A 57,671-nucleotide genomic window follows, 5' to 3' on the forward strand; every position below is an offset into this window, starting at 1 on the left:
TGTTGCTCAGGAACTTATAAAAATAATTATCAATTATGTTGCGGAATTAAGGATGACATAAATATATCCTCACTCGATTGTGTTTCAACAGTACATATAGGCTCTGATGATACGGCTTCACTACCATCTATAGAGAAAATCTGACCTTTAAGCTTCTTGCCTGTTGTATTCTGACCTGGTTCTGATTTTCCTATAGCATCTCTTATTCTTCCAACAAAACTGAATGAATACTTTTTACCTGGAGTAACATTAACATCCTGAGATAATTCTACCTCTGAATCAGGAGTAGTCAATTGCATAGTATTTCCAGACATGGTGAGTTCCCTATAATAAACTTTGCCCTCTTCAGCTCCATTAGGTGATGTATCTATAGCAGTCTTGTCTGCAGGACTGCATGTCCAATTAGAAGTATTGTTATCAAATCCACCATTTTTTACCAGATTACTCCAAGGCTGGAGAGGTGCAATACTATTATATCTCCATACACGTACATAATCAAATCTCGTTTCTGTAAGTTTTCCCAGTTCAAAAGCCTTAAATCCATTATCAGGAAGTTCCTCACCAAAAGAAGCACCATTTGATAACCATAAAAATTCATGAGTTAAAGGTATCACTTTAGGGTCGGTAAATGTGTGTTTTAAGATACCATTATAGTATATTTTCAGATACTTGTCAGTCCATAGCAGCCCCCATACTTGATAATCACGATGAATTCCAGGAGTACTATATCTCCATCCTTGTGATCTATGCGCATCTGCATATCCATCATAGTGAATATTTACCTGTACCTGTTCATGAGTATGACAAGACTCAAAAATATCAATTTCTGCTCCATCCGCTCCTGTTCCATTAACATTCCCCATATTAGGGCCTTGAAGCCAGAATGCTGTATGTGTCAATTTACTGGCATCTCCAATCTTAACTCTACACTCCAAATAACCAAATTTTGTCATAAACTTATTTGAGCTATTTATAGAGCCATTTGTCATAACATCAGCTCCGGTCTTATGTACTTCCAATACCAAATCACAATCTTTCTGATAAACATTTTCTGGTTTCCAAAACCAAGAGTTTATACCCAGACGCGGTCTTGGACCACGCGTTTTAGTTGACTCGTCAATATTCCATTTCTTAAGGTCTACTTCTTCGCCATTAAACTCATCACTGAACACAAGTTCCCAGTCATTACCAAGAACATTACCAAAAGGCTGATAAGGCATTACTCCTGGCTCTGTAGTAGGGTCTATCATTGGAGAAAGACCGGATTCAATTCCTTCGCCTTTATCTACATACTCCCCTTTCTCATCGCCGAAAGGATTAATTTCAGGATAAGAGCATCCTGATAAAAACAACATTGAAAATAAAAAATATTTATTCATACATTAATAAGATTATTATTCGATGACAAAATTATTATAGAGGTAATATATATAAAATGTAAAATACCACTATAAAAATGTATAAACTAACATATTTTTTCAAATCAATATTTACATCTTCTAATAAGTATATATTAGATTTAAAAGAAAACAATAAAAACTGATTAGTTTACTGTCACATTCAAGCACATATATAACTCATAATTATTACTTACGTACACAATATTGATTAAACAAAAGGCCAGAAACTATCAGAACAAGACCAATATATGTCGTAACTATTATATGTTCTCCCAAGACCAATGAAATAAAGAACAATGACAAAAACGGTGATAAATAACATAACTGATTAACCAAAGTATGGTTCGTTGTTTTTTTTAACGCTACACCAAATAAAATGAATGGAATACCCATCTCAAAACCTCCAATATAAACACCTGCAATTATACCTTTCATATCGGAGACACTAAAATCAAGAAATAAAGTTCCTAAAGATAAATATAATGTTCCAAACAAAAAAGTTACAAACAGTGCCACACAAACATCCATTTTCTCCTTCAACATATTATTTATCATCCAATAAGAAGCCCACAAAACGGCACTCATTATTCCAAAAATCACTCCTGAAGCTGATATAGACAAATTGCTATTATTCTTAGCTCCTAATGAAATCAAAACAACTCCTATAAGAGAAAGAAACATACCAATATATTTCCTTTTCTGAATAGGTTCGTGAGCAAACACAGCCAGAAATATAAGCAAAACAATAGGCCATGCATAATTAATAGGTTGTGCTACTTGTGCTGGCAATAACTCATAAGCTTTAAATAAAGTCCAATAATATGCTACCGGGTTTACCAAACCAACTGCAGCAAGAACTACCCAATGTCGAACTGTAAGTTTTCCAACAAGATACCATCTATGAGTTACCGTTAATAACAAAGTAAAAAAAATCAAAGCTGTAAGACAGGAAATCAACATCATTTCAAAATGCGTAATATATTCCAAAGCAATTTTAAGCGCAGTTGAAATGGTAGACCAACTTAAAACTGCTAAAAGTGACAAAAATATCGCTTTTTCATTATCGTTTAAATCAAATTTCTCTACTGAATATACTTTAAAATTCATAATACAAAAAACTATTTATTAAACCTCATCTGTGTTAAAAACACCCCAATCAAAACAATAATCATTCCCAATAAAGCTCCACCGGTCAATTTTTCTCCAAGAATAACAACTGATGTTACAACTGCAGCTACAGGATTTATGTACAGATAATTGCATGCTTTAACCGATCCAAGAATATTCACAACCTTTCCCCATAAAAAATAACAGCCTAAGGAAGCAACAATGCTCAGAAAAAACATATTAAAAATAATTTCAGGTTTAAACGACAAAGAAAAATCTGTATAAACATCATCTAATAGCAATATTGGTATACAAGTTATTATGCCATAAAAGAAAGTCTTTCGAGTAATTAAATTAACATTATATTTACCAATAAGATTACTCAATAAGATTGAATATACTGCCCAAAGAACAGCTGCAGCCAAAGCAAGCAAATCCCCTATTGGATTGAAATGTAGCTCACCGAAATCTTTAAAAAGTAAAATAGCCATTCCTGCCATTGAAACAATCAGTCCTACCAATACCTTAATCGAAACACCTGTTCTTTTTAAGAATACCGATGAGATAAACAAGGTAAAAACAGGAGCTGTACAGACGATAAAAGCAACATTAGATGCTGAAGTTTTTTCCAAAGCCATGTTTTCTGCAATGAAATATAAAGATCCACCAAATATTCCAGAAAGAAAACAATAAAACTCATCTTTTAAACTATTGCATTTCAAACCTTTCCTTTCTATTAGCAACAAAGCCAAATACGATATCGAAAACCTCAATAAAAATATCCATATAGGAGTCATACCATTGTTCAACAAAACTTTTGTAGAAACAAAAGTAGTCCCCCATATAGATACTATTATTATGGTAATAAGATGATATAATCTTTTATCTGTCATTTCAGTTCACTCCACTTAGGCGGATTAACTCCCATAAGGTTTTTGACAAAAAAATCAAACCTTTTGTGTTCGCCAAAACTTTCCCCCATTGTATGTCTGGCTCCAGGTATAACAACAAGTTCAAAATCCTTACCGGCTTTAATCAATGCATTCACCACCTGCATAGTAGAAGCAGGGTCTACATTATCATCCATCTCACCTACCACAAGCATTAAAGGTCTGGTCAAGAGATGAGCATTATCAACATTTGAACATTCACTGTATGATTCATCAACCGGATACCCCATCCATTGTTCATTCCACCATATTTTATCCATTCTGTTATCATGACAGCCACAGGCAGAATAAGCAGCCTTATAAAATTCAGGATGAAACAAAACAGCTCCTGTAGACTCCTGTCCTCCTGCAGAGCACCCAAATATACCTACCCTGTCAATATCCATATAAGGATACTTCTTTGCTGCAGCTTTAATCCATGCTATATGGTCCGGAAGGCCTGCATCCTTTAAATTCTTATAGCACACTTCTTCAAATTCCTTTGTTCTGAAAGAAGTTGTCATACCATCCACCTGTACCACAATAAATCCAAGTTCAGCTAAAGATGTCATGTTCCAGTTATACGATGAGAACGTTTTTGGAACATACTGGTTCCCTGGTCCGGAATAAATATATTCTACTATAGGATATTTCTTATTAGGGTCAAAATTGGTAGGTCTGTAAATTATTCCCCAGATATCAGTCTTACCATCCCGTCCTTTGGCTTTAAAGACTTCCGGTGCTTTCCATCCGTTAGCTACAAGACGAGAGATATCAGCTTTTTCCAACTGCATACGAATCTTTCCATTGCTGGCATCGCGAAGAACAGCTACAGGTTCAGTGTCCACTTTACTATACACATCCACCATATACTTATAGTCAGATGAATACCAGCATTTATGCATACCTTCCTCAGGAGTAAGTGAAGTTAATCCGGAACCATCAAAATTAATTTTATTATAATGTATCAGATATGGATCCTCCTTTTTGTTCATCCCACTTGCTGAAAAATAGATTACTTCATTTTCTTCATCAACCTTTTGAACTTCTCGCACATACCACTTTCCCTTTGTTATCTGATTTATAACCTTCCCAGAACCCCTGTCATACATATACAAATGATTGTAATTGTCTCTTTCACTTGACCATACAATACGTTTACCATCACTCAGATAATTACGATAAATTCTCGGATAATTCACATATTTCTCTTCTTTTTCTTCAATCAAAGTACGCACTTTACCATCAATAACTGAAAGTTCCAACACTCTGTAAATTTTATGTCCACGTTCATTATACTCAAAAGTAACCCCTTTACTGTCATTGTTCCATTTAAAGTATGACAAATTATATTGATGATTAAACAATTTAGTATCAGGAATAATTGCCTTGTTTTTTTCCACATCAAACACACATGGTTTCTTAAACCTAAGTTCATCTCCTGGTTTGGCATATTCCTGTTTATGAAGTTTAGGTTGGAGTTGGTCTTTTGGCGAAGATTCTACATAATAAACATATCTTTTCTCAGCCGGACGAATCTTACAACTCATAACATATCTGGAATCAGGAGACCATTGGAAATAAGAAGAATAATAGTTTCCCAATGTACCATCATTGCTTAGTTGTTTTTCCTCTCCTGATGTCAGATTCCTAACATATACGTTATCATTCTTAATATAAGCCAACCATCTGCCATCAGGCGACTTTATTGGAGAGGCTGATTTTTCTTCATCAACAACCATCCAGTGCGGTCTTTCTACTGGTGGTCTAACCCCACCCAGACAAGTAAGCTTATTTTCTGTAATACTGAATTTCCATCTTTCTCCATACGCCTCAAAAGATATTTCATCAATACTCATATTAACACCCATCTTATTCAAGGGCAGATAGAATTTATTTACTCTCTTACCTGTCTTTTCTGAAAGAAGTACTGCAAGGTTATCTTGGTTAAACAAAGCTGATTTTGTCCCGGTAGAAGCATCTACCTTAACATATTCATTTCCTTTCTCCGTATTTCTAATATACCAGAAAAAATGTGTATCTTTTATCCAGTTCGGTACAACATTATTATAGAGTACATTTTTGGAACTAAAATCCACTTTTACGCTATAAGCTCGTTTATAATCATTAATAGTACCCTGTGAAAATATCACATTATTTAATGCCACCAAACAGAAAACTGCTATAAGAATCCTTTTCATATATATATATATAAATTATGCGAATCAGCAACTATTACTGAATTACTGATTCGCATTGGTTAAATCATTACCACTGAATAGCTTGATCCTGATCTGGTATAAGTGTATTAATATTCCTTTCAAGAATCATAACTCCTGTAGCTCTATATCTAATTGGAACAACATCACCATTACTATCTTTTGATGAAGATATATCATTAAAAGAATAATCTATATTAATTGTCACATAATGATGTTCCAAATAAGGATACACAGAGTCATCTATAACTGCTGTACTATATTTTAATTCCTCAGGGGTTGTATGTAATTTAAAATCAATATCTTCTGCGTTATCACAGAAAACCTCGATTTTTTTCAATGAGGCATCTTCTGTTCCAGGATTAAGGAATCTGACTTTAATCTTATACTTATGTCTGTCTTCCAATTCCTCATTCATAAGTCCCGCATAAAAGAAAATGGTATTTTCATCAACTACATAAGCTGTTCTTTTATCTGTAGTCATGGCATCACCTATTGCATTATCAAATTCATCAACCAAGGTTACAGTTTGTGTAGATGTACTATAAGCTCCTGAAAAATCATTAAAAGGATTAATTTTCAATATTGCTTCAGAATAATTCTTACGCGGATGTGGTACATAATTATATGAATCATCACTCACAAGACTAAGAGGAACAACCCATTTTTCATTCATATCGATACCATTCAAATCAAACTCTATATTTGCAATAGCCTTTGATTCACCTTTAGGTATTTTTACAACCTCTGGCAACTTGTATTTTGATTTATCATATGCTTTAAAATAAAGATCTTTACGATAAAGACCAAATCTTGCCACATTCATATCATTCAATGTATCAAGATCTTCCTGTAAATAAACATCTCTATCAGCAATATTATTAGTGGACCCTGTTACTTCTATAGGAAGTTCATAAGTAGCCTTGCCATCTCCTTTATATCTTAAATAAATTGGAGTACAACTATTCCAGTTCATTGGTGCCACTATAGACACATATTGTTCATATTGCTCCTCCGTCCAATCTTTATTACATGAAGCTGTAAATAAAGCAAGAAACAATAAACTTAAAGGTAGTAAATATTTTTTCATTTTCAATTACTTTTAAATTAATCATTATACTTCCATCCAGGGTTCTGTACCATATTTTTATTTCTTTTCAATTCTTCAAGAGGAATAGGCCAGAAATACATCTTACGTGTAAATACAGATGTCAGTTCCTTTGATATTGTTGGAACATGGAACAAATCTCTTTTATTTACATCCATAAGAATATTACATCCATAGACATCCATAGACTCTTCAAATTCAGCATCCTTCCATCGTCTCAAATCAAAATATCTTTGAGATTCTCCAACGAATTCTATCTGACGTTCACGTTTTATCTTTGCTCTGAATAATTCCTTATTTTGGTATACATCATCCTTATAATCAGGGATACCTGCCCTACATCTTACAGGACGAATACCTTTTTTCAATTCATCAATTGAACGTGATATATTATAAGTTTCTTCACCATTCCATGATTTAATACTATATGATTTATCCAACTCGTTTACGGCCTCCGCATACATAAGCAATATGTCAGCATATCGGATAGCAGGTTCTGTCTTTGGATATATAGTTGTATTATCATTATTTGGCGATGAATCATGTGGACTTACAAATTTCATAAATCCTATACCTGTTGGCAAATATTTGCTGTTAGCACTATATCCATTAGCTGCACCTCTATAATAAAAGACTTTTACCATTATCTGGTTTTGAGTCTGAGTAAACTCTGCATTTGACAACAATGGCCACACACAACCGCTATATGCTATTGAAGCATAAAATCTTGGTTCACGCTCCGCATACTGTTTAGATACTCCAACTGACAAATGTTCATAACCGGGGTTGCTCAAATCTGCATTTACTGTAAAGCCTGTTTCTCTTGGATTTACCATATCACTCCTCCCTGGAATGTTCAGCTCACGTTCTTTTCCAGGACAATCACTTCCATCCATCATATAATATGCATCGACCAATTTTTGTGTAACACCAAAACAATTTATACCATTAGCAGGATTCATAGGTAAAGCTCTTCTTACAAACTCAGCCAATGAATATGCTCCGGAAGCATTCTTATGACGGCTAAATATAATCTCTTTATTATTTTCACCTGCTATTTCACCATTGAATATAGTTCTATAAGACTCGAAAGGGTCAATATTTCTATATCCGTCCGGCCAATCCTTATTTACAAAATCATTATCATTATAAGGTTTTACTGTAGCAGGGTAACCTTTTGTAGCATTTGCTAATGATCTTACAGGCCTTACATTCAATTCATATACACCTAACTTTATAACATCTAATGCTGCTGCAGCCGCTTTAGCCCATTTTTCTTCATTATATTCCTGAGAAATAAGATTCTTACCATCAAAATTCACCATATCAGAGAATTTCTCTTTATCCTCAGGTTTTGGATTGTTTAATGGACTGGCTGCATACAATAGAACTTTTGCTCGTGTAGCTAATGCCGCACCTCGTGTTGGCATCGCCATGGCATCAGCACCTCTCGTAAGGGGAAGTTCTATTGCTGCTAATTGCATTTCATTTGCAATATATTCAGCACATTCATCGTATGAGCTACGTGGAACAGAAAGCTCATCATATGATAATGTATAATCAAAACCTTCATCTGGTGCAATCACTATAGGACCGTATTTCCTTAATAATAGCCAATAATAATAGGCTCTTACAAAACGGGCCTGTGCTTTATAATCGGCTCTTTCTTCTGGAGTAATCCTATCATTCATATCTATATTCTGTATAAAGACTGTAGCTTGTCTAATTCCATTATAACAATTCCACCATGTAGACTGCCTACTACTCTCATCATAAGTTCCCCTTTTAAATTGAGTATATAAATCTATGTTTGAGTAAAAATACAAATCATCAGAATAATTGAAAATATTACCATCAGTTGTGCTTACATCAAAGCAATCAGTTGTACACAAATAGCTGAAAGCATTAGACAGCCATTGAAGAGTCCTGTTCTTTTCTGTAAAGACATCTTCCAATTCCATTCTATCATTGAAATATTTGTCAGAATCCAGACTATCAGCACAAGATACTGCACCTGTAGCCATTAAAGCTCCAAAAATATATTTTATATAGTTTCTCATATTACTTCTTTTAAATTTTTACATTTAGTCCTAATGTCAATGTCTTGGAAATAGGGTACTGTGCACCAGTACTGCTACCCATCTCAGGATCCCATAATTTAAATTTTGAGAACGTAAGCAAATTGGTTCCTATAAAGAAAAATCTTATGTTATTAATTTTCATTTTACGTACAAAAGTCTTAGGAAGTGAATAACCTATTTCCAATGTCTTAAGTCTTAAATAAGAACCGTCTCTCATCCAGTAAGTTGAGGCCCGTTGATTATTATTATTTACATCAAAAGAAAGTCTTGGATAAGATGCATTTGGATTTTCAGTAGCAGGATTACCGGAAATTTCCTGAGATATCCACCTGTCATCTGTTACTCCATCATAAACATTACCCCATAATCTGCCACTGAAAGCATATACTGAATATCCTGACATTATAAATGAAGATTTTCCTGCTCCTTGAAAATGAAGATTTACATCAAATCCTTTCCAAGCCATAGAAATTCCGGCACCATATATTACAGATGGTCTGGCAGTACCTCCAATTGCAACTTTATCTCCATCATTAATAACACCATCACCATTTACATCCTTATATTTTATATCACCGGGCATTACTTCACCAAACTGCTGTTTAGGACTATTTCGTATATCATCGTAATCCTTAAACAATCCTAATGCTATCAATCCCTTTTGCTGACCTACTTGGTAACCTCTTGTTAACTGATACGGATATACAGCATAGCTTTCGTCCCTTTCTAAAATAGTGTTTTTACTATATGTCATATTTCCACGTATAGTCATCTTCATCTTTCCAACATTTGTTTTAAAAGCAAAGTTTCCATCAAAACCTTTTGAAAGCACAGAACCTGTATTAGCCTTTGGGGCTGTAATATTACTTACACCAACACTATATGGCAGATAGCCACGTGCCTGATAAATTCCATCACGCTGTTCATGAAAATAGTCTATAGTGGCAGAAAATTTATCATTAAACATTGAAAAGTCAAGACCTACATCATGTTTAGTAGCTACTTCCCAAGTTACATTTTCTGATGCCAACTGAGAATATCTCATACCATTAAATTCCAAGTTACTGTAATCCATTGCTCCCCACATATAACCAGGATAATAAGACCATTTATTATCGCTTGAACTATAATAAGTATTACTTATTGTATACAAATATGGAAAACGTTCACCAAGATTAGCATTACCTACCTTACCGTACGAATAACGAAGTTTGAACATATTCAAAAACTTAAGATTATCTTTCACAAATTTTTCTTCTGCTATATTCCATGCTAAAGAAAATGCCGGGAAAAAGCCAAATTTATGTCCTTTTGCAAAGTTTTCAGACCCATTATAACCAAAGTTAAAATCTGCAAAATAACGGTATTTCCAGTTGTACGATACTCTACCGGCAAGTCCCATATGCCTTACTGCTATACCATTTTTAATATCTGTTCCAACATTAACAGCTGTAACTTTACTGTCCCATGTGTACTTTAAAGTTCCTCCCAAACGATGTCCTTTAAAATTTCTGTTATATTGCAATATGGCTTCAAGAAATTCTGTACGATAACCGGTAGATGAAGATGATTGTGTCATCTTCTGCTCTTCTCTAACCCTGTCGTACACAATTTCACCATTTGCATCACGATTTAGTCTTGCGGCCCACAGTTCAGGCATTTTCAGTCTGCTTATTGTACTGCTATTAGTTGTATCAAATCCAAAACGCCCAACAAAGCTAAGACCTTTTGTTATGAAATCAAGTTTCTGGCGTAAACTTATATTTGTCTGGATTTTATTATCCCATATTTCTTTATAACCTGTCTGAGTAGCCAATACCCATGGATTCATAAAATTTGTATCTGTCCCACTTAATGAAGGAAATTTACCATCAGAATAAACAACCGGTGTCTTTACAGAACTATAATTCATCATCGCATTCCAAAGATTTGTACTTTGTCCAGGTTCGTTCATTTTCTTTAAAGAACCGGACACACCAACTTTAAGCAAAGTCGACTTGGTTATGTCAATATCAGTATTTAATCTGTATGTCCATAACTGATTGTTGGTATTTGTATTATAATCCTTACTTATTGCATCATCAGTCTTAAACATTCCTTCCTCACTCAAATATCCTAATGATACATAATAACGTGCAGAAGAACCACCACCACTCAAATTCAATGTAGCTCTATATGTCATAGCTCCGTCTTTCAGCAATACGTCCTGCCAGTCTACATTCGGATAAATATCAGGATCAAGACCTGTCCTGATTAATTCCAACTCCTCCGGCTTATATATTGGCTCCATATTACGTGTAATACGTGCTTCATTCAATAGACATGCATAATCGTAACCATCCATCAGTTCAGGGGTGATTGTACGGGAATTGTATGAGGTCTGGAATTTTGCCTGTATATTAACTTTTCCCGGCTTTCCGTGTTTTGTTGTAATCAATACCACACCATTGGCACCTCTCGGACCATATATAGCTGTAGAGGAAGCATCCTTTAATACAGAGAAAGACTCTATATCTTCAATATTAACTTCATCAAGGCTACGTTCGAATCCATCTACAAGTACCAGTGCAGACGTATTGGCACCAAACGTTGATATACCGCGAATCCAGAACTCAGAAGTATTTTTACCAGGCTGACCGGATGTCTGCATAGCCATAACACCAGCCACATTACCTGCAAGGCTATTTGTAATATTAGCACTCGGGGTTGCTGCAAGTTCACTCATATTAACATTTGTTATTGCCCCTGTAACTGTAATCTTCTTCTGTGCACCTGTACCTGTAATAACAACTTCATCAAGAACACTTCCACTGGATTCCTTTAACCTTACATTTATCTCTTTTTGATTCTTGACAAGTAGTTCCTGTTTGTCAAATCCTATATAGGAATAAATCAGAGTTGAGTATTGCTGAACCTTAATAGAATATTTTCCATCAATATCAGTAATCGCACCAAAGCCCGGCTGATCTTTCACTGTTATATTTACACCAATCAGAGGTTCCTTATTCTGATCCACAACTGTACCAATAACGGTAACTTGCTTTTGAGCCATCAAGTTTACTGAAAACAGTAAAAAGCTCATCATAATAATAAATCTAATATTTCTCATTAGTATAGTTTTTAATCATTAGTATCTTCTTCGACATTATCTGTTTCCTGATTATTACTTTCATCCGTGTTAGGTACTTCTTCATCCCCGGTCTCATAAGCTATTTTTCTTATCCTATAATTATTTTTGTCAGAAACATAGAATGTATTTGTTTTTTCATCGTAAGCAATACCTTGAGGCAAATTAAAACGGGCATCCTCTCTTACATCGCCATCAACATAACCATTAGCCCAAGCATTTAAATTTTTACTTCCCCGACCTGCAAAAGTTGAGACTACTCCATCAGGAGTAAGTTTACGGATACAATGGTTATTTCTGTCTACAAAATAAAAATCATATTCATCTTCTTTACCTTGAGAAACATAATCAGGATTCTTTACAAAACATCCCTGCCAAGGACTATTCATCTTTGCATTTATTCCAACCTTATCGTCATATCCAGCACCACTACCTCCACAAACTATATAAGGAGTCTTGTATTGTTTAGTCACAAAATCATAATCAGAACGCATAATTGCATGCTTTGCAGGAACAACTATATACATATATTTATTAGATGGGTGTCTAATCATAAAACGTACCGACAATACATCATTAAACTGAAACATAAAAGTTTGATTATCTACATTTTTCATCCATCCGTATGTATTATAATCATAGGAATATAGTATTCCATCATTATAACTGCCATAGTAAATCAAATCTGAATCTGGATTATACATAATACTTATACATTGAACCATCTTAATCATATTAGTACTTTGTATAAAGCCCGAACTCCTTGACAACAATATTCCACCTATAGCTTCGGAACTGTTTACATGATCAGGAGTAGATACAAGCATATCCCCATTTTTATCCCAATCGATTGTTATCAATCGTTTTATATTTGATGTTCCACATCTGAAAGCAGTAGTCATATACCTGTTTTTTAGGTCAAATCTAAGGATTGACTTTCTTGAGTTCTGTCCTCCATCCTGGGCACAATAAAGAATATTATTATCCATTGGATCAAAAGATAAAAAGCCCGGAACTTCTATTTTACCCAAATCCTCGAACTTTCCCTCGGAAAGTACAGGACCGTAACCAAGTTCATCTACATATCCGCAGAGTGTGGATACAACTTGTTTGAACTCATACCTGAAGTCTTTCTCAGATATTGCAAAATTACCCTCTCCTACGGTTACTTCAACTTTTCCATTACCTTTTGCCGGAACAAGACAATACAGGCAATCATTCTTTACAGAAATAACTGTAGCATCTTTGCCTCCCACCTTTACTTTAACCATTGACTTGTCATTCCCAAAATTACTCCCATGAACAATCAATTGAGTATTGGTTTTACCGGATTCCGGCATAAACGAAGTTATGCTTACAGGTTTACTTGGATCATGCGATACAGAAACTTCATCATCACTTTCCTTACACCCTAATAAACTAATCAGAAGCAAGCAGAATAACATTAAGTTCCACTTAAAGATTTTTTGATGTTTCATAGATTAAAAAATTAAATTAAACAATATTTTAAATTACACATTCTTACATTCCATCTGTCTTCATAGCATTGACCAACAAAGCATGTTTCACCAAATCTCGCTCATCGTTTACCTCACTTCTATAATTAATACCGTATGGCCAAAAATGTACACCGCCTGCCTTTAACATTGGATACTGATTATTATCTTCCAATGTACGTAGCATTGTATACTCATATCTTACGTTCTTTGTCAAAAATCCTGAATTATCAAACATTCCTTTCCATTTTCCGGAAGTTCCGACACCTACTGTATGAGCTATCTCATGCATAGCTGTACCAACCCACATATAGGTTCTACCTTTACCAAATCTAATCGTTCCATTAGTACTTCCATCTGATGTTGGTACAGTTGGTCTATACAATATTGTAAGTTCCTTTTCTGCATTTGTATATAAATTATACAAATAAACAGCGGAATCCATAGCCTCTGTTATACATTCATAAGCACCATCAATATCTTCCTTCGTAGTACCTGTAGGAGGAGTTCCGAATTTCCAGGTCACTTTGCCTGTCATTTTTACATCTTCCTTTGAAAATAAAGTCCTAAACTTAACAGTTTCTCCAAAAACACTGTCACCGTTCATTATCATATAAGGACGTACATAATAATCCTTGTCCTTTTCCAAATTGATTATACATCCCTTATAAGAGAAGAATTCAGGATCACGTTTGTCAGAAGAGCGGTTACTTTCCGGCAGACTTTCATCATCACTCCAGATAACTCCTTTTTCCGTTATATAACGATAACCATCTATTACATTTACTGTAAATACTGCGCTATGGTCCGTTATATGACTAACTGTCAGACCGGTAAAAACACTTTCCTCGTCTTTGTCTTCATTACCATTTTCATCGCCATCATCTTCATCTTCTGTAGAATCTTCGTTCTCATCACCGGTGTTAACATTCTCTCCGTTTTCTTGCTTTGGATTGTCAGGAACAGACACATCCTGTTTTCCACATCCCGCTAATAAAATTATTAGAAGGAGAATACTTATAAAACTTTTATGTCCCATAATATTGATTAATTAAAGTTATATTACTACATTACAAAATTCTTAAAAAACAAGAAATATAAAAATGTACAGAACATAAAAAAAGATGTATAATATAACTATTATACTATACATCTCTTTAAATTAAAATGTGCTATAAGCTTATCACTTAAATATAGACCTCAACTGCTCAGAAGTTACAACATTATCCGGATTGAATTTTTCACTGTTCATGTAACTAAGAAGACTGTTCATAAGCTGTACGGCCTCCGGTCTCTTATCTGAATCGGCAAGTAAATCTGCTCCACAAAGAATCAGTTTTCCTTTTCCGACTTTCATTTCTACTATAAGTCCCAAAGAACGGGCAGTAAACCAGTCATCTATAATTCTTACAATAGGCTCTGGATCCCCCAATTTATGCAACGGAATAGCATTACAGTTAGACATAGCATCCCACCACTGGTAATCACTATGATATTCCGTAGGGAAAAGTTTTAATGCAGGATGTTCCGGATTACATAATATACCCTGAGTATGAGGAGCCTGTTTGTTTGTCCAGAGTGTATTCCAAAAAATAGAAGAGAATCCCACTGCAACCGAATCTTTGCCTTCATTTTTCAAACTTCCTTTTGCAGCTGTCAATAAGACCTTACCTCCCTGTGATAATGTTTTCAAAACATCATCTGATAACGATGAGGCAACTACCACTTCTTTATTCTCTATCTTATTTTTAGGATAAGCCCATAAGTTCCATCTGTTCTTATATCCGGCAACTTCAACTTCAAGTTCCCACTGCTGAGGTATATCTACATTTACATTATAGGAAATATGCCCTACTTTGCTCAAACCACCGGAAGGAATTTTGCAAGCATCAATCACACCATTGCTTATTAGTGCACCATCGAACGATGTTATCTTCCATCTTACAGGGACATTCATATCACTTTGCGAGAATTGTGCCACATCTATATCGGCTTTCAATGTATCTCCACTATTAAACACAAACTTTGACATTCTTGCCAAAGGTACCACTGAATTACAGAACTCACTGTACTCCTGAGGTGTAACATATCCTTTAGATTCCCAAAAAGGATTCAGTACACCTACGATTGCACTTCCCTGTCCAGGAAAATCATGCAAATCCAACAATTGAAAACCGGCAAAATTCTTGGTTCTTAGCGCAGCTTCAATATCAGCCTTATAACATAATGTCTGTAATTTTCCGGAAGCAAGCAAAAAGCTGTCTGCCAAATGCAACAAGCCGTTATCCCTAAGCCTGTCTTCGAATATATCAAAATTCTTAGCCTTAAGAACTCCAGTGTATTTAGCTCTTTCCTTTAAATCCGGATATACACACCACTGACCTATCTCATGACTTATCGTTGGCTGCGTTTTTGAGATTCTGCTACTCCAATCAAAATTAGAATTTGGTCTTTTAGAGTTTATTATACTTTTGATTCCTTGTCCCCAACCCTGTATTCTTGGAGCAGGAAGACAATGCCAGTCATTTTCTTTTATAGCAGGCCATCCTGCAGCTGTAGTGAAAAGAAATCTGTTATCTCTTTCATTCCAGTAAGAAACAAATTTTGTCAGATATTCCTTATGATTCTTTCCGTGTGGCTCATTTCCGTAGGACATAAGACAGAAAGAAGGGTGATTACCATATTCTTTTACTATCCTTTCACTCTCTTCATAAATGTAATTGTCAATAGGATGACCACTACCTAAATCAGAACACCATGATCCACATTCAACATAAAGATACATACCAAGCTTGTCAGCTACGCTGAATGCAGCTTCCGGAGGACACCAGGAATGGAAACGAATATGATTAAGGCCATGTGCTTTGCAGATACTCATTATGCGTTTCCACTCCGCTTCATCTGTAGGAGGAAAACCTGTTTTAGGGAAAATACAACATTCAAGTGTTCCCCTTAAAAACACCGGATTACCGTTCACAGTAATCTGACTTCCTTTTGTTCCCAATTCACGGACACCAAAAGATTCATTTAATACATCCGTACCATCTTTTGTTTTAAGTTCTGCTTCAAGCTGATATAAATTCGGCGAGAATTCGTCCCAAGTTCTGAAACTTTCACTCAAATCATATAAAAGTTCTACACTATTCATTCCCTTTCTCAAAGACACACTATTGATTAACTCAGGAAGAGATGTATTACCTACTGTTTTTACAGACAATATAAGTTCGGAACCTTTTGAATAGTTCTTTGAAGAAAGTATGTTAAAAGTAAACTTAGCTTTTTTTTCTTTTAACATAGTTTCTATTCTTACGTTCTCAATATATGTTTTTGGACGTGCCGTTAAAGACATGTTTCCTACTATACCGTTCCAGTTTGATTGTGTATTGTCTGAAATGCTATGTGCATCTACACCCGGATTAATATCACCTATACTATTATCAACACACAGAGTTAAGGTATATTCCTTACCCGGCTTCAGATTTTCTAATACATATCGGTGAGGGACAGCAAGAGAATTCCTTTTTCCAGCTTTATTACCGTCAATCCACAAACTGGTACGCCAGTGACATCTTTCAAAATTCAACTCCAATGATTTATTTTTCCATTCTTTTGGAACGGTTATTCTTTTCTGATACCAGGCTTTACCTACATAATATCTATCAGGAGTTAGCCAAAAGACTATTTTTGTATCTTCAGGATTACGGTATTTTGCATAAAAATCACTTTTATACCAATCCATATTCCACATAGAACCAGTCCATTTGGTATTAACATCTACTTTATCTCCAATACCATTAGTGTTAAGTGATCCTGGAAGATGCAGTTTATCAGAAAAGTTTTTGTCGAACCACTCTTCCTTTTCTCCAGCTTTATTTGGGTCAAGTTTGTAACTCCACTCCCCATCAAGGCTCATAGTTAAAGACTGAGAGAAGACTGAAGAACAGAAAAAAACAGGAAGTGCATAAAGAAGTTTAAAGTAATTCATGATACTAAACTCTAAGATATACAAAACATTATATATATAAAGGTAGATATATTATATACCCACCTTTATAATCTTATTTTATTCACACATTGCAAGCAACTGCGCTCCTGCCTGATGATTGATGTCAAGACGTACAACTTCTGAAAGGAACTTGCGAGCCTGTTCCTTGTCACCAAGACCGAGATATCCGAGTCCCATCACAAGGTTGCAGTGAATCAAGTTGCGAACATTCAAATCGTCATCCCAAATCAGCAAATCAGGAAGTGATACTGCAAAGTAATCAATCTTAACCTTATCAAACAGATGCTGTTCTCCATGCTTGATAAGCTTGTTGAAGCGGCTGCGAGCCTTGTCTTCATCACCAAGTTTGCGCCATGCAAGTCCCTGATAGAAAATCTTGTCAGGCTGCTGGTCGTTATAGAAGAATGCGATAGCCGGTTCTGCCGAGCCTTTTGTTGCTCTCTCGAAGTATTCTTTTGCAAGTTCTGCCTCGCCAAGACCTTCGTATGCGCATCCCATCCAGTAGTGGATATCATTTTCTTCAGCCATTGAAAGCTTGCCTTCACCTAAGTTGTCAGGATATTTTTCTGTTTCTTTCAACAAGCGGACTGCATCGGCATAACGTCCTTCCTTCAAAGCTATCTTGGCAAGTTCTACACGACAGAACACATACTGGCTTGTCACCTTTCCTTCACCACCTTCCCATGGATGGAACTTACGTGAATTAATCAAATCGTATGCAGTCTGGTATTCTCCAAGCTGGTTGTAAAGAGTTATGCGTTCGATACACAAGTCATCGCGCTGTTCCACAACCTCTGCATGTGCATTGAGGAAGTCAAGACGCTGACGGTGTGAATAACGGAGTTTCTTATACAACTGGTCAAGCTCCATAAGGATACGTGCATCAGATTCGTCAAGCTTATATGCCTTTTCAAGTGTAGCAAGAGCTTTCTGCGGGTCATTCTGCTTATTGTAGTAAGCCAATGACAGGTTACGCAATACTGTAGGATGTGTATCATCGATTGATACTGATTTTTCCCAGCAAGCAACAGCTTCATCATAGATACGTGCAGCGTAATGGAAGTTACCAAGATAATAAGGAGCTTTTGCGCCTTCCGGGTTAAGTTCCATTGCATCGTTAAGCATAAGAACTTCTTCCAGTTTGTTAGGGAAGCAATAGTCAGGACACATTGTCTCAGCTTTCTTATAAAGAGCTACAGCCTCATCCTTTTTACCCATCTTAGATGCAAAGTAACCAAGAGCAAAGTAAACCATTGGATAAGTTACTTCAGTATCTTCTGTTACGAACGACAACAACTGGGTAGCTTCGTCATACATTCCTGCAGATGCATAGTCTATTGCATATTCCATATAGCTGTGAACCGCACCACGCATCAGAGTTTTCATTTCTGCCTTAACAGCTGCAGCTTCTTCTGTTTTTCCCTGAAGTGTATTGATAAGATAAGATTCAAAGCGGCATCCCATATTGAATTTATCCATTGATAATGATTCGTTGATAAGAGCTTCTGCCTGTGCATAGTCACCTGTATTACGCAAGAATGAAGCCTTCAACTGACGGCCCTTATGATTCAACCAGTTACGGTACAAAGAACGGTTGATATGGTCGATACCGTTTGCATAATCCTCGCGAATCATGTCAATCTGAGCCAATCCCATGTAGCCTGAATCCTGCCAAGCAGCATTCCATGTAGCCTTGAAGAACGCATCGTATGCTCCGTCTATATCACCCTGCATCTTCTTGCTCCATCCAAGGTTGTAATATGGTTCGCCTTCGTATGGATTAGGATTACGTTCTGTCTGAGTCTTGATTGCACGGTCGAAATATTTCTGTGCTTCAGCAAAACGTCCGCGACGCATCAGCAGCAAACCTACTGCATTATTACAACGGATATCGCTTTCATCGCGGCTCAATGCTTCCATATAATAGTCCATAGGAAGATATGTAGCGTGACGATACTGTTCCAGGTGATGGCCTGTCAGGAACAACTGTTCCATGCTTGCAATCTTCTTAGGGTCAAGAGCAGCCTTTGCCGGTTCAGGAATAGGTTTGATTTCCGGTTTTGCTGCCTGATAGCTTACAAGTACCTTACCCTTTTCATCAAGAACTGTAAGTTTAAGTTCTTCAAGTTTCTGAGTGTCACAGTCTACTGTATTGATGTATGAATTATCCGGTGCAACAGCTGTCAGCGCATCAAGATAAATCTTACCGTTTTCTGTATTTGTGAGCATTACGCGAACTTCCTTGTGAGCAGCTGTAGTATAAAGGATAACCTTCATCTTGCCACCTTCTTCAGGAATCATATTTATAAGAGCATCACGTGTGGCATTCTTAACCATACCCACCTTCTGATAAGGCATGAAGTACTGTACCCATGATTTTTCCTCGTATGGCTGCAACCATGTAAAATCAGGCTGGTTGTCGCAGTACATACCTGTCATAAGTTCGATATATGGTCCGTCTTCGTCTGTCAGGTTGCGGTCCCATGCCTGACCGAAGTCACCGTGTCCCCATGTCCACTGTTTCTTACCGGCATTAACATGATGATCTGCCACGTGGAGAAGTCCTGATTCGATATGTTCTTCATAACCACCTACGAAATCAAACTTAGAGTTGATAGCCATGTATGAAGTTGGAACAGGGATGTTTTTATAGCGTGAAATATCCACACCTGCAGAATAGTCCACCTTGTAGTATTCTCCTGTTGCTATAGGGAAGCTTGATACGGCACGTTTACCGTGGTCGAACACTGCATTTACATCTGGTGGGAATACTGAATAATAATCCTTATTTACAACTACCGCAGGATTAGCCCACCACAAGAATGTCTGTGGGAACGGAGTACGGTTATATACCTTTGCCTTGATTTCAATATATGCTTTTCCAGGATAAAGAGTAAATCCGGCCATACCTTTGGTGCGGAACATACGTTCTACCTCACTACACCAAATAGTCTTACTTCCGTCCGGGAACTCTTCTATCATACAGTCAGTCGGAAGATATGTACTTGGACGGTGATGCTGTGGCCAGTTGAACTCGATACCACCTGAAATCCATGGACCTGTCAGACCAACCAATGCAGGTTTGATAACCTGGTTATAATATACGAAATGACGTTTCTTCACCTTGTCGTAAGCCATCTGAATACGTCCTCCCAATTCAGGAAGAATCATCAGTTTGATGTATTCATTCTCTATAAAGAAAGCTCTCCAAGGACGGTCATGCTTCTCGTCTTCAATCTTTTCAATTACAGGGTAAGGATATACCGAACCGGAACTACCCTGATAAACACGTTTTTCAAGGAATATTGGATTTTTCTCTTCTTTGCCTATTCCGTATGTAGGCAACATTACGGTTTCTTCCCAAGCTCTTACTTCAGAAGTATTTACCGTACTTTGAATTAGGTATTCAGTTATTTTTTCCATATTAAAAGGTAAATGAATTTGTAATTATTTATGATGCAAAAATCGCAAAAATGAATTGATTAAAAAATGTAATAAATGTTCGTTATGATGTATAAAAACTCGCATTTATATAATTAATAAAACCAAGTCATTATTTCTGCAGCTACGCTACTGTGGCCTGCCGGATTTGGATGATTATTTTGACTCATATATTTCTTCAGATCTTCTCCATTTTTTGCTTTATCGTAAAATATCTTGTATGAATCAACCAATCCGACTTTATATTCTTCTGCAAGTTTTCTAATCATTTCTGCATGTGCAGCCAATGGAGTATTTTCATCAAGTATATCTTCTTTTAAATCAGGTGTTGGAGCCAGCAGAATAAGTTTAATACCCTTTTTCAATGTAGTTTCAATCATCTTTCTCCATGCTTTCTCCGCCCTTTCCAAACCTATTCCCCTGTCATTCAAAGCATAATCTATAAAAAGTACATCCGGACGATGAGTAAGTACTTCTTTCTTGAATCTTTTTTCTCCCTGTTCTGCCTGCTCTCCTCCTATGGAAGTTGTAATAACATTTACTACAGCAAAAGGATATTGTGTTTTAATACCATGGAGCAGCATATGAGGATATGCCTGCAATGTATTAACTATTGGAGTACGGGCATATCCGGTAGGTACACTGTGACCATGAAATACAATATTGAGAGTTCTGTTCTTAGGCCATTTCTTTACCAATTCATTTTTAAATTCTGAAAGATAAGTTTCTTTATCTGCAATTTGGGCTGATAACGATACTGAACAAAAAAATAATACTGCTAACAAAATCTTTTTCATAATACAACAAATTAGAAATTAATACAAATAATAACGGTTTATGAACTGATATTCATAAAATCCGTTATTATATCCCGAAAAAACAAGTTTCCCCTAAGTTTAAACTAATGTTATCCCTATACAATCTATATTAACCCTAAACAAAAAAAAATCACTTAACCAATTCTTTTTCAAGTTCCTCCAACGATTTTCCCTTAGTTTCAGGAATACGGCGAAGCACAAATATGAAACCGCAGAAACAGATTACCGCATAAAGCATGAATGTTCCTCCTGTACCAAGACCTGAATTCAGGAACGGGAATGTGTAAGTAAGCAGGAACGATGCTATCCATAATGCTGCTGTACATACTGCCATTGCTACACCACGCACCTTGTTCGGGAATATTTCAGAAAGCAATACCCAAGTGACAGGTCCTAATGACATGGCATAGAAACCTATGGCAAGAACTACGAATATAATCATTATAAATCCTTTGAACTCAAAGAAATAGCTCAGACCTAAAAGAGTATAGATACCTGCCAGACCTATAGAACCTATCATCATCAGAGTCTTGCGGCCCAAACGGTCTACAGTATAGATTGCAACAAATGTAAATACCAAATTGGCTATACCGGTCACTACTATATTCATCAGAACGTCTGATATACCGTAACCTGCAGCCTGGAATATTTCCTGAGCATAGTTGAAGATTACGTTTGTACCGCTCCACTGCTGGAACATCGCCACTACAATACCTATTATCAGTACATTACGCATTTTTGAAGAGAACAGAAGCGATAAGGCTCCCTTCTCTGAATGCGATGATGCACCTGCCTTGGAATAACTTTCTATTTCTTCATAAGCGTATTCCTGACCACCTATTGATGAAAGAACCTTGCGTGCCTGTTCATAGCGCTTAACGCTTGCAAGCCAGCGTGGACTTTCAGGAATGAACATTGACAAAAGGAAGAACAAACCCGAAGGAACACATACCGCCCAGAACATCCATCTCCATCCTGTCTGACCGTTCCATGAATTGAGAATGTCTGCCGATGTAGCATCTGCTGCAACCGGATCGGCTATCAGCATATTGACTATTTGTGCTCCCAAAATACCGAGCACGATGGTGAGCTGATTTAGTGTCACTAATTTTCCGCGAATATGTGTAGGAGCAACTTCAGCAATATACATAGGCGACAAATCGGCAGCCAACCCGATAGCCATACCACCTACAAGACGAGCTAATATAAATGTAGGTATTGATGTAGAAGCTCCTGTAGCCCAAGACGAAACGAAGAATACGAAAGCTGAAAATATCAACAGTTTTTTTCTACCGTATTTATCGGCAAGGAATCCGGCCATAGTAGCACCAAGAAGACATCCTAACAATGCTATACTCATAGTGAGAGCCTGCATGCCTTCATTACCAGCAATATCAAAATATACTTCGTAGAATGGTTTTGCACCACCTATCACTACCCAGTCGTAACCAAAGAGCAGACCTCCCATGGCCGAAACAAGGCATATGAAATAAATGAAAAGTTTATTATAAGTTTTCATGGTTTTGTAAGTTTTTCTTATTCTTTATGTTCTTTTGTTCTTATGTCGAAATCAATAAATTCCGCTTGCCGACTGCTTCTTATTGTTTGCAGTACCGAAAACATTCTTTATTTTCTCAAGACCTGTCATCTGGGATGGATTGAACTCTGCACTGTTCATATAATCAAGTATAGAGCACAGCATCTGTTTTGCCACAGGACGTTTGTCAAGCGATTTTTCCAAATCGAAAGTAGCGAGCATAAGCTTTCCTTTTCCTACACTTCCTTCATACAAAGATGCCAAACGGCGGTTATTCACAAAATTGTCCACCATCTCGACTACAGGCTTACCTCCTTGCAGACTGTCTACAACCAAAGTAGTAGAGTTAATGTTCAAATCCCACCACTGCCAGTCGGTATGCATTTCTGTAGGGAAATCATCCAAAGCAGGATGTTCAGGATTGCATAAAACTCCCATTGTGCTTGCCTGGTTCGGGAAATGAACAGGACTCCAGAACACCGGTACGAATTTTCCTTCTATACCCTGAAGCGTACGCCAGTCAGGATTAAACAGGACTTTATCTCCATTCTGAAGAAGTTTCACAGCTTCAGCATAATTTCTTGTGTATTTCACATCTCCCCATTCAGGTGTTATATCAGAAGGATATACCCATATATTCCAGCGGTTACGGTATTCCGTTCCTTCAAGAGATACACATACTTCAAGCTGTGAAGCTTTCTCTATCTTACCGAGAGGCAACTCTATCTTACCGATTCCTCCATTATGGCCGATAATAAGTTTTTCAGCCGGAACACTGCCCTCACCTATTACTTTATCTTCCGATGTAACCTTCCATGACAATTCCTTATTGTTCAATTCTTCAGCTCCATAATTGCACAATTCCATATCAGCCGTAAATGTTTCATTATTTGTATATACAGCTTTAGGGAAACGGAGCAACGGAACTATAGGCGAACAGAATTCACGGAATTCCTCTCCTGTTATAATACCCTTACTTTCCCAGAAAGCATTGAGCAGACCGACCAATGCTGTTCCCTGTCCCGGGAAGTCATGAAGGTCAAGCAACTGGAATCCGCTGTTTCCCGGAGTTTTCAAAGCACGTTCTATCTCCTCCTTATATAATATAGAGGCAAGTTTGCCTGATGCCATCAGATAGTCATGAGCCTTGTTTATCAGACCTTTCTTTTCAAGGTCAGCCTTTACAGCCATGAAATTCAATGGAATAAGCGTTCCTGTATATTTGGAGATTTCATTTATGTCGGGATAAACAGAGTACTGTCCTACCTCGTGTGTAACCAATGGTACATTCATGTCTTTTATAGCCTTACGGAAGTCCTTGTTAAATGAAGGAAGCTGATTATTGAACACTCCTTGCCCACGAACCCAACCTTTCTTTGTCCATTGAGTAACAAAGAAATCATCGTTAGGCTCAGGCCATACTCCATGTCCTTTTTCAAAAGTAAACGATGTAGTGGTATACAGATGTCTTGAATCCGCCTCTTTCATTTCCTTCAGCATATTTCCCATGACATTGAAATCATACTGCAACTCGTTACCCAAAGCCCAGAAGCAGAAGGAAGGATGATTTCCATATTCCTTACTGATACGCTTGGCCTCGGCACGAAGGAAATCTATTGTAGGCCGGTCTTTTCCTAAAGTAACACTCCACACCGGAAGCTCTATCTGAATATAGAATCCCATTTCGTCAGCCACATTGAATGCCGCTTCAGGCGGACACCATGAATGGAAACGCAAATGATTCATTCCATATTCACGGGCAGATGAATAAAGTTTTCTCCATGATTCTTCATCTGTAGGAGGATTTCCCGTAAGAGGGAAGATACAACACTCCAAAGTTCCTCTCAAGAACATCGGATTGCCATTCAGCATGAGTTTGTTTCCCTCATTAACCAAATGGCGCATACCGAATGTTTCTGTCTTTCCTGAATTTATCTTTTTACCTTTAACCTCTACCTTAGCCGTATATAGATATGGATTAAATTCATTCCACAACGGAGCATCCTCACCAAGACTGTATTCAACCTCGATTTCAGACATTCCGGGTTTTACTGTAACATTTTTCTTGTCCGACACATATTTCTTGCCATCCGATTTTCCCTTCACATCCACTGTAAGAGATAATTCTTCAGCTTTATCCAATGTATTTGCCAATGCTACAACTGCTCTGACTTTTCCTGAAGTTGCATCCGGATATATCTGTACATTGTCAATCCTGATTTTATCCACCGCTTCAATATACATATCGCCGAGAATACCGTTCCATTTCACCTGAGTATCTTCCGTGTATGCATGAGCCAATTCCTTGACTGAGATATCATAGCGTTTTCTGTTGTCTACTCTTACTGTTATAAGATGTTTGCAGCCGCTTTTAAGATAAGGAGTAAGATTATACTCATGAGGTGTAGTAAGGCTTTCTTCGTGTCCTTCCACCTTCTGTCCGTCTATCCATACCTGAGTATCCCACAGGACTCTTTCCAAATGTAAAATATAATCTTTTCCATCCCAGTCCGACGGAACCTGTATTTCTTTTGAATACCAGGCCGGACCGATATAACTGTACGCTCTGGTGAGATGCAGAAGCTGAGGCTTTGTCAGCTCCGGCTGCAAAGTACATTTCGTACCAAGTTTTGCCGCATCAGTCGTACCGGGCAACATGATTTTGTTTTCATACAGTTTTCCTGACCATGACTCACTTATACCTGCATCTGCACTGTCAAGTCTGACTGTCCACTCACCTGAAAGATTCAACTGTCCCACATGACCGTTGCATGATGCCATCTGTAAAAGCATTAAAGAAGCTAAGAATGCATTTTTCATTATATTATCGTTTTTATTATATTTTTCTGAATGCAAAATAACATTATTTCCAATTCATACAAAATGTATTTTATATCTTATTTGATGTAAAATAACTCTAAACCAAAAGTTTTTATTATCTTTGTAGAAACTTTAAATAATACTTACTCCATGGAACGCAAAAAAGACGGTTTTGACGGGCAGAGGGCTATCGTACTTCCACAGACGATAAAAGACTTGCTGAAATCTAACGAACTTACCTCATTATTATATATTACCGATATAGGATTTTATCCCAATGCCAACGGGCACTACCGCATACGCAAGGAGGGAGCAGAACAGAATATACTTATTTATTGTACCGACGGGAAAGGATGGATAAGTACAAACGGTACGAAACATGAACTGAAAAAAGAGGAGTTTTTCATAATAGAAGCCGGAACGCCGCATTCGTACGGAGCTTCGGAAAAAGAACCGTGGAGCATCTACTGGGTACACTTTACAGGCGAGAAAAGCCATCTGTTCAATTCTATATATAATATGGTGATAAGAATAGACGAGGCACCGGAGGCCAGATTCAAGGACCGTCTGCTGATGTTTGAAGAAATATACCGTAATTTAGAGATGGGCTACAGCTCCGAAAATTTAGAATACGTCACTTTATGCCTCTGGCATTTTATAGCTTCATTCCGTTTTATATCACAGTACAGGGAGGTAAACAAATCAAAGAAAGGCGATATAATACAGGATGCCATAAACTATATGCGAAGCAATATAGAAAAAAGACTGTCGCTTGAGGAAATAGCAGGATGTGTAAATTACTCGGCCTCACACTTCGGACAGATATTCCTTAAAAAGACAGGGCACAGCCCTTTGAACTATTTCAATCAGCTGAAAATCCAAAAGGCGTGCCAGATGCTTGACTTCTCGGATATGAAGATTAAGGAGATAGCCAATGAACTTGGTTTCTATGACCAATATCATTTCTCGAAAACTTTCTTTAAAATCACGGGAGAAACTCCGACGCAGTATAAGAAGAGAAACAAAGGATAATCTCCTACCGACATCAGTCTTTATTATTCACCCCATACCCGAAGAGGGAGAAATCGCCCATACAAGGGTCACCCGAGAATATCTCTGCCAGGGCATTTGTTATTCTCTTGGCATTTGTGAGCGAGAACACAGGTTTGTCCGTAAGACCGAGAAGATGTGCCACACGGCATACGTGGGTGTCAAGAGGTATAATCAGCTCGGCAGCAGACATTCTTTTCCACACTCCGAAATCTACCGGAGAGTTCTGACGCACCATCCAGCGCAGGAACATGTTGAGTTTCTTCTGAGGAGAGCGGTCGGATACCTCAAGAAAAGCACAGAGTTTCTGCATAGGTGTACCGGAATATTCTAAAAGTCTGTCTTCCAAAGTCTTTCCTTCGGAATAGACGGAATAGAGTTTTTCGAGATAGAAACGGAAGTCGGAATGCGACACCATTCTGTAGAAACTGCTCTTGTCGTCGGCGCGGAAATCATCTTTCCATTTTCCGGACAGTATGTATTCAAGAGGTGAATGTCCCATAATGGCGTCCAGTTCGTCCGCCTTGCGGAGTATCATCTTGCGGTTTCCGAAGCAGAGAACAGCCGTAAGCAAACCGGATATTTCAATGTCTTTCTGTTCTGTATATCTGTGTGGGAACTGTACCGGGTCGTCAGGTATAAACGAGGTACAATGGTAGGTGTCTGCCCAGTCGCGCAAAAGTTTTATTGTTTCTGTATTCATAGTTTTAAAAGGGATTTTCAGCATCAATAAAAACGCTTCGTCGTTTGGACTAAAATGACGAAGCGTTTTGTCCAAAACGACGAAGCGTTTTATTTTAACTTGTTTTTCATTATTCACTCAAAGCTTCTCCTGCGTTTTTCACCAACAGAAGAACCTCATTATTTTCTGCATCCATCAGAGATAAAGTACCATCTTCATTCAATACGAATGATGCTACCTTGTTAATAGCCCCAAAAACCTTTCTTTCTGTTTCCATACCCGGTCCGGCCATCATAGTGGTTATCATATGTCCGAACTTCAGAGATGAAGGATTACCCTCTTCCTGCGAGAATGAACCGTTGATGATGTTGCATCCGCCATTGCCGTGTACCGCATTTTCAGCTACATTGAATGAAAGGAACGGAGTCTTGTCGGCCACTTCTACAGCAGCTCCCTCAACCTTAGAGATTTTCCATTCGCCATTGATATCGTTTACAGATACTGCCGGAGCCTCTCTCTTTTCAAGCGACATAAGAACCTTTCCGTCCTTGTCTGTAAGTTCCACACCTGTTGCCGATGATTTGAAACCTGCCACTTCATTCAGAGCTTCAAGCACTTTCCGTTCTGTGTCCATATCAGGACACATCATACGTGTAGATGCTACATTAGTAAGACCTATATGTCCCGGGTTTACTGAATCAATCTCAAATCCACCCATGATTCTGTTACATCCGGCATTACCGTAAAGTCTTCCGTTTTCTGTATCAAAACCTATATATGGATTTCCTGTAACCTGCTTACCTTCAACAGAAACTACATTCCACTCACCGGTAATATCTACTGATTTAGTTGTTGTTCCGCAAGATGACAATAAAACTGCTGCTAATGCAGCTGCACTGATTAATGTTTTCTTCATATTCTTTCCTTCTATTGTTCTACATACTTACAATAACAAAAGCCTTCTGCCTTTGTTCATGCAAAATTAATAAACTATTGTATCAAATGTTTCATTCCAATATAAAAATTGCGATATTTGAATAATACTGCATGCAGTTCTGAAAAAAGTCTTATCTTTGCATACTGAACGGTAACGTTTACCGGGAATTAAAATTTCACATTAATAAGTTAAATGAGTAAAGTATTGATTATCGGTGCAGGCGGTGTAGGTACCGTTGTTGCACACAAGGTGGCTCAGCATCCTGAAGTGTTCACAGAAGTGATGATTGCAAGCCGCACCCAGTCAAAATGTGACGCGATTGTAAAAGCAATCGGTAACCCAAACATCAAAACCGCTAAGGTAGATGCAGACAATGTGGCCGAACTGGTGGCTTTATTCAACAGTTTTAAACCCGAAATCGTTATTAACGTAGCTCTTCCTTATCAGGATTTGACAATTATGGAAGCTTGCCTGCAGGCAGGTGTGAACTATCTTGATACAGCCAACTATGAGCCTAAAGACGAAGCTCATTTTGAATACAGCTGGCAGTGGGCTTACAAGAAACGTTTCGAAGATGCAGGTCTGACTGCAATCCTCGGATGCGGATTCGACCCGGGAGTGAGCGGTGTATATACTGCATATGCGGCTAAACACCACTTCGACGAAATGCACTACCTCGACATCGTGGACTGCAACGCAGGAAACCACCACAAGGCATTTGCAACTAACTTCAACCCTGAAATAAATATCCGCGAAATCACTCAGAACGGACGTTACTGGGAAGACGGGAAATGGGTAACTACAAAACCTTTGGAATTCCACAAGGATTTGACTTATCCAAACATCGGCCCTCGCGATTCATATCTGCTTTATCACGAAGAACTTGAATCATTGGTCAAGAATTTCCCTACTATCAAGCGTGCACGCTTCTGGATGACTTTCGGTCAGGAATATCTTACTCACCTGAGAGTGATACAAAACATCGGTATGGCAAGCATCGAGCCTATCAACTATAACGGTATGGAAATCGTACCATTGCAGTTCCTGAAAGCTGTATTGCCTAACCCACAGGATCTTGGCGAAAACTACGAAGGTGAAACTTCTATCGGATGCCGTATCCGCGGTGTGAAAGACGGAAAGGAACGTACTTACTACGTTTACAACAACTGTTCTCACCAGGCTGCTTACAAGGAAACAGGCATGCAGGGTGTAAGCTATACTACAGGTGTGCCGGCAATGATTGGTGCAATGATGTTCCTGAAAGGATTGTGGAAACGTCCTGGAGTATGGAACGTGGAAGAATTCGATCCGGACCCATTTATGGAAGCATTGAATATGTACGGATTGCCATGGCATGAAGTGTTCGACGGAGATTTGGAACTTTAATAATAAGATAATAAGGCTACAGTTACGAGTTGACAAGGTTGCCATACGGATAGACAGCCTTGTCAACTTATCATCTTGTAGACTTGTCAACTAAATAAAAAGCCTGATATGAATGTAGGAGACAAGGCACCCGACTTTTTGGGACTGAACGAAAAAGGCGAAGAAATACGCCTGAGCAATTACAAAGGGAAGAAAGTAGCACTCTACTTCTATCCTAAAGACATGACCAGCGGATGTACTGCACAGGCATGTAATCTGCGCGACAACTACGAAGCTCTGCAAAATGCAGGATACGAAATTATAGGTGTAAGCATACAGGATGCGAAATCGCACCAGAAATTCATTGAAAAGAACAGTCTGCCATTCACCATCATTGCTGATACAGAACAGAAACTGGTTCAGGAATTCGGCGTATGGGGCGAAAAGAGCATGTACGGCAGAAAATATATGGGAACATTCCGTACTACGTTCATTATCAATAAAGAAGGTGTGATAGAAAGAATCATTTCTCCTAAAGAGGTGAAGACAAAAGACCACGCGGCACAGATTTTGAAATAATAAAATAAATAAGAAATATGGCAAAGAAAGACGAACTGGAATTTGAAGGCGGTATCGACAGTACTTCAAAACCTAACAACTCGGAGAAACTGAAGGCGCTGCAGGCTGCCATGGACAAGATAGAAAAGAACTTCGGAAAAGGTTCAATCATGAAAATGGGTGATGACCATGTGGAAGAAGTTGAAGTTATACCAAGCGGTTCGATAGGACTTAACGCCGCACTCGGTGTAGGAGGTTATCCTAAGGGACGTATCATCGAGATATATGGTCCTGAATCATCAGGTAAGACTACTCTGGCAATTCATGCCATTGCAGAAGCTCAGAAGGCCGGCGGTATAGCTGCTTTCATCGACGCTGAACATGCGTTCGACCGTTTCTATGCAGCAAAACTTGGTGTAGACATCGACAATCTGCTTATATCGCAGCCGGACAACGGTGAACAGGCTCTCGAAATAGCCGACCAGCTGATACGTTCATCGGCTATCGACATCATCGTAATAGACTCTGTAGCAGCTCTTACTCCTAAGGCTGAAATAGAGGGCGATATGGGCGACAACCGTGTGGGACTTCAGGCACGACTGATGTCACAGGCTCTGAGAAAGCTTACATCTACTATCAACAAGACAAACACTACATGCATCTTCATCAACCAGCTGCGCGAGAAGATTGGTGTAATGTTCGGTAATCCTGAAACTACTACCGGTGGTAACGCGCTTAAGTTCTACGCTTCTGTAAGACTTGACATCCGCCGTTCCACTCAGCTCAAGGACGGTGAGGAAATCATCGGTAACCAGGTAAGAGTGAAAGTTGTGAAGAACAAGGTTGCTCCTCCTTTCCGTAAAGCAGAATTCGACATCATGTTCGGTGAAGGTATTTCAAAGAGCGGCGAAATTATTGACCTCGGTGCAGAACTTGGCATAATCAAGAAGAGCGGTTCCTGGTACAGCTACAACGATACAAAACTCGGACAGGGACGCGATGCGGCAAAAGTTTGCATCCAGGACAACCCGGAACTGGCAGAAGAGCTTGAAGCACAGATTTTTGCAGCTCTGAAAGATAAGGAATAACAGACTTATTCTATACCCAAAGCCATCCACAGCCACAGTATCTTTTGCTTTGCAGTACAAAAAAAACGTAAAAGATACATCAGGATAAGTGTGGATGGCTTTTTTTGTTTAATTTTACAGTGTGAGTATAAAATAAAGACACATAAACCATCAAAATATTAAAGTTATGAGATTATCGCACTGGATTCTATCTGTATTATTGTGCTGTATTTCATTTACAGCATCTGCTCAGAAAAAAATATCATACCGCTTTGCCACACGCGCTGAAGCACAAATGCTGATTACTGATATCGACAATTTTACAAACAGGCTTAACAGCTTCGACATCAATCTGCGCCTTGGCAAAGAAAACGGCAGAAAATCGGAACTCCTAAGACTGGCAATGAACGAAACTCTGAACTGGAGCGAAACCGAGAAAAAGAAAATCACAGCCGCATTCAAATCACTGCAGGCAAAGATAGACAAGCAGAAACTGAAAATCAAATATCCGCAGGAAGTGATATTGGTGAAGACATCAATGAAAGAGGAAATGAATGTGGCAGCATATACCAGAAGAAACTGGATTGCATTGGGAGAAAAGTATATAAACGAATCTACACCGGAAAGTCTTGAATATCTTTTAGCTCACGAAATGTTTCATTTTTTAACAAGAAGCAATAAGGATTTCAAAAAATCTGTATATTCTGTCATAGGATTCAATGTTATCGACAGAGAACTGTTCTTCCCTATAGACATCATAGAAAAAAGAATTTCTAACCCGGATATTGAAATGTATGACAGCTATGCTGAATTTACAATAAACGGACAGAAACAGAAATGCTCGATGATGATTTACTCGGCTATCCCTTTTTCAGCTGAGAAAACGCTTTCAGACTATCTCAGCGTAGGGCTTATTCCTCTGAACGACAGTCTTATTCCTCTACAGGAGAACGGTCAGACAGTGATTTACAGCATAGACCAGGCTGAAGATTTCTATCAGAAAATAGGTAAGAACACAGAATATATCATCAATCCGGAAGAAATACTGGCTGACAACTTTGCCTATCTGGTTACACAAAAGAAAAATCTGCCTAATCCTGAGATTATACAGAAAATAGCAGCCATATTGAGATAACGCAGACGGCAGGAAAATGAAAAGAATAGGATTGCTGTCGGACACTCACGGGTATTGGGATGACCGGTATCTGAAATATTTTGAGGAGTGCGACGAGATATGGCATGCCGGCGACATAGGCTCTACAGAGGTGCTGAAAAGGCTTATGGAGTTCAGACCATTCAGGGGAGTTTATGGCAACATAGACGGACAGGACATACGGAAAATGCTGCCTGAGATTAACAGATTCAGGATTGAGGGTGCGGATATAGTGATAAAACACATAGGAGGATATCCGGGCAAATACGACCCTAAAGTAAAGAATCTGATAATGACAGAGGCGCCTAACCTGCTGGTATGCGGACATTCGCATATTCTGAAAGTAAAATACGACCAGAATTTCGGACTATTGCATATCAATCCGGGAGCTGCCGGAAAGTATGGATTCCATGCAGTCAGAACATTGGTGAGATTCAGTGTCGACAACTGCAATTTTTCCGACTTAGAAGTGATAGAACTGAAAGATTAATCGCGAAAATATTTGTCTGTTCAAGAAATCTTTCCCAAATTTGCACCGGAATTATAAACACTTTTTATGAAAACGTATTTAGTCACAGGAGCCGCAGGCTTCATTGGTTCAAATTACATCAAATACATTCTGAAAAAACACGATGATATTAAGGTAGTTATATTGGATGCGCTGACTTATGCAGGAAATCTTGCAACCATAGCCAACGACATTGACAACGAACGCTGCTTCTTCGTAAAAGGGAATATATGCGACAGCGAACTGGTAGAACGCCTGTTTGCCGACTACAAGTTTGACTGTATAGTAAATTTTGCAGCAGAAAGTCATGTAGACCGCAGTATAGAGGACCCTCAATTATTCCTGCAAACCAATATCCTTGGTACACAGAATCTGATGGATGCTGCAAGAAGGGCTTGGGTGACAGGAAAAGATGAAACAGGATATCCTACATGGAGAAAAGACGTAAGATTCCATCAGGTTTCTACAGATGAGGTTTACGGTTCGTTAGGCGAAGAGGGATATTTCACAGAAACTACTCCTCTATGCCCTCATAGTCCATACAGTGCTTCAAAAGCAAGCGCAGATATGATTGTTATGGCTTATCACGACACTTACAAGATGCCGGTTACAATAACAAGATGCTCAAACAATTATGGACCATACCACTTTCCGGAAAAGCTTATACCGCTGATAATAAAGAATATACTCGAAGGAAAAAGACTTCCGGTGTATGGCGATGGTTCCAACGTGAGAGACTGGCTCTATGTGGAGGACCACTGCAAGGCTATCGACCTCGTTGTAAACAAAGGTAAAGCCGGAGAAGTATATAACGTGGGCGGACATAATGAAAAGAAGAATATCGAAATCGTAAGACTGACCATCAACACTATACATAATATGATGGCGGAAAAGCCTGAACTGAGAAAGGTTCTGAAGAAAAAGGAACTCGATGAGAACGGTGAGATTTCAATCGACTGGATTAATGATTCGCTTATCTCGTATGTAAAAGACAGATTAGGTCACGACCAGCGTTATGCCATTGACCCTACAAAGATTTCTGAAGAATTGGGATGGACTCCTGAAACAAAATTTGAGGACGGTATAGTGAAAACTATCGAATGGTACCTGAACAACCAGGAATGGGTGAAAAACGTAACAAGCGGTGACTACCAGAATTATTACGAGAATATGTACAAGAACAGATAAATAAAGTAGAGAATACCAATAAAAAAAACAGCGGAGCAGGATTTCAATGAATTTTGTTCCGCTGTGTTTTTATTAGAACTGGAAGTATATGAATGGCTGAATGTCGCTGCTCTTCACCTGAATGACTATAAATATGACTGCTATTATCAATATGGCCTGTACGGGCAATGGCATTCTTACAACCATATCCGAACATCTGTTCTGCCAGCTGTCAGGACACCAGTGTAATGCAAATCCCAATCCCATGAGCAGGAAGACCTTCCAATAACCGGTAATCAACTGTACGAAAAGCTCGGGATGGAATGATGTGAAAATCTGCGTTATCATCGACACAGAACCCTCGAATGTGGTATTGCGGAAGAATATCCAGCAGAAACATACGAAATGGAAGGTTATGACAACGGCAAAAATGCGTTTTATACCACTGCTGCGGTAATTCTTTTCTCTACCGACAAGGCTACGGAAGAATTTGTGCAGGGCAAGCGCCACACCGTGCAGACCTCCCCAAACGATGAAATTCCATGATGCTCCGTGCCACAAACCGCCCAATAGCATGGTAAGTATGAGATTAAGATATGTACGGAACTTTCCCTTGCGGTTACCTCCTAACGATATGTAAAGATAATCCCTGAGCCATGTGGAGAGCGAGATATGCCATCTGTGCCAGAAATCGGTTACACTGTCGGACTTGTAAGGTGAGTTAAAGTTGATAGGGAAACGGAATCCCAACAACAGAGCAATACCTATAGCCATATCGCTGTAGCCTGAAAAATCGCAATATATCTGAAGGGCATATCCATACACTCCGAACAGATTCTCTATACCGGAATACAAGGACGGATTTTCAAAGATTCGTTCTACAAAGTTCACACTGATATAATCGGATATGACTGCTTTCTTGAACAGTCCGCTCAATATGAAAAACACTCCCTGACCGAACATCTCGCTACTGACAAAAAGCGGCCGGCGTATCTGAGGGATGAAATCGCGTGCACGGACAATCGGGCCTGCTACAAGCTGCGGAAAGAATGATACATAGAACACGTAGTCAAGCAGATTGTGCAACGGCTTAAGGTCGCCACGATAAACATCAATGGTATAACTGAGCGACTGGAAAGTAAAGAACGATATACCTACAGGAAGGAATATATCGAAAGGACTGAAATTTCCTCCCCAAAGCGGAGACAGCATCTCATAGAAGAAATTGGTATATTTGAAATAGCACAAAAGCCCAAGATTGACACACAGGCTCAGCAATACGAGCAGTTTACGTTTTCCCTTTTCCCGGGTATGTTCCATCACTCTGGCTATTATGAAATCCGTTACGGTCACTATACCTAAAAGAAAGAAATAGAATCCGCTGCTCTTGTAGTAAAAATAATATGAAAAGGCTGAAACAAACAGCAGTCTGAGTGCTGTCTGCTTACGGAGCGCTACATATACAAGACTGAAAGCAAGAAAAAGGAACACAAAGAGTCCGCTACTGAATATCAAAGGTTGCTTAGGGTCATATGTCAGTACTTCAAGTATCTTGTCATAATCAAATCCCAGACTGTTTATAGTATCAATGAATTTTTGTTGCCACATAATCGTTGTATGCTTTAATGAATGCTTCGTGTAACAATAGTCCCTGAAGGGTATATCCTTCGCGGGTGAAATGTATCTTGTCGCGCTGGTACATACCGGCCGTAGTCCAGTTCCTACATGCGAAATTCTCTCCTCCCACTACATCGTAAAGATTCCACACGGCAAAATCATTTTCCGCAGCAAAGTTCTTTTCCGTTTCAACCACCTTTGGAGTTCTCACATTTATCACCCTGCTCCTTCTACCGAACCTTACATATGCGCCCGGAGGGGTTGTTATAAGGAAATCGGCATTGGTACACCCCTTTTTCAGTTCGCCGATAAGATTCTTCATCTGAATACGGTGTTCGGCTGTATTGTAATTTCTGCCATGGGCTTCATTGGTTCCAAAAGACATGATGACCAAATCTGGATTTAGGGAGGTTATCTCTGATATCCTTTCAGGATTGTTGAACGATTCGCAAGTTGCACCGTTTACTCCAAGAATGTGATATACGATTCCCGGTTTGCCGGTTTCCTCTGCCAGGCCTGAAGTGTGGTAAGAAACATTATAGTCGATTACTGCTTCATGTCCGAAATCTCCTTCCAACAACTTACGCATTATATATGGGAACACATGTCCTCGCACGTGCGAATCGCCTATGTGTACAATTCTTACAGGACGGTCTATAACAGACAGTTTCTCCCAAAATCTGTCAAGACTGCCGTTAGGGTCCGTTATGACATTCTCTGTTGTATCTTTAAAACACGAAGGCATGGAACATGACACAGGAATAAACTTCATCAGATTTTCCATGGCTGTGCTTGAATATACCGGACCGGAATTATGGTCGCGCTTAGCTTTCTCAGGCATTATATCCTGTGCGTGTATCACAGAAAAGACCTGAAACAGAAGAATAATTCCGAAAGCCATATTCCGGTATGACAGGAATCTATTCAGCCTCATATGCTTTTCTCTTTTCATATTGTTCCTTTCCATACATTAATGCGTCATACAATAAAGAAGCTATGTGTTTTCCACCACGGAAATTAATGTGGGTATAGTCATAATTGGCCATGGCCGGCTTGGCATTTACCATTTCTGACATACTGCCGTCACCTCCCATGGCATTGAACATATTCCAGAAAGCAACCCCTGTTTCAGCTGCAAGCATCTGCTGGCTTCTGATAAGGCCTTTCACTGCCGGCATGGTTCTGAGATTACCGTTTTCATCCTTGGTTTCACGGTCGCCTATACTTACTATAAGAATTGAAGTTTCCGGAAAACACTTCTTTAAATGCGAAATAACGGATTTCATTCCATCCTTATAGTAAGTATAATCAATTCCACCTTCGAAGGCTACATTCAATCCGTACTGTATTACTATAAGGTCATATTTACGCAGACGGTTGTATTTTCTCAATATGGAACCGGGTATGCCCAAAAGTTGCTGGCCGCTACTGCCTCGGGTACTGAAATTGTCGAGTATTATCCCATGGTCGGAATCCATAGTGGCCGCATAAAATATGGCATCTGAGGAAGCATTCCTTATATTCCATTTTACAGACTTGATATTACCCTTCACCGTAACACACTGGAGTGTGCTGTCGCCCTTCAAACGGAAATCCTGTCCGGCTGCTCCGTTCAGCTGTGCCGTAAGATGCAATGAATCCGAAGTAAGATAGAATAAAGATGACGATGTGCAGGATTCGAGATTTGAAGCATATTTTCCTGTTCCCTCAAGCGATATATATGCTCCCTGAGTGGCATTAAAGTAATTATTTGATATATCCTGCCTGTTTCGTATAAAACCTATTGTATCTGTAACATTATGTGAAGTCCATCCGGCGAAACTGTGTTTAACGGTAGGTCTGAAACCGGGGAATTTGGATGTGACAGGAACATAACCTACCCCACTACCACCAAATTCTTTCTGCAACATATTGCGCAAATCAGCAGTGAGGATATCGCCTTCGATGAATGAATCGCCGAAATAGGCAATTCTTACAGGACGCTTCAACTCCTTAACAGAGGCCAGCGACTGATAGAAATGTGACATACCGTGTGAAGTTGAATCGGAATAGTCCTCTATACATTCTATTCCGGCTTTGCATGAATCCACAAATGCCGGTTTTACAACCGGTAGCAGAGAAAGTGTATCTGCTGAAACAGAGTCTGACTCTGAAACTTCACTTCGTATGTCTGACAACAAATCAACTTTTCTTAAAGATTTGCCTCCGACTTTTATCTCAGGCAAATAGTGCAGGACAATAAGTCCGAATGTCACAAGAAAAGCAAGAAAGAATGTATAATGCAATTTGTTATTCATGAAAAAACAGTTCTATGTAAAAAAAACGCTGCAAATATACACTTTTATATCAATATATAAAAAATGCCGGTACTGACATTACTGAAAGTACCGGCTATATTTATTTATTAATGTATAATACCAAGCTTGGATGAAGCTACAAAATCAATAATCATATCGATATGTTCGCCACCTGGAACCTGTTCCTTTATTCTTATAAGTGCATCCCGTTGAGATGTATTGGCTTTATAAAGGATTCTGTATGCCTGGGCTATATGCTTGATTAATGTTTCAGAGAAACCTTCATGCTCAAGCACATAGGTGTTTATACTGTAGAACGATATAGGTTCATGAGCAGCCACGATGAAAGGAGGTATATCCTTGGTGAAACGACATCCGCCCTGTACTATAGAATAGCTTCCCAAACGTGTATTTCCCTGCATAAGGACATTCGATGTTAGTATCGCACGGTCGAATATCTTACAGTTGCCTGATACCTGGGAACCATTGCCTATGATACATTCGTTGCCGATTTCCACATCATGCGAAATGCGGACACCCTGCATAATGAAATTTCCGTTACCCAAAACTGTGGCATGTCCTGCATGCGTACCACGTGTTATAACAGCATTCTCACGTATAACATTGTTATTGCCAATTTCAGCTATAGTATCTTCACCGGTATAGTTGAAATCCTGTGGTACTGCAGCTACAACTGCTCCCTGGTACACAGTATTACCGTTTCCCATACGTGTTCCACTCATCAGACTGGCGTACGGCATTATAACATTATTATCGCCTATTTCCACATTCTTGTCGATATAGGCAAATGGATGAACTGTTACATTGTTGCCCAACTTTGCAGAAGGGTCAACATAAGCTAAAGGACTAATCATGTGTTTATCTGTTTTTAAGGTTTATTATTCACGTCCACCACCCAAAGCACTGTACAGGTTTATCACAGCCTGTATACGCTGGAAGTTATCGGCTACCTCACTCAATTCAGCACTCAGAAGGTTCTGCTGTGCTGTAAGAATCTCAAGGTATGTAGCCTCGGCACTCTGGAACAAAGCTTTAGTATAAGTAACGGCTCTGTCCAACTGTTCTACCCTGCCTCTGTCCTCAATGAGTTTCTTGTCGGCTGTTTCATACAGGCATAAAGCATTGCTTACCTCCTGACCGGCTTCGAGTAAAGTCTGCTGGTAATTCATACGGGCAATTTCTTCTTCAGCCTTTGATACCTTCAGATTGGCAACGAGTTTACCATTATTAAATATAGGCTGTGCCAAAGAAGCCAATGCCTGGAACATAAACTGTCCAGGATTTACAACCTGTACTCCGGAGCCATTTGTCCATCCGGCATTACCACCTATTTTAATACTTGGATAGAAAGCCGAACGTGCCTGGTTTGTAGTATAGTAAGCACTTGCAAGTGTCATTTCCGCAATCTTGACATCCGGACGGTTTTCCAGCAATTGCAATGGGACTCCTGCAGTAAGTTCTTCAGGCATTACCTGATCGGCCAGTTTTCCACGTTCTATGGTCTGTGGAGCCTTTGCAAGAAGAACTGACAAAGAATTTTCCGTTTCACGAACCTGGCGTTTCAGGTCAAGCAATGAAGCCTCAACCTGATGGCTTGCTGCACGCATCTGAGTCACAGCTGCTTCGTTTACATATCCGGCCAACTTCATAGCTTCCATGGCACGCACGTTTTCCTTATAAATAGCAGCTGTTTCTGTAGTAATCTCTACCTGACGGTCGAGCATCAACAGTGTATAATAAATATTTGCTATACCACAGATAATCTGTGAACGGACTGCCTGCTGGGCATATTGGCTCTGGAGATATACAGCCTGCTGGTTTCGCTTTGCATTAAGGACTTTTCCGAAAAGGTCTATTTCCCAGCTTGCAGCTATCGGCAACTGGTATGCTTTAACCATTCCTCCCATAGTTGTCATAGTTCCCTGAGGAGCAAGGTTGATTGATGGCAGATAAGACAGACGGGCTGAAGTAAGCATAACCTTCGCTTCTTTCACACGAAGTACAGCAGTCTGCATGTCAACATTGTTTGCAAGTCCTTCTTCAATAATAGCCTGAAGTCTTTCGTCTTTGAAGACTTCCTTCCAAGGCAGATTTCCCATATTGGCCGTATCGGCAGCCAAAGTATCAGTAACAGATACAGGATCTCTGTAGATGCCGGAAGCATCTATTGAATCAGGACGGTCGTAAGCTTTATAAATGTGGCAACTGCTCAAAGCAGCAGCTGCACACATTGTCAATATGATTTGTTTCTTCATTATAGTCTTAATTATTTAGTATGAGAATATTGTTCAATTTCAGCTTCCACTTCGCTTTCATCCAAGCTATCCCATTCGATTGGCTTGAATTTCTCCTGAAGCCACTGGAATATTACGAACAATACCGGAACAATGAATATCTGGAATATCATACCTACCAACATACCACCAATGGCTGAAGCACCAAGTGTACGGTTACCATGTGCACCTACACCAACAGCAAGCATCAACGGGATAAGTCCGACAATCATTGCAAGTGATGTCATAAGGATAGGACGCAGACGGGCAGAAGCACCAAGCACAGCCGCCCATGCAATACCCATACCCTGCTTACGGCGGTCGAGGGCGAACTCAACGATAAGGATTGCATTCTTAGCCAACAATCCCATAAGCATGATAAGAGCAATCTGCATATAGATGTCGTTTGACATTGTACCAATTATCATCTTTAATGCCGGTATGCTACCCAAAGCACTGAAACCGTTTACGAACAAGAAGCTACCGAGCAAACCGGCAGGAACTGAAAGCAATACGGCCAATGGCAATATGTAACTTTCATACTGAGCACTCAACAGCAAATATACAAAGACGAAACACAGAACGAAGATAATGGCAGTTGTACCACCACTGGTTTCGGCTTCCTCACGGGCCATACCTCCAAGCTCGTAACCGAAACCTGTAGGAAGGTTTTCCTTGGCAACCTCGGCAATAGTCTGGAGTGCCTGACCTGAAGTATAACCTGATGCAGGTGCAACCATCACCTTAATAGAAGTATAAAGGTTGAAACGGCTGATTACGTCAGGTCCGTATATTTTCTTCAAAGATACAAACTGAGTAATAGGAGCCATCTCGTTTCCATTACGGATTTTTATACGGTTCAATGATTCCATATTCTTCGTAGCTTCCGGAGATGCCTGTATCATTACACGGTACATCTTACCGAAACTGTTGAAGTTTGAAGCATACAAACCTCCGAAATATCCCTGCATAGTGACCAAAATATCCCTTGGACTTATACCTGCTTTCTTACATGCAGCAGCATCAATATCCATCATGTATTGTGGGAAACTTGGGTTAAATGTAGTCTGTGCAGAGTTGATTTCCGGACGTTGCTTCAATGCGTCCATATAGCTATGTACTACATCATTGAACTTGTTCAAGTCACCACCAGTTCTATCAAGCATGTTCAACTCGATATCACTTGAAGCCGAATATCCAGGAATCATAGGCGGTGTAAAGAACAATACCTGGGCATCCTTAATGATTTTTTGTGCACGCATGAACAATGTTCCTACTACTACACTTGAGTTTTGCATCAAAGAACGTTCTTCCCAGTCTTTAAGTTTGATAATCACAGAACCGTATGAAGGACCCTGTCCACCGATAAATCCGAAACCGGAAACAATAGTTCTTGAACTTACAGCAGGTTCTGCGGCAATCAGACTATCAACCTTATCCATGATTTCCATCGCGCGTTCCTGTGATGTACCAGGAGGAAGTGTCACTGCACCCATAATAGTACCTGTATCTTCTGTAGGCACCATTCCTGTAGGAGTAGTGTTCATGAAGAATACCAATAATACTATAGAAACAGCTACCAGTCCCATAGAGAACCATTTCTTATGTATAAAGAATACAACACGCTTCTTATAACTGCTCAACAAAGAATCGTATGCAGCATTGAAGGATGTATGGAAACGGTCTATCATAGACATCTTCTTCTCGCCATGTTCAGCCTTGTGAGGTTTCAAGAATAAAGCACACAATGCTGGTGACAGAGTCAACGCATTCAATGCAGAGAAACCAATTGAGATAGCCATTGTCAAACCGAACTGACGATAGAATGTACCGGCAGTACCACCCATGAAACTAACAGGGATAAACACTGACATCATGACCAGTGTAATAGACACGATAGCTCCACCAAGTTCACTCATGGCATCAATTGAAGCCTCTCTTGCCGACTTATATCCCTGGTCAAGTTTAGCGTGTACACCTTCAACCACCACTATGGCATCGTCCACCACTATGGCAATAGCCAACACCATGGCAGAAAGAGTAAGCAAATTGACACTAAATCCGATAAGTTTCAAGACGAAGAATGTTGCAATCAAAGCAACCGGAATTGCAATCGCCGGAATAAGTGTTGAACGCATATCCTGCAAGAACACATAAACCACGATAAACACAAGTACGAATGCCTCAATCAAGGTCTTGATTACTTCGTGTATTGAAGCATAGAGGAAGTCGTTGGCATTCTGGGCAATATTTATTTTCAGACCTGTAGGAAGTGATTCCTGTGCCTTCGCAAGTGTCTTTTCCAAATCAGCAATAGTCTGTGTTGCATTTGTTCCGGCCATCTGATAAACAATACAAGATACAGCCTTATGTCCGTTAACCCTATTATTAAATGTATAAGCCAGACGACCAAGTTCTATTTCTGCGATATCACCCAAACGTAAGATTTCACCGTCAGGCAATGCCTTTACAACGATGTTCTCAAATTCCTCTGCTTTCTGCAAACGTCCTTTATACTTAATAGTATATTGGAATGTCTGGTTTCCGCGTTCACCAAACTGTCCCGGTGCAGCCTCGATGTTCTGTTCAGCAAGAACAGCAGAGATATCGGAAGGTACAAGTTTATATTGTGCCATGATATCAGGCTTCAACCAAATACGCATAGAGTAGTCCATACCCAACACATTGGCATCACCCACACCGTTTACACGCTTGATTTCAGGCACGATGTTAATGTTGGCATAGTTTTCAATAAACTCTACATTATATTCGTCAGTCTCATCGTAAAGAGAGAAAACCATCAACATTGAGTTCTGGCGCTTCTGTGTTGTAACACCAATCTGTGTAACTTCAGCAGGCAGCAAACCTTGAGCCATTGACACACGGTTCTGTACATTGACAGCCGCCATATCAGGGTCAGTTCCCTGTTTGAAGTAAACACTGATATCAGCAGAACCTGTATTAGTGGCATTTGATTGAATATACATCATGCTTTCAACACCGTTTATCTGTTCCTCCAAAGGAGCGATGACAGAATTCAATACGGCAGAAGCACTGGCACCCGTATAAGTGGCCCTTACGGACACTGTAGGTGGTGCGATATCCGGATACTGAGTAATAGGCAAAGTTGCCAAACCTATAACACCCAAGATAACCATCAAGATAGAAATCACCGTTGACAGTACCGGACGATTAATAAATTTATCTAGTTTCATTCTTTTATTCTTTTTAAAATCTCATTAAATAAGATTGATACATCTGTTTCTGACCAAGATATGCAATTAATTGAAGGCAGTCTGTATATTACCGTCACGCTGGTCCTGCAAATGTTTCTGATACTTTGCTTCCTTCTCGGCAGTTGTAATAGGTACAATCTTCTGTCCGTCAGTCAAGATCTGAACACCTTCAACCACAATCTGACCGCCGGCCTTCAAACCGCCTGTCACGATATAATTCTTTCCATCGCTAAGATTTGAGATCTGAATTTCAGTATGCTTCAAAGTGCTGTCCGGCTGCAATACATAAACAAATTTCTTATCCTGTATTTCCTGTGTTGCATACTGTGGTATCAAAATAATATCCTGCATTTCATAAGGGAAGATGATATTTGCAGTTCCACCGCTTCGCAAAATATTTTTACTGTTAGGGAATATTGCACGCATACTTACAGAACCTGTAGTCTGGTCAATAACACCGCTTACAGCATCAATCTTTCCTGCTGATTCATAAATAGAGCCATCAGCCAATTGAAGTTTCACTTCAGGCATAGCAGCAAGCTGATCCTTCAGTGATTGTTCAGATTTTGTCATTTCCAGCAACTGTTTCTCTGTCATTGAGAAATACACATACATATCACCTATTTGTGAAACAGTAGTCAAAGGCTGTTGTACTGAAGGACTTACAAGACTACCAACCCTGTATGGGAAAGTTCCGATAACACCATCAGACGGACTTGTAACAGTACAGAAATCCAGATTCTGTTTTGCTGCAGTATATGCAGCTTCGGCTTGTGAATAATTAGCTTTTGCAGAAAGCAGATTATTCATAGCTGTCTGATACTCAAAATCACTGATGATTTTTTGTTCATGAAGCATTTTCTTGTTCTCAAGAGTTGAAGTCACAGTTTCAAGACTGGCTTTTGCAGCTTCTACTCCAGCTTTAGTCTGATCATATGCAGCCTTATACTGTGTAGGATCTATTTGAAACAATGCCTGTCCACGTTTGACTGTAGCTCCTTCATCAACACAAAGTTTTACGATAAAACCTGATACTTGTGGACGAATTTCAATATCCTGAAGTCCCTTTATTGTAGCAGGATAAGTTTTTGTCTGATGACTTGAAGTATAGGCTGTTGTCATAACAGCAAACTCATTGTCACCCATTTTCATACCGCCCTGACCACCGCCACAAGCAGTAAGAATAGAAACACCCAACATAGCTATGGCTACACGGCCATTGCTAAAATTCAATTTACTTTTCACGCTCATTTTCATATAAAATTATTATATATTTTCCAAATACATTAGTTCGCTAACTATTATAATCAAAAACACACGTGCAAAGATATAAAATTCAGACTATCTAAAATTAACAATTAACTAAGAATAACCAATAAATCTGACGATATTAAAATTGTACTACTGAATATGATTATTAGACAAAAAAGAAGAGTTTATGAAGAAACAATTTCAGAAAAAGAAAAAACAATTTAGAGATTTTAATGACAAATGAAGCATATATTAGATTTTTATTCATACATTTGCGCATCTTAGCAAACAAATAACAACAAAATGTAATAACTTATGGTAAAGATAACAAAAGAAGCCGCCCTGCTTTATCACTCACAGGGCAAACCGGGGAAAATAGAGGTTATTCCAACCAAGCCATACCAGACACAACGCGACTTGTCATTAGCCTACTCGCCTGGAGTAGCGGAACCATGTCTGGAAATCCAGAAAAACCAGGAAACAGCATACGACTATACAGCCAAAGGTAACCTGGTAGCAGTTATCTCAAACGGAACAGCCGTATTGGGATTAGGCGATATAGGTGCCATGAGCGGCAAACCGGTTATGGAAGGTAAAGGACTTCTTTTCAAGATATATGCAGGAATCGATGTATTCGACATTGAAGTAAACGAAAAGGATCCTGAAAAATTCATCGAGGCCGTTAAAGCAATAGCACCAACTTTCGGAGGTATCAACCTTGAAGATATCAAAGCTCCTGAATGTTTTGAAATAGAAAACAGACTTAAGGCTGAACTTGACATTCCCGTAATGCACGACGACCAGCACGGAACTGCTATCATATCAAGCGCCGGTCTTTTGAATGCACTTGAAGTTGCCGGCAAGAAAATAGAAGATGTCAAGATTGTAGTAAACGGTGCCGGAGCATCGGCTACATCATGTACAAAACTGTACATAGCATTAGGAGCACGAAAAGAAAACATCCTTATGCTTGACAGTAAGGGAGTTATCACGAGCGACCGTCCAAATCTGACAGAGAGCAAGAAGTTCTTTGCAACAGACCGCCGTGACGTACACACCCTGGAAGAAGCTATCAAGGGAGCAGATGTATTCCTCGGTCTTTCAAAAGGTAACGTCCTTACTCAGGACATGGTACGCAGCATGGCTGCAAACCCTATAGTATTTGCACTTGCAAATCCAACTCCTGAAATTTCATACGAAGACGCCGTGAGTGCGCGTCCTGACGTTTTGATGTCTACAGGACGTTCCGACTATCCAAACCAGATTAATAATGTAATCGGCTTCCCATACATTTTCCGTGGAGCATTGGACACACGTGCCAAAGCCATAAACGAAGAAATGAAACTGGCTGCCGTACATGCCATTGCTGATTTGGCAAAGAAACCTGTTCCTGATGTAGTAAACGAAGCCTACCACGTAAACAATCTTTCTTTCGGTCCTGAATACTTCATACCAAAACCGGTAGACCCACGACTGATTACAGAAGTATCAATGGCAGTAGCCAAAGCTGCAATAGCTTCCGGTGTTGCACGTAAGGAAATTACTGACTGGAATGAATACAAGAATCATCTTCTTGAACTCATGGGCCAGGAAAACAAACTTACACGCAAACTATATGAAACAGCACGCAGTTGCCCTCAGAGAGTTGTATTCGCGGAAGGTATTCACCCTAACATGCTTAGAGCCGCAGTAGAATCCAAAGCAGAAGGCATCTGTAACCCTATCCTTTTAGGAAACACTGAAAGAATACAGAAACTTGCCAAAGAGCTTGACCTCAGCCTTGAAGGTATAGAAATCATCAACCTCCGCCACGACAGCGAAGCTGAAAGAAGAGAAAGATACGCACGCATACTTTGCGAAAAACGCGCACGCGAGGGAGCCAACTTTGCAGAAGCAAACGATAAGATGTTCGAACGCAACTACTTCGGTATGATGATGGTCGAGACAGGCGAAGCAGACGCATTCATCACCGGTCTGTACACAAAATACAGCAACACTATCAAAGTTGCCAAGGAAGTAATCGGCATACAGGAAGGCTACAAGCACTTCGGAACCATGCACATTCTTAACTCAAAAAAAGGTACATATTTCATTGCAGACACTTTAATTAACCGTCATCCTGACACAGATACATTGATAGATATAGCACGTCTGTCTGCCAAGTCAGTACGTTTCTTCAACCATGAACCGGTAATGGCTATGCTTTCATATTCAAACTTCGGTTCAGATCAGGAAGGAAGTCCAGCAAAAGTACACGAAGCTGTAGCCTACATGCACAAGAACTATCCTGAATTGGCTATCGATGGTGAAATGCAAGTAAAATTCGCTCTTAATGACGAATTGCGCGATGAAAAATATCCGTTCACAAAACTGTTAGGCAAGCAGGTAAATACACTGGTATTCCCTAACCTAAGCTCAGCGAACTCAACTTACCAGCTCATACAGAACATGAGTGAAACAGAAGTCATAGGCCCTATCCAGATGGGATTGAACAAACCTATCCACTTCACCGACATCGAAAGTTCAGTGCGCGATATAGTGAACATCACAGCTATTGCTTGTATTGATGCTATAGTCGACAAAAAGAAAAAAGGATGCTGATTATAATATGACGAAGTTTTAATTTGACGAGTTGACAAGGTTTACGTTTAGGACTATAAATCTTGCCAACTCGTCTTATTATAAACACATTACAAAAACACACTTCACCATGCGAAAGCCACTCACCAACACACAATGCGTTCTGCTCACATTATTCTGGGCCGCACTCTGTTTTGTGGTCATCACCTCTTCACCTAAAATAGATGGTCCACTAATTGTCACAATAATAATATCCGGAGCACTTGTTTTCATACCTATTGGTAAGTCAATCAATAGCCGTAAGAAATAAGCATTTCAACACATTTTATGCATTAAAAGTATAAAAAAGATATTTTTCTTATTTTTTTTAATCAAAATGTTGCATAAACCAATTCTTTGATATATTTTTGCATCATCTACAAGAGAGACAAAAAACAACAAATAGTAACAACCAATTAATTTTAAGGTAAAGATTATGAATGCAGCTAAAGTTTTGGAGGATCTTAAGAGAAGATTTCCTAATGAACCTGAATACCATCAGGCAGTAGAAGAAGTTTTGGGAACAATCGAAGAAGAATACAACAAACACCCTGAATTCGACAAAGTAAACCTCATCGAACGTCTTTGTATTCCAGACAGAGTATATCAGTTCCGCGTAACATGGATGGACGATAAAGGTAACATCCAGACTAACATGGGTTATCGTGTTCAGCACAACAACGTTATCGGCCCTTACAAAGGCGGTATCCGTTTCCACTCTTCAGTAAATCTTTCTATTCTTAAATTCCTTGCTTTCGAGCAGACATTCAAAAACTCTCTTACAACACTTCCTATGGGTGGTGGTAAAGGTGGTTCAGACTTCTCTCCACGTGGAAAGTCAAATGCTGAAGTAATGCGTTTCTGCCAGGCATTCATGCTTGAATTATGGCGTCACATCGGTCCTGAAACAGATGTTCCTGCTGGTGATATAGGTGTAGGTGGACGTGAAGTTGGCTACATGTTCGGTATGTACAAGAAACTGGCTCACGAATTTACAGGTGTACTTACAGGTAAAGGCCGTGAATTCGGTGGTTCACTTATCCGTCCTGAAGCTACAGGTTATGGAAATATTTACTTCCTTCTTGAAATGCTTAAGACACGTAATATCGACATTGCAGGTAAGACTTGCCTTGTATCAGGTTCAGGAAACGTAGCACAATACACAGTTGAAAAGCTTATCCAGTTGGGTGCAAAAGTTGTTACAATGTCAGATTCTGACGGTTACATCTACGATCCGGACGGTATCGACCGCGAAAAACTCGACTATATCATGGAATTGAAAAACTTGTACCGTGGACGTATCCGTGAATATGCAGAAAAATATGGTTGCAAATACGTTGCAGGTGCACGTCCATGGAATGAAAAAGCTGACATCGCTCTTCCATCAGCTACTCAGAACGAAATCAACGGTGACGATGCAAAAGCACTTATCGCAAACGGTGTATTCGCTGTATCTGAAGGTGCAAACATGCCTTCTACTCCGGAAGCTATCCGCGTATTCCAGGATGCTAAGATTCTTTATGCTCCGGGTAAGGCTGCAAATGCAGGTGGTGTATCAGTATCAGGTCTTGAAATGACTCAGAACTCAATCAAGTTGAGCTGGAGTGCAGAAGAAGTTGACGAAAAACTTAAGAGCATCATGAAGAATATCCACGAGGCTTGTGTACAGTACGGTAAAGAACAGGACGGATACATCAACTACGTGAAGGGTGCAAACGTAGCCGGCTTTATGAAAGTCGCTAAAGCTATGATGGCTCAGGGTATTGTATAATATACAAAGGAAACATAACAGTCAAGTTTTCATATAAAGGAAAGACTGCCTCAAGGAAATTGGGCAGTCTTTTCTTTTTATAATAAATCAAGTTCTTCAAATGATATTTAAATGGCATTTAAATGGTATTTAAACAACATTCGAATAGTGTTTGACATCAAATAAACATATAGTGAACTAAGCATTCTGCAAGACAGATATCCCAATCAGAAGAATCCTTGTTCCTTCAATATTTTTATCAAACCGGAAGACATAAACTCATTATCAGCCTTTTTATATCTTATATCGGTAAATATCTGAGCCAATGTTTCCGTGTTATTAATCTCTACAAAGTTCTTATTTTCAGGTAATGATTCTTTATATTCGTAAATATCATCAATATCTTTCTCTGAGTATTGAGAATATACTTCATTGTGAACAATTCCTTTTAATGGCAATCTGTCCGGTTGCGTTGGCATTTCATCAGGATAACCGACTGTTATAGTCGCTACTGGAACAACTAATTTCGGCAACTTCAACAATTCAATAATCGGTCCCGGATTATAGATTGTAGTTCCAAGATAACAAGTTCCCAAGCCGGCCTCCTCAGCCAACGTACAGAAATTCTGTGTAAAGAGCAATGTATCTGAAACTGCATTCATGAACGACAGAAAATTGTCGTAGCCTGGCTCAGCCTTTCTCTGCTTACACCACAGACTGAAACGGTTGAAATCGGCACAGAAAGTCAAAACCACCGGCGCATTCTTCACCATAGGCTGATTGAAGTGTATTGGCGATAATTTAGATTTCATTTCCTCACTTCTTGTCACTACGACACTGTACAATTGCATATTTCCCATTGTAGCAGCTCTTGAAGCCTCTTCAAGCAGGGAGTTCAGTAAATTTTCAGGAATATCCTGCTGTTTATACTTGCGTATAGTTCTGCGATTTTTTATAGAATCCATAGTTAAACTTTTATTAATTCCTTTATCGACAAAGATAATATAAAAAAACAAGACATCATATTTTTTTATCAATCTAATATTAAATACGTAGAACGCAAGTTTGACAAAAAGTAAAACTTTGCAGAATCATAAAATCAATATCAATCTAAGAATCAAGACATTAACAAGTAGAAATGGAAAACTTTCAAAATTTATTGATAACTTTACTTGTTTTTTCTTTGTTCATTAAGAAAACATTGATAGCTTTGCACAACCTACAAAAAAAAACAAACTTATTCATTATAATATCGTGGAAAAAAAAGTTTACAGCTACAATGAAGCATACGAAGCTTCATTAGAGTATTTCAACGGGGACGAACTTGCTGCGCGTGTTTGGGTAAACAAATATGCGGTGAAAGATTCGTTTGGAAACATCTATGAAAAATCCCCAAGGGACATGCATTGGCGTCTTGCCAATGAAGTGGCAAGAATAGAAGCGAACTATCCTAACAGCATGACTTCGCAGGAATTGTTTGATTTGTTCGACCACTTCAGATACATCGTTCCTCAGGGCAGTCCTATGACCGGTATCGGAAACGAATATCAGGTTGCTTCTTTATCAAACTGCTTTGTTATCGGACTCGACGGAAAAGCCGATTCATATGGTGCAATCATCCGTATCGACGAAGAACAGGTACAGCTTATGAAACGCAGAGGCGGTGTAGGTCACGACCTTTCACATATTCGTCCGAAAGGCTCACCTGTTAAAAACTCAGCCCTTACATCTACAGGTCTCGTTCCATTCATGGAACGTTATTCAAACTCTACAAGAGAAGTTGCACAGGACGGACGTAGAGGTGCTCTTATGCTGAGCGTATCAATCAAACATCCTGATTCTGAATCTTTCATTGATGCAAAGATGACTGAAGGTAAGGTTACCGGAGCTAATGTTTCCGTAAAACTTGATGATGAGTTCATGCAGGCAGCTGTAGAAAACAGACCTTATGTACAGAAATTCCCTATTGATTCTGATAAGCCACAGTTCGTTAAGGAAATCAATGCAAACGAACTTTGGAGAAAAATCGTACACAATGCATGGAAATCAGCAGAACCGGGCGTCCTGTTCTGGGATACAATCTTGAGAGAATCTGTTCCTGACTGCTATGCAGACCTTGGATTCAGAACAGTATCTACAAACCCATGCGGTGAGATTCCATTGTGTCCATACGATTCTTGCCGTTTGCTGGCTATCAATCTTTACTCATACGTGGTAAATCCATTCACAAAGGATGCATATTTCGATTTTGACCTGTTCAAGAAACACGTAAGATATGCTCAGAGAATAATGGACGACATCATCGACCTTGAGCTGGAAAAGATTGGACTTATCCTTGAAAAGATTGACTCTGACCCTGAAAATGATGAGGTTAAAAATACAGAACGCCATCTTTGGGAAAAGATTTACAGAAAATCAGGTCTTGGAAGACGTACAGGAGTAGGTATTACAGCCGAAGGAGATATGCTGGCAGCTATGGGACTGAGATATGGCACCGAAGAAGCTACTGAGTTCTCTGAAAAAGTACACAAAACTATTGCTATCGAAGCATACCGTTCGTCAGTTATTATGGCAAAAGAACGCGGTGCTTTTGAAATATACGACAGCGAAAGAGAAAAAGACAATCCATTCGTAAACCGTATCAAGGAAGCCGACCCTGCACTTTACGAAGAGATGGTAAAATACGGACGTAGAAATATTGCCTGTCTGACTATTGCTCCTACAGGTACAACAAGTCTTATGACTCAGACTACATCCGGAATAGAACCTGTATTCATGCCTGTATATAAAAGACGCCGCAAAGTAAATCCTAACGATGAAAATGTCAGAATAGACTTTGTTGATGAAACCGGTGATGCATTTGAAGAATACATCGTATTCCATCACAAGTTCCTTACATGGATGAAAATCAATGGATTCGATACTACCAAGAACTATACTCAAGAAGAAATTGACGAGTTGGTAGCCAAATCTCCTTACTATAAAGCCACTTCAAACGATGTAGACTGGCTTATGAAGGTAAAAATGCAGGGACGCATACAAAAATGGGTTGACCATTCAATCAGCGTAACCATTAATTTACCGAATTCGGTTGATGAAGAGTTGGTCAACAAACTATATGTTGAAGCATGGCGTTCAGGATGTAAGGGATGTACTGTTTACCGTGACGGTTCACGTGCCGGAGTACTTGTATCTACACAAAAGACTGACAAAGAAGAAAAACGTAAGGAATTAGAGAAGGAATGCGCATGTAAGCATCCTGAAGTTGTAGAGGTAAGACCAAAAGTACTTGAAGCAGACGTGGTACGCTTCCAGAACAATAAAGAGAAATGGGTGGCATTCGTAGGATTGCTTGACGGACATCCATACGAAATCTTTACCGGTCTTCAGGATGATGAGGAAGGTATAGTACTTCCTAAGTCTGTAACTTGCGGTAAAATCATCAAGAATATCGATGAAAACGGAAACAAGCGCTATGACTTCCAGTTCGAAAACAAGCGCGGTTACAAGATGACTGTTGAAGGACTTTCAGAACGTTTCAACAAAGAGTACTGGAACTATGCAAAACTTATTTCAGGTGTCTTGCGCTGGAGAATGCCTATCGAACAGGTTATCAAACTTGTAGGTTCACTGCAACTTGACAGCGAAAATATCAACACATGGAAAGTCGGTGTTGAACGTGCCCTGAAGAAATATGTACAGGACGGAACTGAAGCAAAAGGTATGAAATGCCCTAACTGCGGAAACGAGACATTAGTATATCAGGAAGGTTGCCTGATCTGTACTACTTGCGGTTCTTCAAGATGCGGATAATATACTTAAAACATAAATGACAAACCTAAGGCGAAGAATATATGCGTAAAAACAGATTCTTCGCCTTTTCTTTTAAAATAATATCGTATATGAAAGCCCAATCCATGAACATCATCCTTAACGAGATGAAATTCTACTCATATCACGGTGTACTCCCACAAGAAAATATCGTAGGTGCAGAGTATAAGGTCAGCCTGAATCTGGAAACAGACTTCAGCGAAGCTGCTGCTACCGACAATCTTGAAGGTACAATCAATTATGCGGAAGTACACGAGGCTGTAAAGGAAGAAATGAATATACCGGTAAAACTCCTTGAACACTTAGCCTACAGAATTTCAAAACGTCTGTTCGATGACTTTCCAACCATCAAAAGCATAGAGATAATCATATTCAAAGAAAATCCGCCAATGGGAGCTGACTCTAAGAATGTGGGAGTCAAAGTGAAATATTTTCGATAAAAAACCGGTCAAATATTTGGATTATAAAAAATAATGCATACATTTGCCGCAGAAACAAGAAATAAAATAACATTTATGACAAATTCAATGGTAAATACATTCTTCTGGTGGCGCCACTTACAACTCCCAAAGTCGTAAGGGCATCAGTCGCGTGTATATACCAAATTAAAAGATATTAGGAATATTAAAAGCAGAACGGGCTGTCGTACTTTACGGCAGCCCGTTCTGCTTTTTTTGCATTTTCAAAAACAATTAAAACATTATCGATATGAAATCTTATCAAGTAAACGAAAAAGGTTATTACGGAGAATTCGGCGGAGCATATATCCCCGAAATACTGCACAGATGCGTAAGCGAACTACAGGAAGCATATTCAAAAGTTCTTGAGGACGAAGGATTCAAGAAAGAATATGCACAGTTGTTGAAAGACTATGTGGGACGTCCTTCTCCACTATATCTTGCCAAACGCCTGTCCGAAAAATACGGATGCAAGATTTATCTGAAAAGAGAGGACCTGAACCACACTGGAGCTCACAAAATCAACAATGCTATAGGTCAGGTTCTGCTTGCAAAACGTATGGGAAAAACCAGAATCATTGCTGAAACGGGAGCAGGCCAACACGGTGTAGCTACAGCCACGGTATGCGCGCTGATGGGTATGGAATGCGTAGTGTATATGGGAAAAACAGACGTTGAACGCCAGCACGTGAACGTGGAACGAATGAAGATGCTCGGAGCAACTGTATGTCCGGTAACTTCCGGCAATATGACTCTTAAGGATGCCACAAACGAAGCCATACGTGACTGGTGCTGTCATCCTTCTGACACTTACTACGTGATAGGCTCTACTGTAGGCCCTCACCCCTATCCTGACATGGTGGCAAGACTTCAGTCCGTCATCAGCGAAGAAATCAAGAAGCAGCTCATGGAACACGAAGGACGCGATTACCCTGATTATCTGATGGCATGTGTAGGCGGTGGAAGCAATGCTGCAGGAACGATATTCCACTACTTGAACGATGAGAGAGTGAAAATAGTACTTGCCGAAGCAGGCGGTATGGGACTGAACAGCGGTATGTCGGCTGCCACAATCCAATTGGGCAAAATCGGTATCATACATGGATTCAAGACTCTGGTTATGCAGGATGCCAACGGACAGATTCTCGAACCTTATTCCATCTCTGCCGGTCTGGACTATCCTGGAATAGGTCCTATGCACGCCAATCTTGCCAAAGAACATCGCGCTACAGTTTTGGCTATAAACGATGACGAAGCAATCAAGGCTGCTTATGAACTTACACTTCTAGAAGGAATAATACCGGCTCTTGAATCGGCACATGCCCTGGGAGCTTTAGAAAAAATGAACTTCAAGCCTACAGATATTGTTGTACTTACAGTGTCGGGAAGAGGTGATAAGGATATTGAAACTTATTTGAAATGTAAAAGTTGTTAGTTTTTAGTTATTAGTTTTCATCCGCATGGTTCTAACAACAAAGAACTAAAAACTAACAACTCCCAATTATTAATTTAAATTATCAAAAAATGAATACAAAATACAAATACACCACCATTCACAAATCAATACTGGGCGACCTACATACCCCGGTAAGCACATACCTGAAAGTGCGCGACCTTTTCCCTCAGAGTGTACTGATGGAGAGTTCGGACTATCACGGAACAGAAAACAACAAGTCCTTCATCGGCCTCAACCCGATAGCAAGCATAAGTGTCAACCACGGGAAGGCCATCGCAACCTACCCGGACGGAACTACAGAAGAAACTTCTGTTAAAGGTAAAGAAAGCGTGGAAGATGTCATTAATACCTTCCTCGGACATTTCGGGATAGAAGGTGAATACTCATCATACTGTGGAGTATATGGCTACACTACTTTCAATGCTGTCCGCTATTTCGAAAACATAGACGTTCAGGACAGTATCGACGAAAAGAACGACGCGCCGGAGATTTTATACATATTATATAAATACCTTATCGTTTTCCACGGATTCAAAAGCGAGATGGTATTGCTCGAACTGCAATCACCAGGTGAACCGAGCCATATAGACGAGATAGAAAAAGCCATAAACAACCGCAACTTCACAGCATACGAGTTCAGGGCTGTAGGAGAAACCACCAGCACACTGACAGACGACGAACATCGCGAGAACATACGCCGCGGTATAAGCCACTGCATGAGGGGCGACGTATTCCAGATAGTAATGTCAAGACGGTTCATACAGAAATACGAAGGCGACGACTTCAAACTCTACCGTGCCTTGAGAAGCATAAACCCGTCGCCATATCTGTTCTACTTCGATTTCGGCGGATTCAGAATCTTCGGTTCGTCACCTGAAACTCATTGCAAGATTGAGGACGGCATCGCAAGCATCGACCCGATAGCAGGAACCATCAAAAGGACAGGCAGCAAGGAGGCCGACCGCAAAGCAGCCGAAACCCTGCTTGCCGACCCAAAGGAGAATGCAGAACACGTCATGCTGGTGGATCTGGCAAGAAACGACCTGAGCCGCAACTGCCACGATGTAAAAGTGGATTTCTACAAGGAGCCTCAATACTACAGTCATGTGATACACCTCGTAAGCCGTGTGAGCGGAAAAGTAAATGCCGGAGCCGATGCCGTAAGTACATTCATCGACACCTTCCCGGCAGGAACACTGAGCGGGGCACCAAAAGTAATGGCTATGCAGCTTATCAGCAAGTACGAACCACACAACCGTGGCGTGTACGGAGGATGTATAGGTTTCATCAGTTTAGACGGAAAAAACATTAATCAAGCTATAACAATTCGTACATTTGTAAGCCGCAACAACGAGCTTTGGTTTCAGGCAGGAGGCGGCATAGTAGCAAAAAGCAATGTAGAAAACGAGCTGCAGGAAGTAAACAACAAGCTCGGAGCACTGAGAAAAGCCATCGAACTGGCAGAGAAATTATAAAACAAAAACTAAACAAAATGAAAATAGTAATCATTGACAACTACGACTCATTTACATACAACCTCAGCCACCTCGTAAAGGAACTTGGCGCAGAAGTTACAGTACTCAGAAACGACTGTTTCAGTATGGAAGAACTCGAGGAGTTCGACAAGATACTCCTCTCCCCCGGCCCGGGAATACCCGAAGAGGCAGGACTCCTTCTCGACGTTATACGCACCTATTCCGGCCGCAAACCTATCCTCGGTGTATGCCTTGGCGAACAGGCCATAGGCGAAGTGTTCGGAGGAAAACTGGTAAATCTGAAAGAAGTATATCACGGCATACAGAGCAAAATCCGCATCACAGCCGATGATTATATCTTCAGCGGTCTGCCTGAAGAAATCCCCGTAGGAAGATACCATTCATGGGTAGTAGACAGCGATTCTCTCCCAGACTGTCTGGAAGTGACAGCCGTCAGCGCGGAAGGCTACATAATGGCAATCCGACACAAAGAATACGATGTACGTGGCATTCAGTTCCACCCGGAATCGGTACTTACTCCCGACGGAAAGAAAATGATTGAGAACTGGATTGGGAATTATTAATTTAAAAAAGCTGCTACAATGAAAGAAATACTTAAACGACTATTCAATCATGAGGAACTAACACGCGAGGAAGCATGTTCGCTCATGAAAAACATAACGGGAGAGAAATACAACAACACCCAGATAGCATCACTCCTCACGGTCTTCCAGATGAAGGGTATAACAGTAGAAGAACTGATAGGCTTCCGCGAAGCACTCCTCAGCACACGTGTCAATGTAGATTTGAG

At 39.5% G+C, this 57,671-nt stretch carries 40 protein-coding genes (1 of these 40 running past the window's edge); 16 read left to right on the top strand and 24 right to left on the bottom strand.

The features are described from left to right. Positions 1-29: 29 nt before the first annotated feature. The 14 genes from QZ379_RS01550 to QZ379_RS01615 form a co-directional block, all read right to left on the bottom strand. Positions 30-1,355, bottom strand: a complete 1,326-nt coding sequence (locus QZ379_RS01550) for a family 16 glycosylhydrolase (protein ID WP_291557483.1) — start codon at positions 1,353-1,355, stop codon at positions 30-32. A 231-nt stretch (positions 1,356-1,586) separates the two neighbouring features. Further along, positions 1,587-2,507: a DMT family transporter gene (locus QZ379_RS01555; RefSeq protein ID WP_291557486.1), complete on the bottom strand. Its 921-nt coding sequence runs from the start codon at positions 2,505-2,507 to the stop codon at positions 1,587-1,589. An 11-nt stretch (positions 2,508-2,518) separates the two neighbouring features. Then, the gene (locus QZ379_RS01560; protein WP_291557489.1) at positions 2,519-3,400 is read right to left on the bottom strand and encodes a DMT family transporter; all 882 of its coding nucleotides are present in this window, start codon (positions 3,398-3,400) and stop codon (positions 2,519-2,521) included. Then, on the bottom strand, positions 3,397-5,637 hold the full coding sequence (locus QZ379_RS01565) for a S9 family peptidase (protein WP_291557492.1): 2,241 nt from the start codon (positions 5,635-5,637) through the stop codon (positions 3,397-3,399). Before QZ379_RS01565 ends, QZ379_RS01560 begins: the two co-directional genes overlap by 4 nt. A 67-nt stretch (positions 5,638-5,704) precedes the next feature. Further along, positions 5,705-6,745 (bottom strand): DUF4973 domain-containing protein, encoded by a 1,041-nt coding sequence (locus QZ379_RS01570; protein WP_291557495.1) that lies wholly within the window; start codon positions 6,743-6,745, stop codon positions 5,705-5,707. A gap of 17 nt (positions 6,746-6,762) precedes the next feature. Beyond that, positions 6,763-8,823, bottom strand: coding sequence for a RagB/SusD family nutrient uptake outer membrane protein (locus QZ379_RS01575; protein ID WP_291557499.1), 2,061 nt, complete (start codon positions 8,821-8,823; stop codon positions 6,763-6,765). 10 nt (positions 8,824-8,833) lie between these two features. Next, on the bottom strand, positions 8,834-11,953 hold the full coding sequence (locus tag QZ379_RS01580; RefSeq protein WP_291557502.1) for a TonB-dependent receptor: 3,120 nt from the start codon (positions 11,951-11,953) through the stop codon (positions 8,834-8,836). Between the two features lie 11 nt (positions 11,954-11,964). After that, a complete protein-coding gene (locus QZ379_RS01585; RefSeq protein WP_291557505.1) occupies positions 11,965-13,416 on the bottom strand; it encodes an IPT/TIG domain-containing protein in 1,452 nt (483 codons plus the stop codon). A gap of 76 nt (positions 13,417-13,492) precedes the next feature. Then, positions 13,493-14,506 carry a hypothetical protein gene (locus tag QZ379_RS01590; RefSeq protein WP_291557508.1) on the bottom strand — a complete coding sequence of 338 codons (1,014 nt, stop codon included), beginning with the start codon at positions 14,504-14,506 and terminating at the stop codon, positions 13,493-13,495. 144 nt (positions 14,507-14,650) lie between these two features. After that, positions 14,651-17,452: a sugar-binding domain-containing protein gene (locus QZ379_RS01595; RefSeq protein WP_291557511.1), complete on the bottom strand. Its 2,802-nt coding sequence runs from the start codon at positions 17,450-17,452 to the stop codon at positions 14,651-14,653. 78 nt (positions 17,453-17,530) lie between these two features. Beyond that, positions 17,531-20,896: a DUF5107 domain-containing protein gene (locus QZ379_RS01600; RefSeq protein WP_291557514.1), complete on the bottom strand. Its 3,366-nt coding sequence runs from the start codon at positions 20,894-20,896 to the stop codon at positions 17,531-17,533. 113 nt (positions 20,897-21,009) lie between these two features. Continuing rightward, positions 21,010-21,711 carry a GDSL-type esterase/lipase family protein gene (locus QZ379_RS01605; protein WP_291557517.1) on the bottom strand — a complete coding sequence of 234 codons (702 nt, stop codon included), beginning with the start codon at positions 21,709-21,711 and terminating at the stop codon, positions 21,010-21,012. A gap of 151 nt (positions 21,712-21,862) precedes the next feature. Further along, positions 21,863-23,251 (bottom strand): sugar porter family MFS transporter, encoded by a 1,389-nt coding sequence (locus tag QZ379_RS01610; protein WP_291557520.1) that lies wholly within the window; start codon positions 23,249-23,251, stop codon positions 21,863-21,865. Positions 23,252-23,302: 51 nt separating this feature from the next. Next, complete coding sequence (locus QZ379_RS01615) at positions 23,303-26,089, bottom strand: glycoside hydrolase family 2 protein (protein ID WP_291557523.1); 2,787 nt, start codon at positions 26,087-26,089, stop codon at positions 23,303-23,305. 150 nt (positions 26,090-26,239) lie between these two features. Between QZ379_RS01615 and QZ379_RS01620 the strand changes: the two genes are divergently transcribed. Next, positions 26,240-27,121, top strand: a complete 882-nt coding sequence (locus QZ379_RS01620) for an AraC family transcriptional regulator (RefSeq protein ID WP_291557525.1) — start codon at positions 26,240-26,242, stop codon at positions 27,119-27,121. A gap of 13 nt (positions 27,122-27,134) precedes the next feature. On the opposite strand, the gene QZ379_RS01625 is transcribed toward QZ379_RS01620, so the two are convergent. Further along, a complete protein-coding gene (locus tag QZ379_RS01625; protein WP_291557528.1) occupies positions 27,135-27,842 on the bottom strand; it encodes a TIGR02757 family protein in 708 nt (235 codons plus the stop codon). Between the two features lie 109 nt (positions 27,843-27,951). Then, positions 27,952-28,737, bottom strand: coding sequence for an META domain-containing protein (locus QZ379_RS01630; RefSeq protein WP_291557531.1), 786 nt, complete (start codon positions 28,735-28,737; stop codon positions 27,952-27,954). Positions 28,738-28,950: 213 nt separating this feature from the next. On the opposite strand from QZ379_RS01630, the gene QZ379_RS01635 reads away from it, so the two are divergent. The 6 genes from QZ379_RS01635 to rfbB all read left to right on the top strand — a co-directional run bounded on the left by QZ379_RS01635 (position 28,951) and on the right by rfbB (position 34,597). Beyond that, positions 28,951-30,144 (top strand): saccharopine dehydrogenase family protein, encoded by a 1,194-nt coding sequence (locus tag QZ379_RS01635; RefSeq protein WP_154044693.1) that lies wholly within the window; start codon positions 28,951-28,953, stop codon positions 30,142-30,144. Between the two features lie 108 nt (positions 30,145-30,252). Then, positions 30,253-30,702: a thioredoxin-dependent thiol peroxidase gene (gene bcp, locus QZ379_RS01640; protein ID WP_291557537.1), complete on the top strand. Its 450-nt coding sequence runs from the start codon at positions 30,253-30,255 to the stop codon at positions 30,700-30,702. Positions 30,703-30,719: 17 nt separating this feature from the next. Next, positions 30,720-31,769, top strand: a complete 1,050-nt coding sequence (gene recA, locus QZ379_RS01645) for a recombinase RecA (protein WP_291557539.1) — start codon at positions 30,720-30,722, stop codon at positions 31,767-31,769. Between the two features lie 166 nt (positions 31,770-31,935). Then, positions 31,936-32,883 (top strand): hypothetical protein, encoded by a 948-nt coding sequence (locus QZ379_RS01650; RefSeq protein ID WP_291557541.1) that lies wholly within the window; start codon positions 31,936-31,938, stop codon positions 32,881-32,883. A gap of 16 nt (positions 32,884-32,899) precedes the next feature. After that, positions 32,900-33,391 carry a metallophosphoesterase family protein gene (locus tag QZ379_RS01655; protein WP_291557544.1) on the top strand — a complete coding sequence of 164 codons (492 nt, stop codon included), beginning with the start codon at positions 32,900-32,902 and terminating at the stop codon, positions 33,389-33,391. A 66-nt stretch (positions 33,392-33,457) separates the two neighbouring features. Further along, positions 33,458-34,597 carry a dTDP-glucose 4,6-dehydratase gene (rfbB, locus tag QZ379_RS01660; protein ID WP_291557546.1) on the top strand — a complete coding sequence of 380 codons (1,140 nt, stop codon included), beginning with the start codon at positions 33,458-33,460 and terminating at the stop codon, positions 34,595-34,597. Positions 34,598-34,669: 72 nt separating this feature from the next. Here rfbB and QZ379_RS01665 read toward each other — a convergent pair whose 3' ends face one another. The 7 genes from QZ379_RS01665 to QZ379_RS01695 form a co-directional block, all read right to left on the bottom strand. Further along, entirely contained in the window at positions 34,670-36,184 is a 1,515-nt protein-coding gene (locus tag QZ379_RS01665; protein WP_291557550.1) for an MBOAT family protein, read from the bottom strand. After that, positions 36,162-37,127 (bottom strand): GDSL-type esterase/lipase family protein, encoded by a 966-nt coding sequence (locus QZ379_RS01670; RefSeq protein ID WP_291557553.1) that lies wholly within the window; start codon positions 37,125-37,127, stop codon positions 36,162-36,164. The genes QZ379_RS01665 and QZ379_RS01670 overlap by 23 nt, the downstream gene beginning before the upstream one ends. Then, complete coding sequence (locus QZ379_RS01675; protein ID WP_291557556.1) at positions 37,114-38,490, bottom strand: SGNH/GDSL hydrolase family protein; 1,377 nt, start codon at positions 38,488-38,490, stop codon at positions 37,114-37,116. The genes QZ379_RS01670 and QZ379_RS01675 overlap by 14 nt, the downstream gene beginning before the upstream one ends. Positions 38,491-38,597: 107 nt before the next feature. Then, positions 38,598-39,365, bottom strand: coding sequence for an acyl-ACP--UDP-N-acetylglucosamine O-acyltransferase (gene lpxA / locus QZ379_RS01680; RefSeq protein ID WP_291557559.1), 768 nt, complete (start codon positions 39,363-39,365; stop codon positions 38,598-38,600). Between the two features lie 24 nt (positions 39,366-39,389). After that, the gene (locus QZ379_RS01685; protein ID WP_291557562.1) at positions 39,390-40,766 is read right to left on the bottom strand and encodes an efflux transporter outer membrane subunit; all 1,377 of its coding nucleotides are present in this window, start codon (positions 40,764-40,766) and stop codon (positions 39,390-39,392) included. Between the two features lie 11 nt (positions 40,767-40,777). After that, positions 40,778-43,999 (bottom strand): efflux RND transporter permease subunit, encoded by a 3,222-nt coding sequence (locus QZ379_RS01690; protein ID WP_291557565.1) that lies wholly within the window; start codon positions 43,997-43,999, stop codon positions 40,778-40,780. 66 nt (positions 44,000-44,065) lie between these two features. Next, positions 44,066-45,277 carry an efflux RND transporter periplasmic adaptor subunit gene (locus QZ379_RS01695; protein WP_291557568.1) on the bottom strand — a complete coding sequence of 404 codons (1,212 nt, stop codon included), beginning with the start codon at positions 45,275-45,277 and terminating at the stop codon, positions 44,066-44,068. 309 nt (positions 45,278-45,586) lie between these two features. On the opposite strand from QZ379_RS01695, the gene QZ379_RS01700 reads away from it, so the two are divergent. From QZ379_RS01700 to QZ379_RS01710, 3 genes are all read left to right on the top strand, one after another. After that, on the top strand, positions 45,587-47,872 hold the full coding sequence (locus QZ379_RS01700) for an NADP-dependent malic enzyme (RefSeq protein ID WP_291557571.1): 2,286 nt from the start codon (positions 45,587-45,589) through the stop codon (positions 47,870-47,872). A gap of 109 nt (positions 47,873-47,981) precedes the next feature. Beyond that, positions 47,982-48,161, top strand: coding sequence for a hypothetical protein (locus QZ379_RS01705; RefSeq protein WP_291557575.1), 180 nt, complete (start codon positions 47,982-47,984; stop codon positions 48,159-48,161). Positions 48,162-48,326: 165 nt separating this feature from the next. Beyond that, positions 48,327-49,661: an NADP-specific glutamate dehydrogenase gene (locus QZ379_RS01710; protein WP_291557579.1), complete on the top strand. Its 1,335-nt coding sequence runs from the start codon at positions 48,327-48,329 to the stop codon at positions 49,659-49,661. Positions 49,662-49,867: 206 nt separating this feature from the next. Here the strand turns inward: QZ379_RS01710 and QZ379_RS01715 are convergent, their stop codons facing one another. Then, positions 49,868-50,605, bottom strand: coding sequence for an NADPH-dependent oxidoreductase (locus QZ379_RS01715; protein ID WP_291557582.1), 738 nt, complete (start codon positions 50,603-50,605; stop codon positions 49,868-49,870). A gap of 289 nt (positions 50,606-50,894) precedes the next feature. Here QZ379_RS01715 and QZ379_RS01720 point away from each other — a divergent pair, with 289 nt between their 5' ends. The 6 genes from QZ379_RS01720 to trpD all read left to right on the top strand — a co-directional run. After that, a complete protein-coding gene (locus QZ379_RS01720) occupies positions 50,895-53,453 on the top strand; it encodes an adenosylcobalamin-dependent ribonucleoside-diphosphate reductase (RefSeq protein WP_291557585.1) in 2,559 nt (852 codons plus the stop codon). An 89-nt stretch (positions 53,454-53,542) separates the two neighbouring features. Further along, complete coding sequence (folB, locus tag QZ379_RS01725) at positions 53,543-53,911, top strand: dihydroneopterin aldolase (RefSeq protein ID WP_291557589.1); 369 nt, start codon at positions 53,543-53,545, stop codon at positions 53,909-53,911. A 268-nt stretch (positions 53,912-54,179) separates the two neighbouring features. After that, a complete protein-coding gene (gene trpB / locus QZ379_RS01730; RefSeq protein ID WP_291557592.1) occupies positions 54,180-55,364 on the top strand; it encodes a tryptophan synthase subunit beta in 1,185 nt (394 codons plus the stop codon). A gap of 89 nt (positions 55,365-55,453) precedes the next feature. Further along, on the top strand, positions 55,454-56,860 hold the full coding sequence (locus QZ379_RS01735) for an anthranilate synthase component I family protein (RefSeq protein ID WP_291557595.1): 1,407 nt from the start codon (positions 55,454-55,456) through the stop codon (positions 56,858-56,860). A gap of 17 nt (positions 56,861-56,877) precedes the next feature. Then, positions 56,878-57,444 (top strand): aminodeoxychorismate/anthranilate synthase component II, encoded by a 567-nt coding sequence (locus tag QZ379_RS01740; protein ID WP_291557598.1) that lies wholly within the window; start codon positions 56,878-56,880, stop codon positions 57,442-57,444. An 18-nt stretch (positions 57,445-57,462) separates the two neighbouring features. Next, on the top strand, positions 57,463-57,671 hold the 5' portion of the coding sequence (gene trpD / locus QZ379_RS01745; RefSeq protein WP_291557601.1) for an anthranilate phosphoribosyltransferase. 787 nt of this gene lie beyond the right edge of the window; only the first 209 of its 996 coding nucleotides appear in the window; it begins with the start codon at positions 57,463-57,465; its stop codon lies off the right edge, out of view.

This window comes from Bacteroides sp. (assembly GCF_019417265.1).
Classification (GTDB): domain Bacteria; phylum Bacteroidota; class Bacteroidia; order Bacteroidales; family Bacteroidaceae; genus Phocaeicola.

Coding starts and splice junctions, on each gene's coding strand:
- QZ379_RS01585 (WP_291557505.1), bottom strand. CDS start 13,416: ATGTTATTCTGCTTGCTTCTGATTAGTTTATTAGGGTGTAAGGAAAGT.
- QZ379_RS01650 (WP_291557541.1), top strand. CDS start 31,936: ATGAGATTATCGCACTGGATTCTATCTGTATTATTGTGCTGTATTTCA.
- QZ379_RS01670 (WP_291557553.1), bottom strand. CDS start 37,127: ATGAGGCTGAATAGATTCCTGTCATACCGGAATATGGCTTTCGGAATT.
- QZ379_RS01655 (WP_291557544.1), top strand. CDS start 32,900: ATGAAAAGAATAGGATTGCTGTCGGACACTCACGGGTATTGGGATGAC.
- QZ379_RS01705 (WP_291557575.1), top strand. CDS start 47,982: ATGCGAAAGCCACTCACCAACACACAATGCGTTCTGCTCACATTATTC.
- QZ379_RS01615 (WP_291557523.1), bottom strand. CDS start 26,089: ATGAAAAATGCATTCTTAGCTTCTTTAATGCTTTTACAGATGGCATCA.
- QZ379_RS01690 (WP_291557565.1), bottom strand. CDS start 43,999: ATGAAACTAGATAAATTTATTAATCGTCCGGTACTGTCAACGGTGATT.
- QZ379_RS01550 (WP_291557483.1), bottom strand. CDS start 1,355: ATGTTGTTTTTATCAGGATGCTCTTATCCTGAAATTAATCCTTTCGGC.
- bcp (WP_291557537.1), top strand. CDS start 30,253: ATGAATGTAGGAGACAAGGCACCCGACTTTTTGGGACTGAACGAAAAA.
- QZ379_RS01565 (WP_291557492.1), bottom strand. CDS start 5,637: ATGAAAAGGATTCTTATAGCAGTTTTCTGTTTGGTGGCATTAAATAAT.
- QZ379_RS01570 (WP_291557495.1), bottom strand. CDS start 6,745: ATGAAAAAATATTTACTACCTTTAAGTTTATTGTTTCTTGCTTTATTT.
- trpB (WP_291557592.1), top strand. CDS start 54,180: ATGAAATCTTATCAAGTAAACGAAAAAGGTTATTACGGAGAATTCGGC.
- folB (WP_291557589.1), top strand. CDS start 53,543: ATGAAAGCCCAATCCATGAACATCATCCTTAACGAGATGAAATTCTAC.
- QZ379_RS01735 (WP_291557595.1), top strand. CDS start 55,454: ATGAATACAAAATACAAATACACCACCATTCACAAATCAATACTGGGC.
- QZ379_RS01610 (WP_291557520.1), bottom strand. CDS start 23,251: ATGAAAACTTATAATAAACTTTTCATTTATTTCATATGCCTTGTTTCG.
- QZ379_RS01600 (WP_291557514.1), bottom strand. CDS start 20,896: ATGGAAAAAATAACTGAATACCTAATTCAAAGTACGGTAAATACTTCT.
- recA (WP_291557539.1), top strand. CDS start 30,720: ATGGCAAAGAAAGACGAACTGGAATTTGAAGGCGGTATCGACAGTACT.
- QZ379_RS01665 (WP_291557550.1), bottom strand. CDS start 36,184: ATGTGGCAACAAAAATTCATTGATACTATAAACAGTCTGGGATTTGAT.
- QZ379_RS01695 (WP_291557568.1), bottom strand. CDS start 45,277: ATGAAAATGAGCGTGAAAAGTAAATTGAATTTTAGCAATGGCCGTGTA.
- QZ379_RS01605 (WP_291557517.1), bottom strand. CDS start 21,711: ATGAAAAAGATTTTGTTAGCAGTATTATTTTTTTGTTCAGTATCGTTA.
- QZ379_RS01595 (WP_291557511.1), bottom strand. CDS start 17,452: ATGAATTACTTTAAACTTCTTTATGCACTTCCTGTTTTTTTCTGTTCT.
- QZ379_RS01675 (WP_291557556.1), bottom strand. CDS start 38,490: ATGAATAACAAATTGCATTATACATTCTTTCTTGCTTTTCTTGTGACA.
- QZ379_RS01715 (WP_291557582.1), bottom strand. CDS start 50,605: ATGGATTCTATAAAAAATCGCAGAACTATACGCAAGTATAAACAGCAG.
- lpxA (WP_291557559.1), bottom strand. CDS start 39,365: ATGATTAGTCCTTTAGCTTATGTTGACCCTTCTGCAAAGTTGGGCAAC.
- QZ379_RS01555 (WP_291557486.1), bottom strand. CDS start 2,507: ATGAATTTTAAAGTATATTCAGTAGAGAAATTTGATTTAAACGATAAT.
- QZ379_RS01630 (WP_291557531.1), bottom strand. CDS start 28,737: ATGAAGAAAACATTAATCAGTGCAGCTGCATTAGCAGCAGTTTTATTG.
- QZ379_RS01575 (WP_291557499.1), bottom strand. CDS start 8,823: ATGAGAAACTATATAAAATATATTTTTGGAGCTTTAATGGCTACAGGT.
- QZ379_RS01625 (WP_291557528.1), bottom strand. CDS start 27,842: ATGAATACAGAAACAATAAAACTTTTGCGCGACTGGGCAGACACCTAC.
- QZ379_RS01580 (WP_291557502.1), bottom strand. CDS start 11,953: ATGAGAAATATTAGATTTATTATTATGATGAGCTTTTTACTGTTTTCA.
- QZ379_RS01740 (WP_291557598.1), top strand. CDS start 56,878: ATGAAAATAGTAATCATTGACAACTACGACTCATTTACATACAACCTC.
- rfbB (WP_291557546.1), top strand. CDS start 33,458: ATGAAAACGTATTTAGTCACAGGAGCCGCAGGCTTCATTGGTTCAAAT.
- QZ379_RS01710 (WP_291557579.1), top strand. CDS start 48,327: ATGAATGCAGCTAAAGTTTTGGAGGATCTTAAGAGAAGATTTCCTAAT.
- QZ379_RS01590 (WP_291557508.1), bottom strand. CDS start 14,506: ATGGGACATAAAAGTTTTATAAGTATTCTCCTTCTAATAATTTTATTA.
- QZ379_RS01620 (WP_291557525.1), top strand. CDS start 26,240: ATGGAACGCAAAAAAGACGGTTTTGACGGGCAGAGGGCTATCGTACTT.
- QZ379_RS01685 (WP_291557562.1), bottom strand. CDS start 40,766: ATGAAGAAACAAATCATATTGACAATGTGTGCAGCTGCTGCTTTGAGC.
- QZ379_RS01560 (WP_291557489.1), bottom strand. CDS start 3,400: ATGACAGATAAAAGATTATATCATCTTATTACCATAATAATAGTATCT.
- QZ379_RS01635 (WP_154044693.1), top strand. CDS start 28,951: ATGAGTAAAGTATTGATTATCGGTGCAGGCGGTGTAGGTACCGTTGTT.
- QZ379_RS01700 (WP_291557571.1), top strand. CDS start 45,587: ATGGTAAAGATAACAAAAGAAGCCGCCCTGCTTTATCACTCACAGGGC.